60 protein-coding genes and 1 tRNA gene (1 of these 61 cut by a window edge) are annotated in these 57,671 nt (G+C 38.2%); 55 read left to right on the plus strand and 6 right to left on the minus strand.

The genetic code is table 11. From position 1 onward, the window contains the following. From yfmH to ACQ5H4_RS05590, 21 genes are all read left to right on the plus strand, one after another. A protein-coding gene (gene yfmH / locus ACQ5H4_RS05490; RefSeq protein ID WP_430773964.1) for an EF-P 5-aminopentanol modification-associated protein YfmH crosses the window boundary here: on the plus strand, nt 1-386 show its 3' end. 907 nt of this gene lie to the left of the window's left edge; 386 of the gene's 1,293 nt are visible here — the last part of the coding sequence; its start codon lies off the left edge, out of view; its stop codon occupies nt 384-386. Between the two features lie 49 nt (nt 387-435). Then, the gene (gene ymfI, locus ACQ5H4_RS05495; protein WP_430773965.1) at nt 436-1,158 is read left to right on the plus strand and encodes an elongation factor P 5-aminopentanone reductase; all 723 of its coding nucleotides are present in this window, start codon (nt 436-438) and stop codon (nt 1,156-1,158) included. 87 nt (nt 1,159-1,245) lie between these two features. Further along, nucleotides 1,246-1,503, plus strand: coding sequence for a DUF3243 domain-containing protein (locus ACQ5H4_RS05500; protein WP_430773966.1), 258 nt, complete (start codon nt 1,246-1,248; stop codon nt 1,501-1,503). Between the two features lie 200 nt (nt 1,504-1,703). Beyond that, nucleotides 1,704-2,492: a DUF3388 domain-containing protein gene (locus tag ACQ5H4_RS05505; protein WP_119710531.1), complete on the plus strand. Its 789-nt coding sequence runs from the start codon at nt 1,704-1,706 to the stop codon at nt 2,490-2,492. Between the two features lie 73 nt (nt 2,493-2,565). Continuing rightward, on the plus strand, nt 2,566-3,486 hold the full coding sequence (locus tag ACQ5H4_RS05510; protein WP_430773967.1) for a RodZ domain-containing protein: 921 nt from the start codon (nt 2,566-2,568) through the stop codon (nt 3,484-3,486). A 118-nt stretch (nt 3,487-3,604) separates the two neighbouring features. Further along, a complete protein-coding gene (gene pgsA, locus ACQ5H4_RS05515; RefSeq protein WP_160545539.1) occupies nt 3,605-4,183 on the plus strand; it encodes a CDP-diacylglycerol--glycerol-3-phosphate 3-phosphatidyltransferase in 579 nt (192 codons plus the stop codon). A gap of 23 nt (nt 4,184-4,206) precedes the next feature. Next, nucleotides 4,207-5,445: a competence/damage-inducible protein A gene (locus ACQ5H4_RS05520; RefSeq protein WP_430773968.1), complete on the plus strand. Its 1,239-nt coding sequence runs from the start codon at nt 4,207-4,209 to the stop codon at nt 5,443-5,445. A gap of 272 nt (nt 5,446-5,717) precedes the next feature. Continuing rightward, the gene (gene recA, locus ACQ5H4_RS05525; RefSeq protein WP_430773969.1) at nt 5,718-6,767 is read left to right on the plus strand and encodes a recombinase RecA; all 1,050 of its coding nucleotides are present in this window, start codon (nt 5,718-5,720) and stop codon (nt 6,765-6,767) included. Between the two features lie 341 nt (nt 6,768-7,108). Continuing rightward, nucleotides 7,109-8,671: a ribonuclease Y gene (gene rny / locus ACQ5H4_RS05530; protein ID WP_119707609.1), complete on the plus strand. Its 1,563-nt coding sequence runs from the start codon at nt 7,109-7,111 to the stop codon at nt 8,669-8,671. A gap of 83 nt (nt 8,672-8,754) precedes the next feature. Continuing rightward, nucleotides 8,755-9,552, plus strand: a complete 798-nt coding sequence (locus ACQ5H4_RS05535; RefSeq protein WP_430773970.1) for a TIGR00282 family metallophosphoesterase — start codon at nt 8,755-8,757, stop codon at nt 9,550-9,552. 231 nt (nt 9,553-9,783) lie between these two features. Then, a complete protein-coding gene (gene spoVS, locus ACQ5H4_RS05540) occupies nt 9,784-10,044 on the plus strand; it encodes a stage V sporulation protein SpoVS (protein ID WP_029281188.1) in 261 nt (86 codons plus the stop codon). 101 nt (nt 10,045-10,145) lie between these two features. Next, nucleotides 10,146-11,072, plus strand: coding sequence for a dipeptidase (locus ACQ5H4_RS05545; RefSeq protein ID WP_430773971.1), 927 nt, complete (start codon nt 10,146-10,148; stop codon nt 11,070-11,072). A 304-nt stretch (nt 11,073-11,376) separates the two neighbouring features. Further along, nucleotides 11,377-13,107 (plus strand): 2-oxoacid:acceptor oxidoreductase subunit alpha, encoded by a 1,731-nt coding sequence (locus ACQ5H4_RS05550; protein ID WP_430773972.1) that lies wholly within the window; start codon nt 11,377-11,379, stop codon nt 13,105-13,107. A gap of 3 nt (nt 13,108-13,110) precedes the next feature. Further along, a complete protein-coding gene (locus tag ACQ5H4_RS05555; RefSeq protein WP_430773973.1) occupies nt 13,111-13,977 on the plus strand; it encodes a 2-oxoacid:ferredoxin oxidoreductase subunit beta in 867 nt (288 codons plus the stop codon). A gap of 297 nt (nt 13,978-14,274) precedes the next feature. After that, nucleotides 14,275-15,822, plus strand: a complete 1,548-nt coding sequence (gene miaB / locus ACQ5H4_RS05560; RefSeq protein ID WP_430773974.1) for a tRNA (N6-isopentenyl adenosine(37)-C2)-methylthiotransferase MiaB — start codon at nt 14,275-14,277, stop codon at nt 15,820-15,822. Further along, nucleotides 15,823-16,257, plus strand: a complete 435-nt coding sequence (locus ACQ5H4_RS05565) for a YlbF/YmcA family competence regulator (protein WP_430773975.1) — start codon at nt 15,823-15,825, stop codon at nt 16,255-16,257. 225 nt (nt 16,258-16,482) lie between these two features. Next, nucleotides 16,483-17,022: an outer spore coat protein CotE gene (locus ACQ5H4_RS05570; RefSeq protein WP_119707616.1), complete on the plus strand. Its 540-nt coding sequence runs from the start codon at nt 16,483-16,485 to the stop codon at nt 17,020-17,022. Between the two features lie 137 nt (nt 17,023-17,159). Then, nucleotides 17,160-19,754: a DNA mismatch repair protein MutS gene (gene mutS, locus ACQ5H4_RS05575; protein WP_430773976.1), complete on the plus strand. Its 2,595-nt coding sequence runs from the start codon at nt 17,160-17,162 to the stop codon at nt 19,752-19,754. Between the two features lie 21 nt (nt 19,755-19,775). Beyond that, nucleotides 19,776-21,632, plus strand: coding sequence for a DNA mismatch repair endonuclease MutL (mutL, locus tag ACQ5H4_RS05580; protein ID WP_430773977.1), 1,857 nt, complete (start codon nt 19,776-19,778; stop codon nt 21,630-21,632). A 157-nt stretch (nt 21,633-21,789) separates the two neighbouring features. Beyond that, the gene (locus ACQ5H4_RS05585) at nt 21,790-22,236 is read left to right on the plus strand and encodes a hypothetical protein (RefSeq protein ID WP_430773978.1); all 447 of its coding nucleotides are present in this window, start codon (nt 21,790-21,792) and stop codon (nt 22,234-22,236) included. Between the two features lie 115 nt (nt 22,237-22,351). Continuing rightward, a complete protein-coding gene (locus ACQ5H4_RS05590; RefSeq protein WP_430773979.1) occupies nt 22,352-22,765 on the plus strand; it encodes a hypothetical protein in 414 nt (137 codons plus the stop codon). A 61-nt stretch (nt 22,766-22,826) separates the two neighbouring features. On the opposite strand, the gene mreBH is transcribed toward ACQ5H4_RS05590, so the two are convergent. Beyond that, the gene (gene mreBH, locus ACQ5H4_RS05595; RefSeq protein ID WP_430773980.1) at nt 22,827-23,834 is read right to left on the minus strand and encodes a rod-share determining protein MreBH; all 1,008 of its coding nucleotides are present in this window, start codon (nt 23,832-23,834) and stop codon (nt 22,827-22,829) included. Between the two features lie 259 nt (nt 23,835-24,093). Here mreBH and miaA point away from each other — a divergent pair, with 259 nt between their 5' ends. The 8 genes from miaA (at nt 24,094) to ACQ5H4_RS05635 (ending at nt 31,768) form a co-directional block, all read left to right on the plus strand. Further along, on the plus strand, nt 24,094-25,065 hold the full coding sequence (miaA, locus tag ACQ5H4_RS05600) for a tRNA (adenosine(37)-N6)-dimethylallyltransferase MiaA (RefSeq protein ID WP_430773981.1): 972 nt from the start codon (nt 24,094-24,096) through the stop codon (nt 25,063-25,065). A 22-nt stretch (nt 25,066-25,087) separates the two neighbouring features. Further along, entirely contained in the window at nt 25,088-25,327 is a 240-nt protein-coding gene (hfq, locus tag ACQ5H4_RS05605; protein ID WP_430773982.1) for an RNA chaperone Hfq, read from the plus strand. Nucleotides 25,328-25,550: 223 nt separating this feature from the next. Next, nucleotides 25,551-26,474, plus strand: a complete 924-nt coding sequence (gene spoVK / locus ACQ5H4_RS05610; protein WP_430774058.1) for a stage V sporulation protein K — start codon at nt 25,551-25,553, stop codon at nt 26,472-26,474. A gap of 102 nt (nt 26,475-26,576) precedes the next feature. Continuing rightward, complete coding sequence (hflX, locus tag ACQ5H4_RS05615) at nt 26,577-27,833, plus strand: GTPase HflX (protein ID WP_430773983.1); 1,257 nt, start codon at nt 26,577-26,579, stop codon at nt 27,831-27,833. Nucleotides 27,834-27,846: 13 nt separating this feature from the next. Then, nucleotides 27,847-29,118: a methionine gamma-lyase family protein gene (locus ACQ5H4_RS05620; protein WP_430773984.1), complete on the plus strand. Its 1,272-nt coding sequence runs from the start codon at nt 27,847-27,849 to the stop codon at nt 29,116-29,118. 139 nt (nt 29,119-29,257) lie between these two features. After that, nucleotides 29,258-29,665, plus strand: coding sequence for a MerR family transcriptional regulator (locus tag ACQ5H4_RS05625; protein ID WP_251515549.1), 408 nt, complete (start codon nt 29,258-29,260; stop codon nt 29,663-29,665). Between the two features lie 35 nt (nt 29,666-29,700). After that, nucleotides 29,701-31,035, plus strand: a complete 1,335-nt coding sequence (glnA, locus tag ACQ5H4_RS05630; RefSeq protein ID WP_119707627.1) for a type I glutamate--ammonia ligase — start codon at nt 29,701-29,703, stop codon at nt 31,033-31,035. A gap of 181 nt (nt 31,036-31,216) precedes the next feature. Beyond that, complete coding sequence (locus ACQ5H4_RS05635; protein WP_430773985.1) at nt 31,217-31,768, plus strand: CBO0543 family protein; 552 nt, start codon at nt 31,217-31,219, stop codon at nt 31,766-31,768. Between the two features lie 42 nt (nt 31,769-31,810). Here ACQ5H4_RS05635 and lexA read toward each other — a convergent pair whose 3' ends face one another. Beyond that, nucleotides 31,811-32,437 carry a transcriptional repressor LexA gene (gene lexA, locus ACQ5H4_RS05640; RefSeq protein WP_119707628.1) on the minus strand — a complete coding sequence of 209 codons (627 nt, stop codon included), beginning with the start codon at nt 32,435-32,437 and terminating at the stop codon, nt 31,811-31,813. A gap of 154 nt (nt 32,438-32,591) precedes the next feature. Here lexA and yneA point away from each other — a divergent pair, with 154 nt between their 5' ends. From yneA to ACQ5H4_RS05685, 9 genes are all read left to right on the plus strand, one after another. Next, on the plus strand, nt 32,592-32,906 hold the full coding sequence (gene yneA, locus ACQ5H4_RS05645) for a cell division suppressor protein YneA (protein ID WP_430773986.1): 315 nt from the start codon (nt 32,592-32,594) through the stop codon (nt 32,904-32,906). An 8-nt stretch (nt 32,907-32,914) separates the two neighbouring features. Beyond that, nucleotides 32,915-33,595 carry a YneB family resolvase-like protein gene (locus ACQ5H4_RS05650; RefSeq protein ID WP_430773987.1) on the plus strand — a complete coding sequence of 227 codons (681 nt, stop codon included), beginning with the start codon at nt 32,915-32,917 and terminating at the stop codon, nt 33,593-33,595. 114 nt (nt 33,596-33,709) lie between these two features. Next, nucleotides 33,710-33,943: a DUF896 domain-containing protein gene (locus ACQ5H4_RS05655; RefSeq protein ID WP_430773988.1), complete on the plus strand. Its 234-nt coding sequence runs from the start codon at nt 33,710-33,712 to the stop codon at nt 33,941-33,943. A 162-nt stretch (nt 33,944-34,105) separates the two neighbouring features. After that, a complete protein-coding gene (gene tkt / locus ACQ5H4_RS05660; protein WP_430773989.1) occupies nt 34,106-36,106 on the plus strand; it encodes a transketolase in 2,001 nt (666 codons plus the stop codon). 170 nt (nt 36,107-36,276) lie between these two features. Next, nucleotides 36,277-36,714, plus strand: coding sequence for a sporulation inhibitor of replication protein SirA (sirA, locus tag ACQ5H4_RS05665; protein WP_430773990.1), 438 nt, complete (start codon nt 36,277-36,279; stop codon nt 36,712-36,714). Between the two features lie 87 nt (nt 36,715-36,801). Next, nucleotides 36,802-37,017, plus strand: a complete 216-nt coding sequence (locus ACQ5H4_RS05670; RefSeq protein ID WP_119707634.1) for a YneF family protein — start codon at nt 36,802-36,804, stop codon at nt 37,015-37,017. A 561-nt stretch (nt 37,018-37,578) separates the two neighbouring features. Further along, nucleotides 37,579-37,746 (plus strand): hypothetical protein, encoded by a 168-nt coding sequence (locus ACQ5H4_RS05675; protein WP_430773991.1) that lies wholly within the window; start codon nt 37,579-37,581, stop codon nt 37,744-37,746. 119 nt (nt 37,747-37,865) lie between these two features. Next, nucleotides 37,866-39,614 carry an ABC transporter transmembrane domain-containing protein gene (locus ACQ5H4_RS05680; protein ID WP_430773992.1) on the plus strand — a complete coding sequence of 583 codons (1,749 nt, stop codon included), beginning with the start codon at nt 37,866-37,868 and terminating at the stop codon, nt 39,612-39,614. A 3-nt stretch (nt 39,615-39,617) separates the two neighbouring features. Next, a complete protein-coding gene (locus tag ACQ5H4_RS05685) occupies nt 39,618-41,408 on the plus strand; it encodes an ABC transporter ATP-binding protein (RefSeq protein WP_430773993.1) in 1,791 nt (596 codons plus the stop codon). Nucleotides 41,409-41,447: 39 nt separating this feature from the next. Here ACQ5H4_RS05685 and ACQ5H4_RS05690 read toward each other — a convergent pair whose 3' ends face one another. Further along, entirely contained in the window at nt 41,448-41,618 is a 171-nt protein-coding gene (locus ACQ5H4_RS05690) for an aspartyl-phosphate phosphatase Spo0E family protein (RefSeq protein WP_119707638.1), read from the minus strand. A gap of 277 nt (nt 41,619-41,895) precedes the next feature. Between ACQ5H4_RS05690 and ACQ5H4_RS05695 the strand changes: the two genes are divergently transcribed. The 3 genes from ACQ5H4_RS05695 (at nt 41,896) to ACQ5H4_RS05705 (ending at nt 43,734) form a co-directional block, all read left to right on the plus strand. Next, nucleotides 41,896-42,603 (plus strand): cytochrome c biogenesis CcdA family protein, encoded by a 708-nt coding sequence (locus ACQ5H4_RS05695; protein ID WP_430773994.1) that lies wholly within the window; start codon nt 41,896-41,898, stop codon nt 42,601-42,603. A gap of 174 nt (nt 42,604-42,777) precedes the next feature. Next, nucleotides 42,778-43,137 carry a response regulator gene (locus ACQ5H4_RS05700; protein WP_119707640.1) on the plus strand — a complete coding sequence of 120 codons (360 nt, stop codon included), beginning with the start codon at nt 42,778-42,780 and terminating at the stop codon, nt 43,135-43,137. Nucleotides 43,138-43,260: 123 nt separating this feature from the next. Then, nucleotides 43,261-43,734 (plus strand): CcdC family protein, encoded by a 474-nt coding sequence (locus tag ACQ5H4_RS05705; RefSeq protein ID WP_430773995.1) that lies wholly within the window; start codon nt 43,261-43,263, stop codon nt 43,732-43,734. A gap of 77 nt (nt 43,735-43,811) precedes the next feature. On the opposite strand, the gene ACQ5H4_RS05710 is transcribed toward ACQ5H4_RS05705, so the two are convergent. Then, on the minus strand, nt 43,812-44,237 hold the full coding sequence (locus tag ACQ5H4_RS05710) for a DUF2621 domain-containing protein (protein ID WP_119707641.1): 426 nt from the start codon (nt 44,235-44,237) through the stop codon (nt 43,812-43,814). Nucleotides 44,238-44,345: 108 nt separating this feature from the next. Here ACQ5H4_RS05710 and ACQ5H4_RS05715 point away from each other — a divergent pair, with 108 nt between their 5' ends. Both ACQ5H4_RS05715 and ACQ5H4_RS05720 read left to right on the plus strand, forming a co-directional pair. Continuing rightward, complete coding sequence (locus tag ACQ5H4_RS05715; protein WP_430773996.1) at nt 44,346-45,149, plus strand: P-loop NTPase family protein; 804 nt, start codon at nt 44,346-44,348, stop codon at nt 45,147-45,149. 104 nt (nt 45,150-45,253) lie between these two features. Then, nucleotides 45,254-45,350 (plus strand) — tRNA-Sec (locus tag ACQ5H4_RS05720). 125 nt (nt 45,351-45,475) lie between these two features. On the opposite strand, the gene ACQ5H4_RS05725 is transcribed toward ACQ5H4_RS05720, so the two are convergent. Continuing rightward, nucleotides 45,476-46,597 (minus strand): site-specific integrase, encoded by a 1,122-nt coding sequence (locus tag ACQ5H4_RS05725; protein ID WP_430774059.1) that lies wholly within the window; start codon nt 46,595-46,597, stop codon nt 45,476-45,478. 62 nt (nt 46,598-46,659) lie between these two features. Then, nucleotides 46,660-47,607 (minus strand): hypothetical protein, encoded by a 948-nt coding sequence (locus tag ACQ5H4_RS05730; RefSeq protein ID WP_430773997.1) that lies wholly within the window; start codon nt 47,605-47,607, stop codon nt 46,660-46,662. Between the two features lie 125 nt (nt 47,608-47,732). Between ACQ5H4_RS05730 and ACQ5H4_RS05735 the strand changes: the two genes are divergently transcribed. From ACQ5H4_RS05735 to ACQ5H4_RS05790, 12 genes are all read left to right on the plus strand, one after another. Further along, nucleotides 47,733-47,951, plus strand: coding sequence for a helix-turn-helix domain-containing protein (locus ACQ5H4_RS05735; RefSeq protein WP_430773998.1), 219 nt, complete (start codon nt 47,733-47,735; stop codon nt 47,949-47,951). A gap of 110 nt (nt 47,952-48,061) precedes the next feature. After that, nucleotides 48,062-48,679, plus strand: coding sequence for a CHC2 zinc finger domain-containing protein (locus tag ACQ5H4_RS05740; protein ID WP_430773999.1), 618 nt, complete (start codon nt 48,062-48,064; stop codon nt 48,677-48,679). Continuing rightward, entirely contained in the window at nt 48,676-50,160 is a 1,485-nt protein-coding gene (locus ACQ5H4_RS05745; RefSeq protein WP_430774000.1) for a DUF3987 domain-containing protein, read from the plus strand. The genes ACQ5H4_RS05740 and ACQ5H4_RS05745 overlap by 4 nt, the downstream gene beginning before the upstream one ends. Before the next feature lie 273 nt (nt 50,161-50,433). Beyond that, nucleotides 50,434-50,742: a hypothetical protein gene (locus ACQ5H4_RS05750; RefSeq protein WP_430774001.1), complete on the plus strand. Its 309-nt coding sequence runs from the start codon at nt 50,434-50,436 to the stop codon at nt 50,740-50,742. Between the two features lie 234 nt (nt 50,743-50,976). Next, nucleotides 50,977-51,129, plus strand: a complete 153-nt coding sequence (locus tag ACQ5H4_RS05755; protein WP_430774002.1) for a hypothetical protein — start codon at nt 50,977-50,979, stop codon at nt 51,127-51,129. 119 nt (nt 51,130-51,248) lie between these two features. Continuing rightward, nucleotides 51,249-51,542: a hypothetical protein gene (locus ACQ5H4_RS05760; protein ID WP_430774003.1), complete on the plus strand. Its 294-nt coding sequence runs from the start codon at nt 51,249-51,251 to the stop codon at nt 51,540-51,542. Nucleotides 51,543-52,421: 879 nt separating this feature from the next. Then, nucleotides 52,422-53,864 carry a spore germination protein gene (locus ACQ5H4_RS05765; protein WP_430774004.1) on the plus strand — a complete coding sequence of 481 codons (1,443 nt, stop codon included), beginning with the start codon at nt 52,422-52,424 and terminating at the stop codon, nt 53,862-53,864. Nucleotides 53,865-53,878: 14 nt separating this feature from the next. Continuing rightward, nucleotides 53,879-55,015, plus strand: a complete 1,137-nt coding sequence (locus ACQ5H4_RS05770; protein ID WP_430774005.1) for a Ger(x)C family spore germination protein — start codon at nt 53,879-53,881, stop codon at nt 55,013-55,015. Between the two features lie 4 nt (nt 55,016-55,019). Further along, nucleotides 55,020-56,123: a GerAB/ArcD/ProY family transporter gene (locus tag ACQ5H4_RS05775; RefSeq protein WP_430774006.1), complete on the plus strand. Its 1,104-nt coding sequence runs from the start codon at nt 55,020-55,022 to the stop codon at nt 56,121-56,123. Further along, entirely contained in the window at nt 56,120-56,323 is a 204-nt protein-coding gene (locus ACQ5H4_RS05780; protein ID WP_430774007.1) for a hypothetical protein, read from the plus strand. Before ACQ5H4_RS05775 ends, ACQ5H4_RS05780 begins: the two co-directional genes overlap by 4 nt. Nucleotides 56,324-56,709: 386 nt before the next feature. Further along, nucleotides 56,710-57,024 carry an SDR family NAD(P)-dependent oxidoreductase gene (locus ACQ5H4_RS05785; RefSeq protein ID WP_430774008.1) on the plus strand — a complete coding sequence of 105 codons (315 nt, stop codon included), beginning with the start codon at nt 56,710-56,712 and terminating at the stop codon, nt 57,022-57,024. A 100-nt stretch (nt 57,025-57,124) separates the two neighbouring features. Beyond that, nucleotides 57,125-57,334, plus strand: coding sequence for a hypothetical protein (locus tag ACQ5H4_RS05790; RefSeq protein WP_430774009.1), 210 nt, complete (start codon nt 57,125-57,127; stop codon nt 57,332-57,334). The last annotated feature ends 337 nt before the right edge of the window (nt 57,335-57,671 follow it).

Genomic DNA, 57,671 nt, shown 5'->3' on the forward strand with positions numbered 1-57,671 from the left:
GTGGACTGATTGATGAATCCTTCTCTTTTGATTATACGCAAGAGAAAGGGTTTGGATTTGCCATGATCGGCGGGGACACAAATAATCCAGATCAACTAGCAACTGAAATACAAAGAATGTTAGAAGAAGAAAAAAGCTCAAGTAAAATTACGGTAGAGAGCTTAGAGCGTACAAAGAAGAAAAAAATTGGTGCGTTTCTTCGAGCTGTTAATTCACCAGAGTACATTGCCAATCAATTTACACGATATGCATTTAACGATATGAATTTGTTTGATGTTGTACCTGTATTAGAAGCAATTAAAATTGAGGATATACACCTAGTAGCTGATAACTTAATTTCCGAAAATCGAATGGCCATTTGCCAAGTAGTGCCAAAAGCTAATTAAGGTGAGGCGTCGTTTATCGGCGCCTTTTTGTTGAAGTGAGGAGAAGCTAGTGAAAAAATATGCGTTAATTACTGGAGCAAGCGGGGGGATTGGATCATGCATAGCCAAGAGGCTTGCAAAGGATGGGTTTTCTTTATATTTACATTACCATAAGAATATAGAAGGAATGGAACGTTTACTCCGTGAACTTTCTGTTTTTGAAAATGAATACATTCCAATACAAGCGGATTTGACTAAAAAAAATGGGATTGAAAAGCTTTGCGAAAATATCTTTGCTTTAAATGCCATCATTCATAATTGTGGCCAAAGTCATTATGGGTTGTTGGTGGACTTGAAGGATGATGACCTTGAGCAAATGATGAAACTTCAAGTTATGGCTCCGATTTTATTGACGAAGCGTTTGCTTCCGAAGTTGATGACTCATCGCAATGGACAAATTGTCGTTATTTCCTCCATCTGGGGGCAGACGGGTGCTGCCTGTGAAGTAGCATATTCTGCTGCAAAAGGCGCACAAATCGCGTTTGTAAAAGCTTTAAGTAAAGAAGTTGCATTAAGTGGAATTACAGTTAACGCGGTCGCACCTGGTGCCATTCAAACGCCGATGTTAGAAAATTTCACTGCTGACGACTTGCAGATGCTTAAGGATGAAATTCCAATTGGAAGACTAGGTTCGGGTGAGGATGTGGCTGACTCAGTATCCTTTCTTCTCTCTTCTGGTTCAAGGTATATCACAGGTCATACACTTGCGGTTAATGGTGGATGGTATACATAATTCACGAAACGTTCACGTTATCTAAATGAATAATTCCCTCCTTTTCAAAGCAAAATAAGTTCGTAGTAAAAAAAAGGAGGTTATACAATGTCTGTACTTGATAATTGGGAGCAGTGGAAAGACTTTTTAGGTGATCGCCTGCATCAAGCTCAAAATGAAGGGATGAACAAACAAGTAATTGGTGATCTTGCTTACCAAATCGGAGACTATTTAGCCAAACAAATAGATCCAAAAAACGAACAAGAGCGCATTTTATCTGACCTTTGGTCTGTTGCTACACCTGAAGAACAGCATGCCATTGCTAATATGATGGTGAAGCTCGTTCAAAATGACGGATCACGCTAAAAGGATGCTTAAATAGTAAATCAAAAAGAGAGGCAAACATCCTCTCTTTTTTTTCATATCATACAAATATTTCTCCAAATTACCACTTGTTCTTGTTTTTCCTTTCATCTTAATAGAAAATCATATATGATAGAAGATGATTAATTTACACCAAAAATGGTCAAATATGGCGCTTCCCTCGGAGGTATTCTATGGAAAAGATGAACAAAACAGAATGGTATTTGGAGTATGAAATTCAGAAAAATCGTCCTGGATTGCTAGGGGATATTTCCTCATTATTAGGGATGCTCTCCATAAATATTGTAACCATTAATGGGGTAGATGAAGGAAGACGCGGATTGCTCATTCTAGCACAGGATTATGAACAAATTGAGCGACTTGAATCTATTTTAAAAACAATGGATACGATTAAGATAATCAAGCTTAGAGAGCCAAAGCTAAGAGACCGATTAGCTGTGAGGCACGGTAGATACATACAGAGAGATGCTGATGACAAAAAGACCTTTCGATTTGTACGAGATGAACTCGGTCTTTTAGTAGATTTTATGGCAGAGTTATTTAAGCAGGAAGGTCATAAACTCATCGGAATACGTGGAATGCCGCGTGTTGGAAAGACAGAATCTATTGTTGCCTCAAGCGTCTGTGCGAACAAAAGATGGCTGTTTGTTTCCTCTACACTTTTAAAGCAAACCATTCGTAATCAACTCATTGAGGACGAATATAACGAGAACAATCTATTCATTATTGATGGCATCGTTTCTACAAGAAGAGCAAACGAACGACATTGGCAATTAGTTCGAGAAATTATGCGACTACCGGCTGTGAAAGTAGTTGAGCATCCGGATGTATTTGTCCAAAATACAGAGTACACACTCGATGACTTTGATTATATTATCGAACTTAGAAACGATCCAGAAGAGGAAATTAAGTATGATATTGTAAGAAATACGATGTTTTCAGATTCTGATTTTGGGGGATTTGATTTTTAAAAAGTGCCGTTTTCGTTTATACATAGAAATCACTTACGAAAACGCCTTTAATAGCATTGGAAGGTGTTAGAAGTTGACAGAATTAAGTAATAAACTAAGAGAAGCTCGGCTTTCACTCGGCTTGAGCTTGGATGATTTACAGACAACAACTAAAATTCAAAAACGGTATTTGCAAGCATTAGAAGAGGGGAACTATAGTATTATCCCTGGTCCATTTTATGTTCGTGCTTTTATTAAGCAATATGCAGAAGCAGTCCAGCTCGATCCAGAAGAGATATTTGCTGAATATAAGTCTGATATCCCATCTACCCATGGTGAAGATTTTCCAGAAAAGCTTTCAAGGGTGCAAACTAGGAAGGATGTTGCACCTGGAAATTCGAAGATATTTGCGGTTCTACCAAGGTTGCTGATTGGTGTTTTCGTTATCGGTGCGGTGGCTCTAGCCTACTTTTTAGTAGTTAATATTAAAGAAAATGGTGAGTCGGCAGAAGAGCCAGCAACAACTGATAGCGAGCAAATACAGTACGAAGATAATTTATCAGAGAAGGAAGCAGAAGAGGAAAATGAATCGGAAGCGTCTGAAAATGATGAAAATCAAACATCTGGTGCCAATGGAGTAACTGAAGAAGAAACGATGGAAGAGGAAACCTCTCCTACACAAGAAGTTACAGTTACTGAATCAAAAGGGAAAGAAACAGTATATGAATTAAAGAATGCTGAAAAATTTGAAGTTAAGCTTGTGTCTACAGGTGAAACCTGGGTGAATATGCTAAATGGAAAAGGACATTCTTTTTGGCAAGGGATCTTAAAAACAGGTGCTGAGGATAACAAAGTAGTTGATTATTCAAAAGAGCAAGAAGCTGTTCTAGTAATTGGGAATTCTACAGCCACTGAAATTTATGTGAATGATCAAAAGCTAGAGTATGCTACATCTCCGGATGATCAAGTTAGACAGGATATTACAATTCGTTATGTACCAACAGTGAACGAATAGTCATCGTATGGTGACTATTTTTTCGCTTTCTTTTCTATTTTGTTGTATGCTTGTTTTATTGAAAGAAGAAAGTAATAATAAGGAATTTTCTTTATAGGTTAAAATGGAGGTCTTTAAAATGAATTTGCCTAATAAAATTACAGTTTCACGAATTTTATTAATTCCACTATTTTTAGTAATTGTATACGATCCTTTTCATTGGGGGGATATGCAGTTCATTGGCGCGGAGCTTCCGGTTGCTCACTTTATAGCGGCTTTAATTTTTATTTTTGCATCTGCTACCGATTGGGTTGATGGCTATTATGCCAGAAAATATAATCTTGTAACCAATCTTGGGAAGTTTCTTGATCCGTTAGCAGATAAATTACTCGTGTCAGCAGCATTAATTGTTCTAGTTGAATTTGGACTTGCTGCTTCGTGGTTAGTTATCATCATCATTTGCCGAGAGTTTGCTGTAACGGGTCTTCGAGCTATCCTAGCTGGAGGCGGAGAGGTAGTTGCCGCAAATATGCTTGGTAAAATTAAGACTTGGACACAAATCGTTGCCATTTCAGCGTTGTTATTACATAACACGATTTTTGAGCTTGTTTCCCTTCCATTTGCTGACATTGCTTTATGGGTTGCAACGTTCTTCACGATTTGGTCTGGTTGGGATTACTTTGCGAAAAATAAGCAGGTATTTATTAATTCTAAATAAACAGAGGCTAGGTGATTGTTTTCATGAATGCTGAAATCATTGCAGTTGGCTCAGAGCTACTGCTTGGCCAAATTGTAAATACAAACGCTCGTTTCATTTCCAAACAACTAGCTAGCATTGGAACCAACGTGTTTTATCATACGGTAGTTGGTGATAATCCGACCCGTTTACAACAAGCGATTGCTGTTGCAGAAGGCCGATCAAATTTAGTTATTTTTACTGGTGGTTTGGGACCGACAAAGGATGATTTGACAAAAGAAACAATTGCCAAACACCTTGGTAAGGAGTTGGAGTTTGATCAAGCTGCTCTTGATTCTATCTCTCAATACTTTGTACGTACAAACCGTGTTATGACAGAGAATAATAAGAAGCAAGCCTTGGTCCTATTTGACTCTACTGTTTTGCCAAATGATAACGGGATGGCCCCTGGTATGCTTTTAACTACTGAAACTCACCGTTATATGCTTTTACCAGGCCCACCGAAAGAAATGGAACCAATGTTTCTAAATTATGCGCTGCCACTATTACAAAAGGAGCCAGACATTTCTGAGACAATCGTATCACGAGTGTTGCGTTTCTTTGGGATAGGAGAGGCTGCATTAGAAACTAAAATTGAGGATTTGATTGATGCACAAACGAATCCTACGATTGCTCCACTTGCTAGCGATGGAGAAGTCACACTGCGTCTCACTGCTAAGCATCAACAAACCGACGTTGCAAATGAGCTCATCAATGAAATGGAAGAGAGGATCCGAACGCGTGTTGGTGAATTCTTTTACGGATATGATGAAACCTCGTTAATGAATGAGTTATTTACACTGCTTCAAAAGAACGATTTAACGATTGCCTGTGCAGAGAGCTTAACCGGAGGGATGTTTCAGCAGGAGCTGACAGCTATTCCAGGTTCGAGTGCGGTAGTAAAAGGCGGAGTCGTCTGTTATACGAATGAGGTTAAGGAAAAGGTCCTCGGTGTTAAAAAAGAAACGCTCGAAAAGTATGGAGCAGTTAGTGAAGAATGTGCAAGGGAGTTAGCTGAAAATGTGGCTTCCTTACTTAATGCTGATATTGGAATAAGCTTTACTGGTGTGGCAGGACCTGGTGCTATTGAGGGAAAACCGGTAGGAACAGTTTATATTGGAATATCGAAAAAAGGATCTCCAGTAAAAGTCGAAACATTTGTCTTTGCAGGAACAAGAGAAGGAAATCGAGTGAGAAGTGTGAAGTATGGCTGTTTCTCACTAATCAATAGCTTAAAAGATTAACAGAGCAAATCATTTTGCTCTGTTTTTTTCTCTTTACCAAATTAAGAATTTGATTTAAAATGATATTTTTCAGTTTTGAACATAGGCGAAAAAACAATTTTGCTAAGAAGAAAATAGAATTATACAACTATATTTGGTGGTGAAAAAAATCGAATGAATGTTCGATTTTTTGCTCGACAAACAGAATTAAAACGAGTATAGTAAAGATAGTGAAATGAACATGCAACGAATAATAGATAGATATATTCGTTTTAAATAAGGAGGAAATAGTAGTGGCAAATGATCGTCAAGCAGCCCTTGAAATGGCATTAAAACAAATAGAAAAGCAATTTGGTAAAGGCTCTATCATGAAGTTAGGAGAGCAAACAGATCGACAAATTTCCACTTCTAAAAGTGGCTCACTAGCACTTGATACAGCATTGGGAATAGGTGGCTATCCAAAGGGCCGTATCATAGAAATCTATGGTCCTGAAAGCTCGGGTAAAACAACGGTTGCCCTTCATGCAATCGCTGAGGTACAAGCTGCAGGTGGACAAGCAGCATTTATTGATGCTGAGCATGCACTCGACCCTGATTATGCACAGAAGCTTGGTGTAAATATTGATGAATTACTATTGTCACAGCCTGACACTGGTGAACAAGCCCTTGAAATTGCTGAAGCATTGGTGCGAAGCGGAGCAGTTGATATTTTAGTCATCGACTCAGTAGCTGCCCTTGTTCCAAAGGCAGAGATTGAAGGAGAAATGGGAGACTCTCACGTTGGTCTACAAGCTCGTTTAATGTCACAAGCTCTTCGTAAGCTTTCTGGTGCGATCAACAAGTCTAAAACAATTGCTATCTTTATTAACCAGATTCGTGAAAAGGTCGGAGTTATGTTTGGTAACCCTGAGACAACTCCTGGTGGACGTGCGCTTAAATTCTATTCATCTGTTCGTTTAGAGGTTCGCCGTGCAGAAACGTTAAAGCAAGGCAATGATATGGTTGGTAACAAAACGAAAATTAAAGTCGTAAAGAATAAAGTAGCTCCTCCATTCCGTACGGCAGAAGTAGATATTATGTATGGAGAAGGAATTTCGAAAGAGGGAGAAGCTCTTGATATGGGATCGGAACTTGATATCGTACAAAAGAGTGGATCTTGGTATTCTTATAATGATGAGCGTCTTGGTCAAGGGCGTGAGAATGCGAAGCTGTTCCTGAAGGAAAATAAAGAATTATTAGTTGAAATCCAAAATAAGATCCGTGAACACTATGGTTTAGACGGCGTGAAGACTCTTCCGGAAGATTCTGAAGAAGATCAAGAAGAATTTAACCTAGTTGATTAATACAAATTTTACAGCAGACTATTTGGTCTGCTGTTTTTTATAGCATTAGTCCGCAATGATGGTACGAAAATTGAAAAGTAAACTCGATATATGAAAGCTTAACCAACAGTGGGTTTGACAAAGTTCACCATTATCTACCAATATAAACGAAATATTACAACCAAGCCGGACAAACCCTTGACAATAAAAATTCACACATTTACAATTAATATGTATATTTTATGTTTTTTAATGATGAATGAAGACGTGTAAAAGCCTTTGTGCTGTATATTGACAAAACAATGTACATGCCGACATTTTAGAAAACGTAACACAAGTTAATAGCAAGAGGAGGTGAAATGATGGATCTTTTTACAATGATCATCTCCATTTTGCTTGCTTTACCCGTCGGTGCAGTTGTTGGCTATTTTGTTCGTAAATCTTTTTCTGAAGCAAAAATTGCTGGAGCTAGAGGTGCTGCAGAGCAAATTCTAGAGGATGCAAAACGTGAAGCAGAAGCTTTAAAAAAGGAGTCGCTGCTTGAAGCAAAGGATGAGATTCATAAGCTTCGTACAGAAGCAGAACGTGAAGTTCGTGATCGAAGAAGCGAGCTGCAAAAGCAGGAAAACCGCTTACTTCAAAAAGAGGAGAATCTTGATCGAAAAGACGAATCGTTAGACAAACGTGAAGCACTTTTAGAGAAGAGGGACGATTCTCTTAACAAAAAACAACAGCATATTGAAGAGATGGAAAGCAAAGTGGACGAGATCGTAAAAATGCAACAGGCAGAGCTTGAACGCATCTCGGGCTTAACTCGTGATGAGGCGAAATCCATCATTTTAGAGCGTATGGAACAGGAGTTATCCCATGACATCGCTTTAATGATAAAAGAGAGTGAAAATAGAGCAAAAGAGGAAGCGGACAAAAAAGCAAAGGAAATTTTGTCATTAGCTATTCAACGTTGTGCGGCTGATCACGTAGCAGAAACGACCGTTTCGGTTGTCACTCTTCCAAATGATGAGATGAAAGGTCGAATCATTGGTCGTGAAGGACGAAACATCCGTACACTTGAAACTCTTACTGGAATTGATCTCATTATTGATGATACTCCAGAAGCAGTTATTTTATCTGGGTTTGATCCGATTCGAAGAGAAACAGCCCGCTTAGCGCTTGAAAAGTTAGTTCAAGATGGTCGTATCCATCCTGCTCGAATCGAAGAAATGGTTGATAAGGCACGCCGTGAAGTGGATGAACATATTCGTGAAATTGGTGAGCAAACAACTTTTGAGGTTGGAGTACATGGATTGCACCCAGATTTAATTAAGATTCTCGGCCGATTGAAATTCCGTACTAGTTATGGTCAAAATGTGTTGAAACACTCTACTGAAGTTTCACAATTAGCTGGATTGCTAGCTGCAGAACTTGGAGAGGATGAAACACTTGCTCGTCGTGCAGGATTACTACACGATATTGGTAAGGCAATTGACCATGAAGTGGAAGGAAGTCACGTAGAAATCGGTGTCGAACTGGCTACTAAATACAAGGAGCATCCGGTTGTAATTAACTCGATTGCTTCTCACCATGGCGATTCCGAGCCTACATCCGTTATTGCTGTTCTTGTTGCAGCGGCAGATGCGCTATCCGCAGCAAGACCTGGTGCAAGACGTGAGACGCTTGAAAACTATATCCGACGCTTAGAAAAGCTTGAGGAAATTTCAGAATCGTATGATGGAGTGGAAAAGTCATTTGCTATTCAGGCTGGACGTGAAGTTCGTATCTTAGTGAAGCCAGAGCAAATTGACGACTTAGAGGCTCATCGTTTAGCTCGCGATATTCGTAAAAAAATCGAAGAGGAACTTGATTATCCAGGCCATATTAAGGTAACGGTAATTAGGGAAACGAGAGCAGTTGAATACGCAAAATAAAGCGGTGCTTTTGCACCGCTTTTATTTTGTCCCAATACATATGATACAATGGAAAGAAATTACGAAAAAGAAGGGTTTAATTGATGAACATATTATTTGTTGGGGATGTCGTTGGTTCACCAGGAAGAGATATGGTGAAGGAATACGTCCCGAGATTAAAGGAAAAATATCGTCCGCACATTACCATAATTAATGGTGAAAATGCTGCAGGTGGAAAAGGGATAACGGAAAAAATCTATAGAGGTTTTTTAGAGGTTGGTGCGCAAGCCGTTACGTTAGGAAACCATACATGGGATAACCGTGATATTTTCGAATTCATCGATGATGCAAAATATATGGTTAGACCAGCAAACTTTCCTGAAGATAACCCTGGTAAGGGAATTGTGTATTTGAAAATGAATCAAGATGAAATAGCAATCATCAGTCTGCAAGGGCGTACCTTTATGCAACCCAATAATTGTCCGTTTCGAAAAGCGGATGAACTGATTGAAGAAGCTAGTAAACGAACACCAATTATCTTTGTTGATTTCCATGCTGAGGCAACTAGTGAGAAGCTCGCTATGGGTTGGTATTTAGATGGAAGAGTCTCAGCAGTAGTTGGTACACATACACATGTACAAACGGCTGATAATCGAGTGTTGCCGCAAGGAACAGCCTATATTTCGGATGTTGGAATGACTGGTCCTTATGATGGGATACTAGGAATGGACAGAGAAATCGTAATTAGACGATTCCTATCCAACTTACCAGCACGGTTTGAAGTTCCAGATACAGATAAAACACAGCTTGGTGCCGTACATATTGAACTGGATAAAAAGACAGGTAAAGCAAAAAAAATCGATCGAATTCTGATCAATGACGATCATCCATTTTTCTCATAAACGCTCATAAAAATAAACACATAGCTAAAACACCTGCAAAATAGACGCAGGTGTTTTTTTGTATAACTATTACCACAAGTAAATGCAAATACAATTTTCTTTTAATCTTACTTTTTTGTCCAAGCCGGAATATGTTAAAGCTTTTGCGAATATAGTAGCAATGGAATCATATATACCTGAGTTGTTCAATAACAAGAACATCAGGGGGGATTAAACAAGGAGGAGCTAGGAATGGAAATATTAAAAGTTTCAGCAAAATCTAATCCCAATTCTGTAGCTGGTGCGCTCGCAGGAGTTCTGCGCGAAAGAGGCGCTGCGGAAATTCAGGCCATAGGTGCGGGTGCATTAAATCAAGCGGTAAAGGCAGTAGCCATTGCACGAGGATTTGTAGCACCTAGCGGAGTCGATTTGATTTGTATCCCAGCATTTACAGACATATTAATTGATGGGGAAGAGCGCACGGCAATCAAATTAATCATTGAGCCAAGATGAGGGAGTATCTTTTTCCTGTTTGCATTCTTATTGCAAACAGGTTCTTTTTTTGTCAGTATGAGTCTATGCTAAAATAAACGACTAAGGAAGGGATACGAACCATGAAAATTTTTGATGCGCATTGTGATGTACTATACAAAATGTTTATGAATCCAAAGCTTATAAGCTTTCTAGATCCAAAGGAGCTTCAGGTTACGCTCGCAGGCATGAAGAAAAGCGGTGTAAAAGTACAATGCTTTGCCATCTACGTACCTGAGAATATTCACCCTGATCTTTCCTTCCATGCAGCTTTGCATATGGTAGACCTATTCTATGAAAAAATTCTTAAACCATATAAAGAAATTAAGCTGATTACAAGTCAGAGTGATTTAGATAATCTTAAAGATGGAGAATACGGAGCGATTCTTACACTGGAGGGGTGTGATAGTATCGGTTCGGATATATTAAAGCTAAAAACACTGCTTCGTCTCGGAGTTACTTCAGTTGGGTTAACGTGGAATTTTGCTAATGCTGTCGCTGATGGGGCGCTTGAAGAACGGGGCGCGGGTCTATCTAGATTCGGAAAAAGAGTTGTATCAACTCTTAACAAAGAGAGGGTATGGTGTGATGTATCACATCTTTCTGAAAGAGGGTTTTGGGATGTGCTGGAGTTAGCAGATTATCCTTTCGCTTCCCACTCTAATGCGTTTTCACTATGTCCGCATCCGAGAAACTTACGGGATGAACAGATTTCGGCATTAATAGAAAGAGAAACAGTCATCGGATTAACCTTTGTTACTCAGTTCCTGTCTGGGAAAACGACAGCAACGATTACTGATGTACTGCGTCATCTTGACTATATTTGCTCTCTAGGAGGAGAGGATTTTGTTGGATTTGGTTCTGATTTTGATGGAACTGAACATTGTGTAACAGGGCTTGAACATGTAGAAAATTATAGCAATCTTGTAAATGAACTAGGAAAATATTATTCCAGTATACAGGTTGAGAAGTTTTTGTTCGGAAATATGGCGAAAAGATTTCCGAAATAAAGAAGAAGGAATAAAGCGTTTTCATTTCTATTTAGACTGAGCGGGTTAAAAAAAGACAGATAAAACTATTATTTTCGCAAAAATAAAAAAATATTCATATTTTCGCCATTATTTGGGCGTAAAGGGTTGCTTTTTTTTTCACATAGGTCTAGAATTGAAAGCGTTTAGTACCCTTCCATTTCTCACATTTTTACTCTATGAAAACTAGAGTCAAAATCTTCGTGTTACAATCGGAAAAGTGCTACACTATTGGTAAAGTAAACGTTTTTACATATTTCTTAACGTATCCAAAGGGGTGTAAGACATGATCAATCAACTTTCTTGGAAAGTTGGCGGGCAGCAAGGGGAAGGGATTGAAAGTACTGGGGAAATTTTCTCTATTGCTTTGAATCGATTAGGTTACTATTTATATGGGTACCGCCACTTTTCATCTCGTATTAAAGGTGGACACACTAATAACAAAATCCGTGTAAGCACGTCACAGGTTCGCTCTATTTCAGACGACTTAGACATCTTAGTGGCATTTGATCAGGAAACGCTTGACTTAAATTACAAAGAACTTCATGACAATGGTGTGATGATTGCAGATGCAAAGTTTAATCCTGTGAAACCAACGGATACAAATGCAACTTTGTATGCGGTTCCATTTACAGATATTGCAACTGAATTAGGTACATCATTAATGAAAAACATGGTGGCTGTTGGGGCTACTTGTGCAGTACTAGATTTAGATATTAACGTTTTTGAGTCTGTAGTTCAAGAGATTTTTGGACGTAAAGGACAGTCCGTGGTTGATAAGAACATGGAAGCGATTCAAGCTGGTTATACTGCAATGAAGGAACAAATTCAAGACGCCGCTATGATGCAATTAGCAAAAGCGGATGGGCAACAACGTTTGTTCATGATTGGTAACGATGCGATTGCATTAGGTGCATTAGCAGGGGGATGTCGCTTTATGGCAGCATATCCAATTACTCCTGCTTCTGAAATCATGGAGTATTTAATTAAAAAATTACCTGCTCTTGGTGGAACAGTTATCCAAACAGAAGATGAAATTGCGGCGTGTACGATGGCAATAGGTGCAAACTATGCAGGTGTTCGTGCGATCACTGCTTCAGCTGGTCCTGGATTATCATTGAAGATGGAAGCAATTGGTCTTTCTGGGATTACCGAAACACCAATTGTAATTGTTGATACACAGCGTGGAGGTCCATCTACTGGTCTACCAACAAAGCAAGAACAATCCGATTTAATGGCCATGATCTATGGTACGCATGGAGAAATTCCAAAGATCGTAATGGCCCCAAGTACTGTACAAGAAGCGTTCTACGATACAGCTGAGGCATTTAACCTTGCTGAAGAGTACCAAGTGCCTGTTATCGTCTTATCTGACCTTCAACTTTCTTTAGGAAAGCAAACAGTTGAGCCTTTAGACTTTAGTAAGGTAGAAATTCGACGCGGAAAACTTGTTACTGAACTTCCAGAATCAGATTCTAAAGATTATTTTAAGCGTTACGAAGTGACTGAAGATGGTATTTCTCCTCGTGTTATTCCTGGGGTAAAGGGTGGAATTCACCACGTAACAGGTGTAGAACATGATGAAACAGGTAAACCGTCAGAATCAGCATTAAACCGTAATGCACAAATGGATAAGCGTTTCCGTAAAGTTGAGAACATCAAATTTAATACGCCAATTCACGTTCAAGCTCCACATGAGGATGCGGATGTACTAGTTGTTGGTTTTAACTCAACTAGAGGAGCGATTGAAGAAGCTATGACACGCCTTGAGAAGGATGGAGTGAAAGTGAATCATGCGCATGTACGTTTGATTCATCCGTTCCCTACTGACGAAATGCTTCCACTAGTCAAAGCAGCTAAAAAGGTTGTAGTTGTTGAAAACAACGCAACTGGACAGTTAGCAAACATTCTGAAGATGAATGTAGGACATGCTGAGAAAGTAGTAAAGCATTTAAAGTATGACGGAAATCCATTCCTACCACATGAAATTCATTCAAAGATCAAGGAGTTGTTCTAAATTATGGCGACGTTTAAAGATTTTCGAAACAACGTGAAGCCTAACTGGTGTCCAGGCTGCGGCGATTTCTCTGTTCAAGCGGCAATTCAACGTGCTGCTGCGAATGTAGGGTTAGAGCCAGATAACTTAGCGGTTATTTCTGGTATCGGTTGCTCTGGACGTATTTCAGGATATATAAACTCTTACGGATTCCATTCCATTCACGGACGTTCTTTACCGATTGCCCAAGGGGTAAAAATGGCGAATCGTGATTTGACAGTTATTGCATCTGGGGGAGATGGAGATGGTTTCGCGATTGGTATGGGTCATACGATTCACTCTATCCGCCGAAATATCGATATCACATACATCGTAATGGATAACCAAATTTACGGTTTAACAAAGGGTCAAACATCGCCAAGATCGGCAGCAGGCTTCAAAACGAAGTCTACGCCACAAGGATCAATCGAACAGCCGATTTCTCCAATGGAAATGGCATTAACTGCTGGTGCAACATTCGTTGCACAAAGCTTCTCTACAGACTTAAAAGACTTAACAGCGCTTATTGAAGCTGGTATTAAGCATAAAGGTTTCTCTTTAATCAACGTGTTTAGTCCATGTGTGACTTATAATAAAATCAACACATACGACTGGTTTAAGGAAAACCTAACAAAGCTAGCTGATGTGGAAGGTTATGATTCATCTAACCGTGAAATGGCGATGCAAACTCTAATGAAGAATAACGGATTAGTAACAGGCTTGATTTACCAAGATACAGAGCGTAAATCTTACCAGGAACTAATTAACGGTTACTCCGAAACACCGTTATCTCAGCATGATCTTCAATTAGATGAGGCTCATTTTAATAAATTAGTTTCCGAGTTTATGTAAGCTGGAATGAACAAGAAACCCCGAGAACATCTCGGGGTTTCTCTATGCGGTATAATTCTAGTGATTTGTGATAACAATCACTTTCAATATACGTGATCAGGGGTAAAATTATTTGTTGTATTGAATGAAACCGCTAACGATTGGTTAAGTTTTTTATATTGTGTTCAGTTCTTCAACCCTTTATACTTAACTAATGTGATTCATACTACTATCAACGAACTAACTATATGAAAATAATATTTTCGTTTGGTTGTATTTTTAAAATGTTTGATTATTGTAGTGAAAGGAGAAATATTTATGAACGAAAAGCAACGATTAGAAAGCCAACAAGCAGTGCAGGAAGGTAATTCTTCGGACAAAAAATCCGATAAGGATTACAGTAAATATTTTGAGACAGTATACACTCCACCATCGCTAAAAGACGCGAAAAAGCGTGGAAAAGAAGAAGTAAAGTATCATAAGGATTTCTCACTTCCTGAAGAATTTAAAGGCATGGGACAAGGTCGTAAGTTTTATATTCGTACGTACGGCTGTCAAATGAATGAACATGATACAGAAGTAATGGCTGGTATTTTCATGGGCCTAGGCTATGAGCCAACAGACTCTGTTGATGATGCTAATGTAATTTTATTAAATACTTGTGCGATCCGTGAGAATGCAGAAAACAAAGTGTTTGGTGAGCTTGGTCATCTTAAACATTTAAAGCAGCAAAATCCAGATGTATTAATTGGAGTTTGTGGCTGTATGTCTCAAGAGGAATCGGTTGTTAATAAAATCTTAAAAACATACCACCAAGTGGATATGATCTTTGGAACACATAATATTCACCGATTACCAAATATTCTACACGAGGCATACATGTCTAAGGAAATGGTTGTGGAAGTTTGGTCTAAAGAAGGGGATGTTATTGAGAACCTTCCGAAGATCCGCCGTGGAAATATTAAAGCATGGGTAAACATTATGTACGGCTGTGATAAGTTCTGTACGTATTGTATCGTTCCATTTACTCGCGGAAAAGAGCGTAGCCGTCGTCCTGACGATATCATTCAAGAAGTTCGCCAACTAGCAGCGCAAGGATATCAGGAAATTACCCTTCTAGGACAAAACGTAAATGCTTACGGAAAAGATTTTGAAGACATGAAGTATGGTTTAGGAGACCTAATGGATGAGATTCGTAAGATTGATATTCCACGTATCCGTTTTACAACGAGTCATCCGCGTGATTTTGACGATCACTTAATTGAGGTACTTGCTAAGGGTGGAAATTTAGTTGAGCATATTCATCTTCCAGTTCAGTCTGGTTCTACAGAAGTACTGAAAATTATGGCTCGTAAGTATACAAGAGAACAATACCTAGAGCTTGTTCGCAAAATTAAAGCAGCTATTCCTAATGCTTCTTTCACTACAGATATCATTGTAGGATATCCCAATGAAACAGATGAACAATTTGAAGAAACGCTTTCTTTATACCGTGAAGTTGGATACGAATCTGCTTATACATTCATTTACTCTCCACGTGAAGGAACGCCAGCGGCAAAAATGCAAGATAACGTTCCAATGGAAGTAAAGAAGGAACGTTTACAGAGATTAAACGCATTGGTAAATGAACTGTCTGCAGAAGCGATGAAGAAGTATCAAGGGGAAGTCGTGGAAGTATTAGTTGAAGGTGAAAGTAAAAACAACCCGGATGTACTTGCTGGTTACACTCGCAAAAGCAAGCTAGTAAACTTTGTGGGGCCAAAAACAGCAATTGGTAAGCTTGTTAAAGTGAAAATTACAGAAGCAAAAACATGGTCATTAAACGGGGAAATGGTGGAAGAAACTCAAAGTGTAGAGGTGAAATAAATGGCAAAGTACACAAAAGATGATATTATTGCACGTGCAAAAGAACTAGCAACCATGATCGCGAGCACAGAAGAAGTAGATTTTTTTAAGAAAGCGGAAGCGCAAATTCATAGCAATGAAAAAGTAAGCTCTCTTATTTCGCAAATTAAAGGGTTGCAAAAGCAAGCCGTTAATTTACAGCACTATGGAAAAGCAGAAGCTCTTAAGAAAACAGAAGATAAAATTGCTTCTATTGAAGAAGAATTGGATTCGATCCCTGTCGTCCAGGAATTTAAGCAATCACAAGTGGACGTAAATGAACTACTGCAATTAGTGGCTAATACCATCTCCAACAAAGTAACAGATGACGTTATCTTATCAACGGGCGGAAATGTCCTAAGTGGAGAAACAGGTGCAGAAGTTAACAAAAAGAATCAGAGCTGTTCACATCACTAAGTTGTGAAAATGGGAAGACCTTCGTTGGATGACGAGGGTCTTTTTGTATCCCTTAAAATCATCTCCCTCTCCCATATAATTTCTCACCTTTTCTAGGTATTCGCATAGAATGCACTATATCCGCCACCGAATGCCGAAGGAAATACAAACATGAAAAATATTATCACACTAGTCTAATGTCCCGCATAGGATGAAGTGAAAATGAATGAGGAGGGTTCGCTCGCAATGGCAGATTACAGAGAGATTATTACAAAAGCGGTCGTAGCGAAAGGACGTAAGTTTACACAGTCTAACGATACGATTCGCCCGGATCACCAACCGACTAGCATCCTTGGTTGCTGGATTATCAATCATACGTACGAAGCTAAAAAGGTTGGAAAAAAAGTCGAGATTCACGGCTACTATGACATTAACGTTTGGTACTCCTTTAATGATAATACAAGAACTGAAGTAGTAACTGCACGAGTTGACTATTGTGACGTCATTAAGTTAAAGTACCGCGATCCAGATTGCCATGATGACAACGATGTTATTGCTCGTGTCGTTCAGCAACCAAACTGCATAGAAGCTGTTATCTCACCGAACGGTAATGCAATTATCGTTCATGTAGAAAGAGAGTTTCTTGTAGAAGTCATTGGGGAAACAGTGGTTTGTGTAGCAGTTTACGATAATTGTGACTGCGACGACGACTGGGGATTAGATGTTGAAGACGAAGAGTTTGAAGATTTGAATCCAGATTTCCTAATCTGTGACGAAGAAGAGTAATGGCGAACTAGGAAGGTTTCACTTCCTAGTTTTTCTTTGTGGCTTATATTTACAGCATCCAATAAAACTTTCTCTTCATTCTTTATGTTATAATAATGATCAAAGTGAAAGAAAGAATTAGGGTTTTGGAGGATTGTATGGCTACATATACGCCGATGATACAGCAATATTTAAAGGTAAAGGCAGAGTATCAGGATGCCTTTTTATTTTTTCGTCTTGGGGATTTTTACGAGATGTTTTTTGATGATGCCGTCAAGGCTTCGCAAGTACTAGAAATTACACTAACTAGCAGAGATGGTGGTTCAGAAGACCGCATCCCTATGTGTGGAGTTCCTTACCATGCTGCTCCTCAATATATTGAACAGTTAATTGAAAAAGGGTTTAAAGTAGCGATTTGTGAACAAACGGAAGATCCAAAGCAGGCAAAAGGTGTCGTTCGGAGAGAGGTAGTTCAGTTAATCACACCTGGAACGATGATGGAAGGAAGAGGACTAAATGAAAGAGAAAACAATTATTTAGCGTCCATCTCTACGCTCTCTGATGAACAGTTTGGATTTGCAGTAAGTGATCTGACTACAGGGGAATCTCAAGTAACGATCACAAAGAGCATGGATGAGGTTCTAAATGAACTTGCAACTTCTGGTGCTCGTGAGGTGGTCATCTCTGCTTTTCAATCGGACGAGCTACAGAAAAAAATTCGTGAGCGAGGACAAGTGACCATGTCAACGGAAGAAGATATTCAGAGTTATTCTTCGTTCGATTCACTTTTGTCTCACTTAACGAATGATGAACTCAAGCAGACGGCCGCAAGATTATTTAATTACTTATATCGAACACAAAAAAGATCGCTTGATCATCTGCAGGCAGTTCGGTTTTATACAGTAGATCAATATATGAAAATAGATTATTACTCAAAACGTAATCTCGAGTTAACAGAAACGATTCGCTCGAAAGGCAAAAAAGGCTCTCTTCTATGGCTACTGGATGAAACAAAAACGGCGATGGGAAGCAGAATGCTCAAGTCATGGGTCGATCGCCCACTTATCAATCAGGAACATATCGAGCTTCGCCATTCCGTTGTTGATACGCTCTTGAGCTATTACTTTGAACGCCAAGAAATCCGTGAAAAGCTAACGGAAGTGTATGACCTAGAGCGTTTGGCAGGACGGATTGCTTTTGGTAATGTAAATGCGAGAGATTTAATTCAGTTAAAAAAATCACTTTTACAAATCCCAATATTAAAAAGTATGGTGGAGAATTTACCAAATGAAGCAACAAAACGTTTAGCAGACAAGCTTGAACCATGCGAAGAAATAACCGATTTATTAGAAAGAGCGATTGTTGAGAATCCACCGCTTTCAATTAAAGAGGGAAATATTATTTCCGACGGGTACAACGAAGAACTTGATCGTTATCGTTATGCGAGTCGTAATGGAAAGCAGTGGATTGCCGAGCTTGAAAAAGAAGAGCGTGAAAAAACGGGAATCAAATCGCTTAAAATCGGATACAACCGTGTGTTTGGTTATTATATTGAAGTAACCCGTGCGAATCTTTCCTTATTAAAAGAAGGTCAGTATGAAAGGAAGCAAACACTCGCAAATGCTGAACGCTTTATTACTCCGGATTTAAAAGAAAAAGAGACATTGATTTTAGAAGCGGAAGAAAAAAGTACAGAGCTTGAGTATGAGTTGTTTACAACCATTCGAGAGTATGTAAAGGAATATATTCCACATATACAAAGATTGGCTAAGGTGGTAAGTGAGCTAGACGTTTTGCAATGCTTTGCAGAAATTAGTGAAGCGCGTCATTACAAAAAGCCAAGTTTTACTACTGACAGACAATTAGTGATTAAAAATGGTCGTCATCCGGTCGTTGAAAAGGTTATGAATGCTCAGGAATACGTACCAAACGACTGCCATATGGGGGGAGAGCGAGAGGTTTTATTAATTACGGGACCCAATATGTCAGGGAAAAGTACGTACATGAGACAAATTGCGCTCACTTCAATTCTTGCTCAGATTGGCTGTTATGTTCCGGCTGATGAGGCCAAACTTCCAATCTTTGATCAAGTGTTTACGAGAATTGGTGCAGCAGATGATTTAATTTCTGGACAAAGTACGTTTATGGTGGAAATGCTTGAAGCAAAAAACGCCATCGTGAATGCCACCAAAAATAGTTTAATTCTATTTGATGAAATCGGCCGAGGAACCTCGACCTACGACGGTATGGCGTTAGCGCAGTCAATCATTGAGTATATTCATGAACGGATTGAGGCGAAAACATTATTCTCGACTCATTACCATGAATTAACCGTTCTTGAAGAGCAGCTAACGATGTTAAAGAACGTCCACGTAAGCGCGATTGAGCAAAATGGAAAAGTGGTGTTCCTTCATAAAATCAAAGAGGGAGCAGCAGATAAGAGTTATGGAATTCATGTGGCAGAGCTAGCAGAGCTTCCAATGGAACTGATTGCTCGTGCGAATGAAATTTTAAAAGCACTAGAGTCAGGTGATCACACAACTGCCAAAGAAACACAGAAAGTAGTGCCGAATAAGGTGTCTGAAGATGCTCAACTGTCATTTTTTGATGAACCAAAGGTTGAAGCGAAAGCAAACCTATCTACGAAAGAAAAGAAGACACTCGAGTCTTTAAAATCGCTAAATATATTAGAAATGACCCCTATGCAGGCTTTTAATGTTCTATTTGATCTTCATAAGCAGGCAAAGAGCTAAACATCTCAGGGAGGTGAGAAGATGGGGAAAATCATTCAATTAGATGATAGACTATCGAATAAAATTGCTGCCGGAGAAGTGGTTGAACGACCGGCATCCGTTGTAAAAGAACTTGTTGAAAATGCAATTGATGCTGGTAGTACGGTGATTGAAGTAGAGGTTGAGGAAGCGGGATTAGGTAAAATCCGAATACTCGACAACGGTGACGGTATTTCGGAGGAAGATGTACTAATGGCATTTCAGCGTCACGCCACTAGTAAAATAAAAAACGATGATGATTTGTTTCGAATTAGGACCCTTGGGTTTCGAGGAGAAGCGTTGCCCAGTATCGCTTCGGTAAGTCGTTTTGAAATGAAAACATCAACGGGTGAGGTTGGTTCAAGAGTCGTGTTTGAGGGTGGAGTGTTGCAGGTTCATGAAGCAGCGGCTGCCAGAAAAGGAACCGACATTGTTGTTACAGATCTATTTTTCAACACGCCGGCCCGTTTAAAATATTTGAAGACTGTTCACACAGAGCTAGGGAATATTACGGATATTATGAACCGTCTCGCACTAAGTCATCCTGAAGTTTCGTTTCGTCTGATTCATAATGATCGAAAGCTCCTTCACACCACGGGAAACGGTGATGTACGTCAAGTGTTAGCGGCCATTTATGGAGTAAACATCGTGAAGAAAATGGTTCCTATATCAGCTACTTCACTAGATTGTAAGGTAAATGGTTGGATTGCTCTTCCTGAGATTACGAGAGCGTCTAGGAACTATATTTCTACCATGATTAATGGGCGATTTATAAAAAACTATCCTCTCGTAAAAGCGGTGCAGGAAGGTTATCATACGTTATTACCAATAGGCCGTTATCCGATTGTCTTATTGTCAGTCGAAATGGATCCTATTTTAGTAGATGTAAATGTGCATCCGTCTAAGATGGAGGTACGTTTAAGTAAGGAGCAAGAATTAAACCAGCTAGTTACAGATGCGATTAAAAAAGTATTTAAAAGCCAAGAGCTGATTCCATCAGGATTTATTCAACCGGAGAAAAAAGAAAAGCCACAATCTGAACAAACCTTTTTCGAGCTGGATCATGTGGTAGAAAAAGAGATTCCTGTTGAGAGAACGGTTTTTACAGAGTCCATTTTTAGAGAACCTTTTACAACGGAAAGAGTAGAGGTGATTCAGAGACCTGTTTCCATGGTAAAAGAAGAACCCCTTACTCCTGTTAAGATGGAAACAGTTGGTGAGCTTGAGATAGAAGAGGAAATCGTAGTTGAAAGGGATCATCTACAAGAATCCAAAATGAGAATTCCTCCGTTTTATCCAATCGGCCAAATGCATGGAACGTATATTCTTGCTCAAAATGAAAAAGGGCTTTATATAATTGATCAGCATGCGGCACAGGAAAGAATCAAATATGAGTATTTCCGTGAAAAGGTGGGAGATGTTCAAAGTGAGCTTCAAGAGTTACTCGTTCCGATTACACTAGAGTATTCAACTGATGAAGCGCTAAAGATTTTGGAACATCAACACGAGTTAGAAAGGGTAGGTGTGTTCTTAGAGCCATTTGGTCATAACAGCTTTATACTTCGCTCACATCCACAGTGGCTCCCAAAAGGGGAAGAGAAAGAGCTTATGGAGGAAATGATTGAGCAGTTACTACACATGAAAAAGGTAGATATTCATAAATTACGTGAAGAAGCGGCTATCATGATGAGCTGTAAGGCCTCCATAAAAGCAAATCATCATTTGCGGCAGGATGAAATCCAGGCGCTGTTAGATGAGCTGCGATCTACTTCAGATCCGTTTACCTGTCCACATGGTAGACCCATTATTATTCATTATTCTACCTATGAAATGGAAAAAATGTTTAAACGTGTAATGTAAGAACTGGGTTCAATAGAATCCAGTTTTTTTCTTTTTCTTTTTTGAGGTTTTGGAGTAATTTTACACAAAAAGGGCAAAAATAAGAAAAGTGTCGAACAAATTGTATAGCTTGCGCATCGATTATCCTATATATTGAAGGTAGAAAGGGGGAGGATGAATGTTTGTTTTTGGATTGCTAACGACTATTCTTCCAGCTGTCATCGTTATTTTTTCCATTACTTATATTGCGAAAAACAAAACCAAGGAGGATGAAGAAACCATGATACGGCACTTATACACATATTTAGTTTTATTTGCAACCTTAATGATGGTCATCGGTGGTGGAATTTCCATATTTATGGCTACTGCTGACTTAGTGAGCCCGGCAGGATATTACCAAAGTTTTTCTGACTACGAGATGATGCGAGAGAGCGAGAAGGTAGGAGGAAACACTCAAATTAGCGAGGAAGAGCTGCGCGCAGATTATGAACAAGTGGTGGAAGATGAAAAATCGAGAATTAGAGAAAATGCTAAAAACCAAATAATTAAAAGCTTAGGCTTTATTGTCATTCCTCTTCCGATATTTATTTATTTTAACAGAATGAGAAAAAAGCATATTGAGTAGAGCCCCGTTTCTTAGGGGCTTTTTTTATGCCTATTTATCCGTGATATATACCCGTTTTTGGGATAAGTACATATAGTATCATGTATACAACTTAGAAGAAAAAGGGGAATGCCAATTGAAACGAGAAATGAGAAGACCTTTCCCTTTCGGTGTGGGGAATGTTAATGGATATCCAAACTACAATCCGTTTTCCCAATTTGATAGTTTTGGATATCCTGATGCAAAATACTATGGATTTGAAGACCAGGTGCCGAGCAAGGTAGGTATAGGTGGCGCCAATTATAGTCCATTTATTGGCTATGGAGCACCAAACTTCGGTCATTCAGGCTATGGATATCCTTCTCCCTACGGAGGACCTGGATTTACTACTGGGTTTGGAGGCGGATACGGCTTAGGTTATGGTGGTGGTCCTGGCCCTGGAGTGGGATATGGTGGAGGGATTAGTCCGCTCGGTGCTGGGTTATTAGGATTTGGTGCGGGGTTGCTCGGTGGAGCTCTCTTTGATAATAAAGGTCGATGGTACTATTAAAATCGAAAAAAGTCCCAACGGTACAAACAACTGTGGGACTTTTTCGAAGCTTATGTGAAAGTTACCTTGCCACAGAAGGTAATTTATGAAGATAATCAAGTGCCCTACCCGTACCAATGGCTACTGATTCTAACGGTTCGTTAGCTAAATGAACGGGAACGAAGATTTGCTCGCTTAGCCACTGCTCCATGCCTTTTAATAGAGAGCCTCCACCTGTTAAAATGACTCCGCGGTCAACAATATCACCACTTAATTCGGCTGGGCTGTCTTCTAACGTAGCACGAACAGCTTCTAGTATATGAAGCAGTGATTCTTTGATAGCATCACGAACTTCGTAGGAATGCAGTTCGATAGTTTTTGGTAACCCAGTTAGCAGGTCTCTTCCACGAACTTCTAGCACTTCTTTTTCATGGTCCACAAGAGCATAACCGATTTCCATCTTAATTTGCTCTGCAGTGCGCTCTCCAATCAGAACATTGTACGCTTTTCTTACATACTGAATAATATCATCATCCAAATGATCGCCGCCAATGCGAATAGAGTGGCAGGCAACGACGCCTCCGAATGATATAATCGCTACTTCAGTAGAACCTCCGCCAATATCTACTACCACATTGGCTACAGGTTCGTCCACAGGAAGTCCAGCTCCAATTGCAGCGGCCACTGGTTCTTCAATAAGAAAGACTTTTTTGGCACCTGCGTTTTTTGCGGCATCCTGAATGGCTCTTTTATCCACACTGGTAGAGCCAGCTGGTGTACAAATGACCACATTAGGTTTTCGAATCGTTAACCCCATTCTGGTTGAAGCTTTTGTAATAATGTACTTTAATAATTCCGAAGTGATATCATAATCGGCAATAACTCCGTTTTTTAGAGGACGAATCGCTGTAATTTTACCAGGCGTCTTTCCGATCATTGCTTTTGCTTCTAGTCCCACCGCTACAACTTTATTCGTTGTAGTATCTAGTGCAACAACAGATGGCTCATTATAGACAATCCCTTTATTTTTGCTATATACAAGTACGTTTGCTGTACCTAGATCAATTCCAATCTCTAACGTTCCAAACATATCTATCCCACCAATTCATTTTAAGTCTCTTTACACTCTTCATATAAAGTAGCACGAATTTGGGGGTTCTCTGTCGATTGTTATCGAATCGTTATATAATTGTAATGTAAAAAGAAAGAAATGGAAGTGTATGACAAAGGTATAACGGCTAAAAATCTGGTTATAATGCATAGAGGCTTACCTGCTTCTAGTTTTATGTTAATGGTGTTCCATGTTATACTACAATGCATCTAAAGTAATTTGTAAAGGCAGTGTCAGCATGATACAGAAGAAGGAAAAAGTCGTCGTCTTAATTGGACCAACAGCCGTTGGGAAAACGAGGACGAGCATTGAGTTAGCGAAGAGATTGAATGGTGAAATCATTAGTGGTGACTCGATGCAAATATATAAAGAAATGGATATCGGAACAGCCAAGATTAAGCAAGAAGAAATGGAAGGAATTACTCACCATCTCATTGATATTAAGAATCCAGATGAGACGTTTTCAGTAGCTGAGTTTCAGGAGCTTGTACGCATGAAAATTACGGAAATCACCAATAGAGGAAAGCTACCAATGATAGTTGGAGGCACGGGGCTTTATATTCAATCAGCCATTTATGATTACCAATTTTCTGATGCTCCAAATAATGATGATCTGAGACAACAGCTAGAAGACCGAGTGAAGACAGATGGGGTGGAAGTTCTTCATAAAGAGTTGTCTCAAGTTGATCCGATAAGTGCGGATCGTATACATCCGAATAATGTTCGTCGCGTCATCCGTGCATTAGAAGTTTATTTGACAACTGGACAAACGTTAACGGAAATACAATCGGAGCAGGTGATTGAACCATTGTATGAAGTTTCTATCATTGGCTTAACAATGGAACGTGACCGCTTGTATGAACGTATTAATGCAAGAGTAGATGAAATGATAACAGAAGGTCTAGAAAAAGAAGTGAAAAAGCTATATGACCGTGGGCTTATGCATACACAGGCTTTACAAGCTATTGGTTATAAGGAGTGGTTTCGTTATTTTTCAAACGAGCAATCGCTTGAAACAACGATTGAGCAATTAAAGCAGAACTCCCGTCGATACGCGAAACGACAGCTTACATGGTTCCGAAATAAAATGGATGTTACTTGGTTTGATATGACAGATGTGACAAATGAGGAACAGATTCAAAAAAAAATTACTGAAATTTCTACGTATATTGAAGGAAAGCTAAAAATAAAATCGAATACATATGAATAGAGATAAAAGAGGAGGATTTATTATGAAGCAAGCCATTAATATCCAGGATCAATTTTTAAATCAACTTCGTAAAGACAGTACAAGTGTAACAGTGTTTTTGTTGAATGGCTTCCAATTAAGAGGACAAATCAAAGGCTTTGACAACTTTACGGTTCTGTTTGAATCGGAAGGGAAGCAACAGCTTGTATATAAGCATGCCATTTCTACTTTTTCTCCACTGCGCAATGTACAAATTGATTTAGAAGGTCCACAGCAGCAATAATGGAACTTCATTCATGACCCGCTTTCTTCATGGAAGCGGGTCTTTGATTTCTAAAATGAATTTTTCTGAATACATATAGAGTAATCGCTTAAATAATGGGAAAAGCATGCGCTACTACCAGAAGGTGAACATAACTAAAAAATAGGCTATTGTCACAATTCATGCACCAAGCGCGTATACTGTTTTATAATGTGAGGTGAAAGCTTTGGACCAACCAATTCGAATGAAAAACAATGGACAAATCAGCATTGTCTTAAATTCTCAGAAACGTAAACCCACTGTTGCCGAACCATATGTGGCTCCAAAGGCCATTCCCCCAGAGCATGCAGCATTAAAGGAGATAGAGGAAGAACTTGGTGCGCTTGTTGGAATGGAAGAAATGAAACGAATGATTAAGGAAATTTACGCATGGATATATGTGAACAAGAAAAGGGAAGAAGCTGGATTAAAAGCGGGAAAACAAGCGCTCCATATGATGTTTAAAGGAAATCCTGGAACAGGAAAAACTACTGTTGCCAGGTTGATTGGAAAGTTATTTTTACGTATGAATGTCCTTTCCAAAGGTCATCTAATTGAAGCGGAACGGGCCGATCTAGTCGGTGAATACATCGGACATACTGCCCAAAAAACAAGAGATCTCGTAAAGAAGGCGCTCGGGGGGATTCTATTTGTTGATGAAGCCTATTCTCTCGGAAGAGGCGGGGAGAAGGACTTTGGTAAAGAAGCCATTGACACACTCGTCAAACATATGGAAGATAAACAACATGAATTCATCCTAATATTGGCTGGTTATTCGAGAGAAATGGATGATTTTCTCACGCTCAATCCAGGATTACATTCTCGGTTTCCCCTTGTCATTGATTTTCCAGATTACAGCATTGAGCAACTTATGGAAATAGGGCAGAGAATGCTGAAGGAAAAGGAATATACATTAAGCCATGAAGCAGAAAAAAAGCTTCGCGATCATCTCATTTGGGTGAAATCTGCGTTTAGCCCAGCTGGGTTTTCGAACGGGAGATACGTTAGAAACGTTCTTGAAAAATCGATTCGAGCTCAGGCAATGAGATTGTTAATGTTAAGTAACTTCGACCGGCATGATTTAATGACGATACGAAGCAATGATCTTATCTTTGAAGAAGATGAGTAAAATGGGGCAGGCTAACAGTAGCCTGCCTTGTTTGATTTGAAGTGAATTAGTATTAAAAACGAATATTTGGTATGATATAAAAAAGGACGATGAGGTGATTTCTTGGAGCAAAAGCATGAGTATGAAAAGGTGATTCTCGTAGGTTGTCAAACCGTAGAGGATGATGAAAGATTTCACTATTCTATGGAGGAGCTAGCTTCTTTAACAGAAACCGCAAAAGGTACTGTACAAGCAACATTTTCTCAAAAAAGAGACAGAATCCATCCATCTACATACATAGGTAAAGGAAAAGTTGAAGAGTTGAGAGCATTAGAGGAGGAAACGGAAGCGAATATCATCATATTCAATGATGAGCTTTCGCCAAGTCAGGTGCGAAATTTATCTAAAGACATCTCAGCAAGAATAATTGACCGAACTCAGTTAATTTTAGATATTTTTGCCCAACGTGCACGTTCTAAAGAAGGGAAGCTTCAAGTGGAATTGGCTCAGCTTCAATATCTTCTTCCGCGCTTGGGTGGGCAAGGTACGCAACTTTCACGACTTGGTGCAGGAATTGGGACGAGAGGTCCGGGGGAAACCCAGCTCGAGACCGATCGAAGACATATACGAAGACGAATTGACGATATTAAAGCACAACTCAAAGTGATCGTGCAGCATCGTGATCGATATCGTGAACGTCGGAAAAAGAATAAAGCCTTTCAAGTGGCGTTAGTCGGGTATACGAATGCAGGTAAATCGACATTATTCAATCGTTTAACAGAAGCGGATTCGTTTGAGGAAAATCAATTGTTTGCTACACTTGACCCGATGACGAGAAAAATGATTCTTCCAAGTGGATTTAGTACGTTACTAACAGATACGGTTGGATTTATTCAAGACCTTCCAACGACCTTGATTGCTGCCTTTCGATCAACATTAGAAGAAGTAAGAGAAGCTGATCTTCTTTTACACGTTGTTGATATGTCGAGTGCGGATTCATATCAGCATGAGCAAACAGTACATAAGTTATTGGAGGATCTGGATATACAACAAATTCCTCAGTTAACCGTTTATAATAAGAGAGACTTGAAAAATCCTGACTTCGTTCCAACCGCTAAAACAGAAACACTGCAGATTTCAGCATTTAGCGAGGAAGATCGCTTTTTATTAAAGCAAAAAATAGAACAGGTGATTATTTCAGAAATGAAATTTTACCAAGTTGAGGTTCCTTCCACAGAAGGAAAACTGTTAGCCCAATTAAAAAATGACACCATTTTAAGGGAGTTAGCATTCGAGGAAGAAAAAGATATGTATCTGTGCAAAGGATATGTACTCAATGATCACCAAATATTAGGACAAATTAATCAATACAGTATTTAGTTAGGAGAACAACATGTATCAGCATTTCACATTTGGGGAAGCATTAAAGCCGATCGTTCGGCAGGTCGAAGAGCAAATTTTTACGAAGCATAAACAAATTGATGAGACGGTGGAAGCGAATCAGTTTCGCGTTTTAGAAAGCTACCAGCGCCATCAAGTAAGTGATTCACACTTTATCCCTTCCACAGGATATGGATATGATGATATTGGTAGGGATACATTAGAGCAAATTTATGCCGATGTGTTAGGTGGAGAAGCAGGTCTAGTGCGTCCACAAATCATCTCCGGAACTCATGCAATTTCAATCGCTTTATTTGGTGTATTACGACCAGGAGATGAGCTGCTTTACATAACAGGAAAACCGTATGACACTTTGGAGGAAATTGTAGGGATACGTGGGAATGGTGTAGGTTCCTTAAAGGAATTTGGAATATCTTATCAAACTGTAGATTTAAAAGAGGATGGACAGGTCAATTACGAACATGTAAAAACACTGATCAAGCCAAATACAAAAATGATCGGTATTCAACGTTCCAAAGGCTATGCAAACCGACCATCTTTTACCATCGATCAAATTGAAGACATGATTAAATTTGTTAAAAATATAAAAGAAGATGTTGTCGTATTTGTTGATAATTGTTATGGTGAGTTTGTAGAGTTATTAGAGCCTTGCCATGTTGGCGCTGACTTGATGGCAGGATCCTTAATTAAGAACCCAGGTGGTGGGCTTGCCAAAACTGGGGGTTATATCGTTGGAAAAGAAAAATATGTTGAAGCATGTTCCTATAGGATGACCTCACCGGGTATCGGAGCTGAAGCGGGTGCCTCTCTTTATAGCCTTCAAGAAATGTATCAAGGCTTCTTTTTGGCACCGCATGTGGTTGGACAAGCATTAAAGGGTGCTGTATTTACCTCAGCTATGCTTGACAGATTAGGGATGAACACAAATCCAGCCTGGAATGCAGAACGGACAGATTTGATTCAATCGGTTCAATTTGATGACAAAGAGAAAATGATTGCCTTTTGCCAAGCGATTCAATTTGCTTCTCCTATTAATTCACATGTTACGGCATACCCAGCTTATATGCCTGGTTATGAAGATGATGTGATCATGGCTGCGGGAACATTTATACAAGGTGCAAGTATTGAATTAAGCGCCGATGGACCAATACGACCACCGTATGTTGCTTATGTACAGGGAGGACTAACCTATTCTCATGTGAAAATGGCTATACTGATCGCGTTGAACCGATTAGCTGAAAAACAACTAATTGATTTCAATTAAGTAGTAGGATTATATAGAGAGTTTTAATATTTCTCTTTTTCTACAAAAATTCCATGTTATATAAACTAACATTATGTTGACAGAAAAACTGACATTTCATATAATAAAAATATGAAAGAAAGAAATGGAGGGACAGCAAATGAGCGGAAGTGATATCCGTCGTTCCATGCCATTATTTCCAATTGGAATTGTGATGCAGCTTACAGAACTATCTGCAAGACAAATTCGATATTATGAAGAGCACCAATTGATCTCTCCGGCAAGAACTGAGGGAAACAGAAGAATGTTTTCTTTGAATGACATTGATCAGCTTTTAGAAATAAAAGATTTGATCGAGCAAGGTGTGAATCTTGCAGGAATTAAGCAAATTTTTTCTGTGAAAGAGCAACAGGTGCTATCAGAAGAAATAGTGAAGGAAGCAGAAAAAGCAAGACGTGATCTGTCCGATGATGAGTTACGTAAAATGTTGCGCTCAGAGCTTATGCATGCTGGCCGTTTTAATCGCTCGTCGTTGCGTCAAGGTGATATGTCACGCTTTTTCCATTAATAAAAAGAGATTTACTATTCAAGGGAGGAAACAAAATGGCTAAGTTTACAAGAGATGATATTACAAGAATGGCAGAAGAACAAAATGTTAAGTTTATTCGTCTGCAATTCACTGACATCTTAGGAACAATCAAAAACGTTGAGATTCCTATCAGTCAGCTTGAAAAAGCTTTAGACAACAAAATGATGTTTGACGGTTCTTCTATCGAAGGTTTCGTTCGTATCGAAGAGTCAGACATGTACTTATATCCAGACTTAGACACATGGGTAGTTTTCCCTTGGACAGCTGAAAAAGGTAAAGTGGCACGTTTAATCTGTGACATCTACAATCCAGATGGAACTCCATTCGCTGGTGACCCACGTAACAACTTAAGAAGAATTATTAAAGAAATGCAAGACTTAGGATTCTCAGATTTCAATCTTGGACCTGAGCCAGAATTCTTCTTATTCAAGCTTGACCAAGCTGGAGAGCCTACACTTGAATTAAACGACAACGGTGGATACTTTGACCTTGCTCCAACAGACCTTGGTGAAAATTGCCGTCGTGATATCGTGTTAGAGCTTGAAGAAATGGGCTTTGAAATTGAAGCATCTCACCATGAGGTAGCTCCAGGCCAACACGAAATCGACTTCAAATATGCTGATGCTTTAAGTGCTTGTGACCAAATCCAAACGTTCAAGCTTGTTGTTAAAACAATTGCACGTAAGCACGGTCTACATGCTACATTCATGCCGAAGCCATTATTCGGAGTAAATGGTTCTGGAATGCACTGTAACGTTTCTTTATTCAAAGAAGGCAAGAATGCATTCTTCGATCCAACTGGAAACTTAGAACTAAGTGACACTGCTCGTCAGTTCATCGCTGGTATCATTAAGCATGCTCCAAACTTTACAGCTGTAACAAACCCAACTGTAAACTCTTATAAGCGTTTAGTACCTGGTTACGAAGCACCTTGCTATGTTGCGTGGTCTGCTAGAAACCGTTCACCGCTAATCCGTATCCCTGCTTCTCGTGGAATTTCCACTCGTGTAGAAGTACGTAGCGTTGACCCAGCTGCTAATCCTTACTTAGCAATGGCTGTATTACTTGCTGCAGGACTTGACGGAGTGAAGAACTCTTTAACACCACCAGCTCCAGTTGACCGCAACATCTACGTTATGAACAAAGAAGAGCGTCAAGCTGTAGGTATCGAAGATCTACCAGCTACACTTGCTGCTGCTTTAGATAACTTAAAGTCAGACGAAACAATGGTTTACGCTCTTGGAGAGCATATCTTCGAACACTTCGTAGAAGCAAAAGAGATCGAGTGGGATATGTTCCGTACGCAAGTACATCCATGGGAAAGAGAACAATACATGTCAATGTATTAATCCGTTCATAGAAACCCTCAAACACTTTAATGTGTTTGAGGGTTTTTTGTATGTTGTTAATGGTGGGGGACGGTTATGAAACAAACTTGAAACGATTTAAGGTGCGTGAATAAAAATCTCAATTTTACCAAATAATACAACCAATTACAGTTATTTGAAGTTATATTACGGGGGAAAAATAATGAAGTTTCAAGATGGTCTCAAACAAGTGGGAAAAGGATCTGACTTAATTAAGGATGGAAATCTTCTAATTAAAGATGCGACCATAAAAGCCTTTTTTTTCACTTGGCAATGGTGGGTGGCTGTGTTAATGATCATTGTTCCATGGGTACTCTGGGCAATATTCCGTAAAAGGGAGAGCTCAGCACGATTGCTTTTTTCAGTATTTATCGTAATGATACTATCTACAACAATTGATGCGTTAGGAGTGGAATATGGAAGATGGGCTTATCCAGTAAAAGCCATTCCAATTCCAACAATAAGTTATTCGTTTCGTTATTCTCTTATGCCGGTCCTTATTTTGTTTTTCCTTCAATACAGGCCGAACGTTAATCCATTTATAAAGGGAATTATTCTAGCTGGTATCAGTACATACATTGGGATGCCATTAATGGCGTTGATGGATATGTATAAGAAAATAGATTGGGCTTATACCTATTCATTCTTTATCATCTTGTTCTTGTATCTTGTGGCTCATTGGTTTAGTCGAAGAAAGAGCTTTGAGCCATTGTGATAATAAGAAAAGCAAGCATCATTCGATGCTTGCTTTCACTAATTAATGAATATGACGATATACTCCAATAACTTTTCCGAGAATAGACACATTTCGTAGGATAATTGGTGCTAGGGATGAGTTCTCCGGCTGCAAACGAACATAGTCCTTTTCTTTGAAGAACCTCTTAACTGTCGCTTCATCTTCCTCAGTCATGGCAACAACGATATCACCGTTATTCGCTGTTTGCTGCTGCTTCACGATCACGTAATCACCATCAAGGATACCGGCCTCAATCATACTGTCTCCCATAACCTCAAGCATAAATACTTGTTCATCCGCAGGGGCAAGACGTTCTGGGAGAGGAAAATACTCTTCCACATTCTCGATTGCAGTTATAGGTATACCCGCAGTTACTTTTCCGACTACAGGAACGTTAACAATATTATATTTTGGTATATTACTTACTACCTCATCAAGATCCAGAATTTCAATTGCTCGTGGCTTTGTAGGGTCTCTGCGGATATACCCTTTACTTTCAAGTCTAGCTAAGTGGCCGTGTACGGTTGAACTTGATGCTAAACCAACAGCTTCGCCAATTTCACGAACGGAAGGCGGATAGCCCTTTTGTTTAACTTCTTCTTTTATATATTCTAGTATATCTACCTGACGTTTTGATAGTTTTGTCATACTTACCGCCCCTCATTGGTTAATCTTGACTTTATTATAGCATGTTCTACCAGTGCATACAAACATAAGTTCGAATAATCGTTGACACAAAACAAACGTTCGGTCTATAATGTAAATATATATACGAACATACATTCTAATAGAGGTGTTTTACATGAAAAATTTATGGAACAAATACTCATATGCTATTATTCTAGTTGTCTTATCTATCCTATCGTCTATTATTTTGGTAATTTCTAATGGTGAATCAGTTGAGGAAAAATATATGGCTGTAACAATTAATGAAGGGGAAACACTTTGGGATCTTTGTAAGGACTATGCAGATAAACATGCATTATCTGAAACAGAGTTTGTTTCCTGGGTGGAAGAAATCAATGATATTAATGGAAATGTATTATTAGTAGGTGATAAGATCTATATCCCTGTTGAATTAAACGATTCCACTGTTACTCAGCTAGCATCGAAATAGGAGGGATTATGAAGGCGATTATCTATTGTAGAGTTAGTACTGAAAAAGAATCACAGTACTCTTCTCTAAAAAGGCAGGAAGAAGAATTATTGAAGCTATCACAACAACACGGAATGGAAGTTGTTGAAGTGATAAAAGAACAGGCGAGTGGATATGACTTTGACAGAGAAGGTATTTTGCTCCTGCTGTCACGATTAAAGGAAGAGAAAGTAGATGCTGTTCTGATTCAGGATGAAACGAGACTTGGTAGAGGAAATGCCAAAATTGCTTTGCTTCATTGTATACTAAAGGATAACATCAAACTTTTCAGTGTATCACATAATGGTGAGTTACAATTGTCCGAATCGGATTCTATGGTATTGCAAATTGTAAGTATGGTAGAAGAATATCAGCGAAAGCTTCATAATAGTAAAATTAAAAGAGGAATGAACAGAGCTGTTCAAAACGGTTACAGACCAGAGAAAAATCTGAAAAACAAAGGTGTTCATGCCGGGAGAGAACGTATTGAAGTACCGATAACAGAGATTGTACGGTTACGAAACAATGATTTAACATTTTCTGAAATCGCTGCTACTTTAAGAGGGTTTGGTTATGATATTTCAAAAGCTACAGTAAATCGGAGATATCTTGAATACATAGAAGAGCTAAAGCATCAAAATAATATCTCACTAAATGCCAACAAGTCATAAAGATCGTTGGCATTTTTTGTTATTCGTACCTCTTTACGCTTCTTCCTTGTCAAAGACTATATCTTTTAGTAACATGATTTCTATTAGTAAAACTAAAAGAGAAGGAGCAAAGAGATGCTACCGAAGGAAAAAATGGCTAGAATCAATGAACTAGCAAAAAAAGCAAAAGCTGATGGATTAACAGAGACGGAAGCAAAGGAGCAGTCAAAGCTTCGTAGTGAATATTTACAAACATTTCGATCATCTATGCTAGGAACGCTCCAAGGTGTAAAAATTGTTGATCCTTTGGGTGATGATGTTACACCTGAAAAGCTTAAGAGATTAAAAAATAGTAAAAAACTACATTAATCCTCTAAATTTATTTACCAAAAAATGATAGAAAACACTGAAAATTAAAAAATATATGCTTTTTTTCTAAATTTATTAAGGCAATCTGTTGTATAAATAATAGAGCAGATATAATATTAAAAAGTGGGATTATTGAGATAAAGAATAGGAAGGGTTGAAAAAATGTTTGAACAAAAAGATGTACTAGCAATTAACGCAATACGTACTTTATCAATTGATGCAATTGAAAAAGCTAATTCTGGCCATCCAGGTATGCCGATGGGGGCTGCTCCAATGGCTTATACTCTGTGGTCACGCTTTATGAATCATAACCCTAAAAACCCAGAGTGGTTTAACCGTGATCGTTTTGTTTTATCTGCAGGGCATGGTTCTGCATTGTTGTATAGTCTTCTTCACTTATCAGGCTATGGCGTAACAATGGATGATCTTAAGAGTTTCCGTCAATGGGGAAGTAAAACTCCTGGTCACCCTGAATTTGGACATACCCCAGGTGTAGATGCAACGACTGGCCCACTAGGACAGGGGATTGCAATGGCAGTAGGTATGGCAATGGCTGAAAGACATTTAGCAGCCACTTATAATAAAGGCAACTACAATGTAGTAGATCATTATACATATAGTATTTGTGGTGACGGTGACTTGATGGAAGGTGTTTCAGCTGAAGCTGCTTCACTAGCAGGACACTTAAAACTTGGTCGCTTAGTTGTATTATACGATTCAAATGATATCTCTCTTGATGGTGACTTAGATCGTTCATTCTCTGAAAGTGTTGCAAAACGCTTTGAGTCATACGGATGGCAATATCTTCGTGTAGAGGATGGAAATAATCTTGAGGAAATTGCAAAAGCAATCGAAGAAGCTCAAGGTGATCAAAATCGTCCTACACTAATTGAAGTAAAAACAGTAATCGGATACGGTTCTCCAAACAAATCAGGTAAATCAGATGTTCATGGTGCCCCACTTGGAGCTAACGAATTAAAGTTAACAAAAGAAGCTTACCAATGGACATTTGAAGAAGATTTCCATGTTCCTTCAGATGTATACGACACATTCAACAAATACATTGTGGAAACTGGTGCAAAGAAAGAAAATGAGTGGAACGACCTGTTCGATTCTTATAAAAATGAGTATCCTGAGCTTGCTCAACAGTTAACATCTGCTATTAACGGGGAGCTTCCAGAAGGTTGGGACAAGGACCTTCCTGTTTATCCTGAAGGAAAAGCACTTGCTAGCCGTGCATCATCAGGTGAAGCACTAAATGCTATCGCTAAGAACACTCCTTCGTTTATCGGGGGCTCAGCTGACCTAGCTGGTTCTAATAAAACAATGATTAAAGGAGTAGGCGATTATACTCCTGAATCGTTTGAAGGTAAGAACATTTGGTTTGGAGTTCGTGAATTTGCGATGGGTGCTGCGTTAAATGGTATGGCTCTACATGGTGGAGTAAAGGTATTTGGAGGAACATTCTTTGTATTCTCTGACTATTTACGTCCAGCTATCAGATTAGCTGCATTAATGGGTCTTCCTGTAACATATGTGTTTACTCATGACTCAATTGCAGTAGGGGAAGATGGACCTACGCATGAGCCAGTAGAACAGCTTGCCGCATTACGTGCAATGCCAAACTTAGGTGTTATTCGTCCGGCAGATGGTAATGAAACTGCAGCAGCTTGGAAGCTTGCGCTTGAATCAACTGATCTTCCAACAGCTTTAGTTTTAACAAGACAAGACTTACCAACCATTAAAGACACGGATAAAAATGCGTACGAAGGCGTTAAGAAAGGTGCTTATGTCATTTCTCCAGCATCTAAAGAACAAGCAGATGTATTATTACTTGCTGCTGGGTCAGAAGTAGGTTTAGCTGTTGAAGCGCAAAAAGCACTTGATGCAGAAGGAATTTCAGCTTCAGTAGTAAGTATGCCTTCATGGGATCGCTTTGAAAAGCAATCTCGTGAATATAAGCAAAGTGTTATTCCTCCAACTGTTAAGAAGCGTTTAGCTATCGAAATGGGATCATCTCTAGGATGGCATCGTTATGCAGGAGATGAAGGGGAAGTATTAGGAATTGATACATTCGGTGCTTCTGCTCCTGGTGAAAAAATCATGGCAGAATACGGCTTTACAGTAGAAAATGTAGTTGCTAGAGTGAAGGCTCTATTATAAGTTTTAAAAGGTTGTTCTAATAAATAGAACAGCCTTTTTATTTTGTATCAAGACCTACGACTTTTTCCGACAAAAATAGTGGAAGTTTTTGACGACGAAAGACAAACGTTCTATTTCTACTTCTTTATAATAGAGAGAAATAACATTTGGTCAGACGAGGAGGAAACTTGGTGAGAACATATCAGTTGTATTTAATCGATGATGAATTTGCCTCTCATTATTTTGGTAGGGAAAAGATGTTCTTTGATCTGTTTGCTGAGTATAACGAATCCTTCGGTGAACTAAAAAATATATTAAAAAAACAAATTCAGTTTATTACGAAGCCACTATCCACACTTCGCCTTCAACAATATATTCTTCAACAACTAGGGAAAAATCAGGATTTTGAACACAACCAGGGGATATACTATATTCAAAATGGAAACGTAAGCTCTGCGAAGCTAGAGATATTTGAAAAGCATATTACTCTCCATGCATTTGGTAGCTATGATGCAGAGACACTTTTCTTCGAAGTTCTACGTAAAAGTGAGAGCTCTTTTTTGGCAATTGACCTTGTACATGAACGTTACGGGTGGCTTAGACCAATTAAGGAAAGAAAGTTGATTTAAAATAGGAGAAATTGCACAGCAAATATTGTATAATAGCATTTGGTTTAGTACACTGTATGATAGACAACATGAAGGAGGAAGTTTAGTATGTGGACGCATATTCTAGTAGGCGTACTTGCTTTAGCAGCAGGTGTTGCACTAGGTTTTTTCATTGCTCGCCGTTACATGATGAGCTACTTAAAGAAAAACCCACCAATTAATGAACAAATGCTAAAAATGATGATGATGCAAATGGGAATGAAACCATCTCAGAAGAAAATCAATCAAATGATGTCAGCAATGAACAAGCAAACGGGCAAGTAATTTGTCGCGGACAAGCCCTTGTACATAGGCTTATGGTTTGATTGACTCAATCCCGAATAAAGACCACCTTTTCTGCTCAAAAAACAGAAAAGGTGTTTTTTTATTCAGCTGAATCTTTTTCCTGTTTTTTTCGTCTTTTCCTTATCGGAGGTTCTTTATAAGTTAAGCTGTGGACTTCAGTCCTAATAATGTTCCTAAGAAATTGCTCTAAGAAAGGATAGACTCTACCTGTATAGTCTTCTAATGATTTACATTCATAATGAACAGGTAAGTAGACACTATATTTACAGGTAATCTCATAAGCTGGTCTGTTTTTTTGATCAGTTATTTCTTTATAGCTATGTATTTTAATGACATTATGGTTCTTTCGAATAGAAAAACGATGATTTAAATCGTATGTTAAAAACGTGACGTATCCAATTGCATTAACCACCTAATCACACTCACCCTGAAAATATTATCTTATTTATTATACAGGACAATCCGATTTCGTTCATCTCTATCCTAATTATTGATAAGTAATATGGGAAATGTCCATCCTATAGAGGAGGAGGTGGGAATATGGTACGCATTCATAACCCGGTCAAAGGAGATAAAAGTAAGCTAGGTGCAGATAACCAGATGCATGGTGGGACAATGGAAGAAGTCGACCAATTTTCAAATGCTATTTACCAGGCCGTTCATCCGGGTAAAGGCAATGAGGATAATAACAAAAGTAGTAAACAATAAAAACGCCATTATGGCGTTTTTTGTGTTATTCGACTTCCTAACTATCTTCCTTATTTTCACAACATTTGGTAAACTATTCTAGTTACAGGAATTGTTTTTAGGGTTGGGGGTTGTGGGGAATGAAAGTTTTTATTGATTTGATGTGGTTTTTCAAACAAGAGAAAAAAGCATATATTTCTGGGGTTCTACTGTTGTTAATTGTAGCGTTTTTGCAGCTTATTCCTCCAAAAGTGATTGGGCTTGTGGTCGATCATATTGAGCAAGGGTCCTTAACAGCGAAGATGTTAGGTACCTATGTGCTCGTACTAGTTGGGGCAGCTCTAATGATGTACATACTTAGGTATTATTGGAGAATTATGATTTTTGGTTCAGCGGTTAAGCTCTCCATGCAATTGAGAAATCGGTTGTTTCATCATTTTACTTCAATGTCACAATCCTTTTACCAAAGAAAAAGAACAGGAGATCTAATGGCACATGCGACCAATGATATTCAAGCGATACAACAGACGGCTGGTGTAGGGGTACTCACCTTTGTCGATTCCCTTTCTACAGGTGGCTTTGTAATACTTGCGATGGCTTTTACTATCAGCTGGAAGCTTACATTAATTAGCTTGATCCCGATGCCGTTTATGGCGATTTTAACAAGTTGGTACGGAACGTTACTACATAAGCGTTTTCACCTTGCACAGGAAGCCTTTTCATCGTTAAACGATAAAACACAGGAAAGTATCACAGGAATAAAAGTGATAAAAACCTTTGGTCAGGAAAAAGAAGATATAGAAGATTTTCGAAAGCAATCTAATGATGTAGTGGATAAGAATATTTCCGTTGCTCGGGTGGACTCCTTGTTTGATCCAACGATTTCTATTATTGTAGGAATTTCTTTCTTCCTTTCTCTCACATTTGGTGCAAGATATGTTATTAATGGTGAGTTAACGATTGGACAGTTGGTTTCTTTTACAACGTATTTAGGCTTATTGATTTGGCCAATGTTAGCTTTTGGTTGGTTGTTTAATATCGTTGAAAGAGGAAGAGCCTCTTATGATCGCGTGATCGCACTTCTAAATGAAAAAGCAGAAATTGTGGATGAAGAAGCAGCGTTAAATGCGACGCCAAGCGGAGATATTCAATATGAGATCCAGCACTTTACTTATCCGAACGAAGCAGAACCCGTCCTACAAGATATTCATTTTGAGTTGAAAAGGGGACAAACACTCGGAATTGTTGGGAAAACTGGTGCGGGGAAGACGACGTTATTAAAGTTATTGATCAGGGAATATGATGTCACCGATGGTCAAATTATATTTGGTGGTCAGCAGATTACACGATATAAAATTGACAAATTAAGAGAAGCAGGCGGCTATGTTCCACAGGATCATTTCCTATTTTCTGCTACGATTGGTGAAAATATCTCTTTCGCTAAGCCTTTATGCGAAAAAGAAGAAATCGAGGAGGCCGCGAAAATAGCTAATATTCATGAAGATATTACCCAGTTCACAGATGGGTATGATACGGTCGTCGGGGAAAGGGGCGTCTCGTTATCTGGGGGTCAAAAGCAGCGTATATCCATTGCTCGTGCTCTATTATTAAATCCAGAATTACTCATACTAGATGATTCTCTTTCAGCAGTCGATGCCAAAACCGAAGAGGCGATTTTAACATCGCTAAAAGAGAACCGTGAGGGGAAAACAACATTCATTACATCTCACCGACTAAGTGCCATTCAGCATGCTGATCTTATTTTGGTCATTGATAATGGACAGATTGCGCAATCGGGTACACATGATAAGTTAATGGATCAAGAAGGATGGTACAAGGAAATGTACCTAAGGCAGCAGCTGGAAGATCTTGTGGAGCATGGAGGATAAAAGATGGAAAATCAACAATTATCAGAAGGGAAACAGCAGTGGAAAGTATTAGTTCGGCTCCTTGCCTACGCAAAACCTCACACGAAAACGATCGTGTTGGCATTTTGTCTCCTTATACTTACAACCATTGGCGATATACTTGGCCCCATTTTAGTAAAAGTATTTATTGACGACTATCTAAAGCCTAGAAACCTTTTGTTTGAACCGCTTTTTATGTTAGGTGCTGCGTATTTAGGAATTCAAATTTTGAACGTCATTATTTCCTATTTTCAGCTCTTGAAATTCCAAGAGATTGCATTAAAGATTATTCAGGAGATTCGCATTGATATCTTCTCCAAGGTTCAATCACTTGGATTGAAATTTTTTGACAAAACTCCTGCAGGGAGCATTGTATCAAGAGTGACGAATGATACCGAAGCAATTAAAGATATGTTCGTGACAGTGTTAGTAACGTTTATCCAAAGTGGGTTTCTTATTACAGGTATTTTTATTGCCATGTTTATTTTGGATGTTAAACTAGCATTGTTTTGTTTAGTCATTCTACCAGTGATTTTTTTCATTATGAGCTTATACCGAAAACTAAGCTCGAAATTTTACCATGATATGAGAGAGCGCCTGAGCCAGCTGAACGCTAAGCTTAGTGAATCGATTCAAGGCATGGGAATTATTCAAGTTTTTCGTCAGGAAAAAAGAATGCGCGAAGAATTTGGAGTGACCAATGATAAGCATTTTACTGCAGGTATGAAAAATATAAAAGTAGATGGTTTACTTTTGCGTCCTGCGATTGACCTGGTTTATGTGGGTGCCTTGATTATTGTTCTAAGCTATTTCGGTATTTCCTCATTTGATAGTCCTATCCAAATAGGAGTGTTGTATGCTTTTGTTAACTATCTAGATCGTTTCTTTGAACCAGTAAACAATATGATGATGCGTTTATCTTTATACCAACAAGCAATTGTCGCAGCTTCAAGGGTATTTAACGTTCTTGATGAACAGGAGCTATCACCTTCACAAACAGAGACAGATAATAAGATTTCAGACGGTGAAATAGAATTTCGTGATGTCAGTTTTTCATATGATGGAAATAGAGATGTATTAAAAAATATTTCTTTCACTGCAAAACCAGGTGAAACGGTCGCCCTGGTTGGTCACACCGGTAGTGGTAAGAGCTCGATTATTAATTTAATGATGAGATTTTATGAATTCGAAAGAGGGGATATATTTGTGGATGGGCATTCCATTAAAGAGTATCCCGAAAAAGAACTTCGGACAAAGATGGGGTTGGTTCTTCAAGATCCTTTCTTGTTTTTTGGAACCGTCGCAGATAATATTCGCTTGCATAATGAGAAGATGAGTATTGAAGAGGTAGAAGCAGCTGCGAAGTTTGTTCAAGCACATCCGTTTATTGAAAAGCTCGAGGGAGGATACGAGCACCAAATGGTGGAAAGAGGTTCTACGATATCAAGTGGACAACGACAACTGATTGCCTTTGCTCGGACGGTAGCGGCTAATCCGAAAATATTAATTTTGGACGAAGCAACGGCCAATATTGATACGGAAACAGAAGAAGCGATTCAAGAGGCACTTGCACGAATGCGAAAAGGTCGAACAACGATTGCCATTGCCCATCGTTTGTCAACCATTCAAGATGCCGAACTAATTTTAGTGTTGCATCAAGGAGAAATCGTAGAGAGGGGGAGTCATCAGGAACTGCTATCACTAAAAGGCTTGTACTATAAGATGTATCTTCTGCAAAATAATTTATCCGATAGAATAGAGGATGTTGTCAGCTAAAAAATAAACAGCTTGAGTTGCTTTGATCTCAAGCTGTTTTTAATAAGTGGGAACCTTTTTTAAAAAGATACGGTTATATTCATTTAATAGATTGTCCAATTCCTGACTGTAATGAAGGGCAGTAGAAGAATTCAGTCCACTGATCATAGCGATCTCGATTAGCTCCGCTCGTTTCTTTTCAATGAGTGCTAAAAATTCCTGTTTTGACAATTCTGTTTAGTCCCTTCCAAATAAAATCCAAATCTTTCGTGAAACTATATACATAGTATACCCAAGAAATAGGAGAATTTCAAAAGAAAAAACTAGAAATAGACAATTTTGTTTGGTAATTAACATTTTTTCAGAGTTCTTACATACAGATATACGGAGTGAGGAACTTGCCCAATTTTTGTTCTTTGTCACAGAATGTTCAAAGGTTAATTATTATCTTTTCTAATTATCTTTTGATAGAATAAACAAGAATGATTATTTTTAGGAGTGGTTACATTTGACCGATGTAAACGTATTTATTGCACTTGGAGCAGGCTTTTTAAGCTTTATTTCTCCTTGTTGTCTTCCTTTATATCCTGCCTTCCTCTCGTATATTACTGGTATGTCAGTAGGAGAATTGAAGACAGATAATGCCATGCTACAAAGACGCAGCTTATTACATACCTTGTTTTTCTTGGTTGGATTCTCCATTATCTTTATTGCCATCGGCTTTGGAAGCTCCTTTATAGGTGAGATTTTTGCCGGCTATCAGGATCTCATTCGTCAATTAGGCGCGATTGTCATCGTCTTTTTTGGTTTCGTGATCATTGGTATTTTGAAGCCAGAATCGTTGATGAGGGAAAAAAGATATGAATTTAAACACCGTCCGTCAGGATATTTTGGTTCGGTTTTAATAGGAATAGCTTTTGCGGCTGGCTGGACACCTTGCACGGGTCCCATTTTAATGTCAGTAATTGCCCTGGCTGCAACTAATCCAGGTTCGGGTATGGTATACATGATTGCTTATATACTAGGATTTGCCATTCCGTTTTTCATCCTATCTTTCTTTATTGGTAAATTACAATGGATCAAGCGCCACAATGTTTTAATAATGAAAATTGGTGGCTATATTATGATAGTAATGGGAGTCGTCCTATTTTTTGATTGGATGACAAAGATTATTATCATGTTTACCAATTTGTTTGGTGGGTTTACAGGCTTTTGATTTAGAATTCTTTCTGTTATAATAAATAGGAAAATAGTCTTAAGAAATTATGAGAGTTCTGTCGATAATCGTCGAAATATTCTTTTTGTCATTGATTGAAAAATTCGTTATATTTAAATATGTGTGTGTGATTTAGTGATAAGATTTTGTTGTAGTGTTGAGGGGGTACCAGCGATGGCAAAAATATTAATCGTAGATGATGCAAAATTTATGAGAATGACCCTTTCAGACATTCTAATTCGAAATAACCACGAGATCGTGGGAGAGGGCGAAAATGGCAGAGAAGCAATCGCTCTTTATCATGAGCTACAACCAGATTTGGTTACGATGGACATTACAATGCCTGAGATGAGTGGCTTAGAGGCCATGAAAGAAATCAGACAGAACTACCCGCAAGCAAAGGTCATTATGTGTTCTGCTATGGGCCAACAGCGTATGGTCGTAGAAGCGATTGAGGCGGGAGCAAAAGATTTCATTGTAAAGCCCTTTGATGAAGGAAGGGTAATTGAAGCAGTAAATCGTGTATTAAGCTAAATATAATAGATGCTGACTAGTCGTTTTTAGTCAGCATTCTTTATTTTAAAAAAACGTTCTTTTGTTGCAAGCGTATACGTTATAATAATAGGGAAAATATTTTTTAGATTGGGATGAAAGAATATGAACAACATGGTTGTTGTGTCATCAATAGGGGCAATTGGTATGGCAATGCTAGCCATGTTCATCCGTATGAAGGCGGCCAAAAAACCAGCAACGGCAAAAAAAATCATACTGCCTCCATTATTTATGAGTACTGGTGCACTAATGTTTGTTGTTCCGATGTTTCGAGTGACATATTTGGAATTGTGTGAAGCGATGGCGGTTGGACTAGTCTTTTCTATTTTGTTAATAAAAACTTCAAAGTTTGAGATACGTGAGAATGAAATATACTTACAGCGCTCACGTGCATTTGTGTTTATTTTGTTCGGGCTCCTCGTGTTACGAATCATTCTAAAGTTACTATTAAGCTCTACGATTGATTATGGGGAACTCAGTGGAATGTTCTTTATATTAGCTTTTTCCATGATCCTTCCGTGGAGAATTGCTATGTTTCTTCAATTTAGAAGATTCCAGGAAAAGCTGAAAAAATTATGAGGTTGCGAACGTCAAATCGTAATGGATTTGACGTTTTTTATAAAATAAAAGACCGCTTTTATGTAAAAAGCAGTCCTTTAAAATAGGTGTTGATATGGCGCCATGTCTATTTTGTTTTCAGCAAGCTTCTTTTTCAAAAATTTATGGTCGCGTTTTGGTGTGGCTAAAATATATCCTCGTATCACAAGCTCTTCGGTAATTGAAGGACGTTTTTCTTCTACGGCTAGCTCACCGATTTTTCCAGCGATTTTTTGACGGGCCACATCGCGAAAAAGTTCTGGCACGGGGCTCACTAGATCTTCAAGAAGATCCTTCTCAGGCTGTTGCCAAAGGTCACGAGTCTCATTCACAAAGTGCTCCTCCCAATCGAGGACAGACTTTCCATCTTCAAGAGGCATTCTTTTTAAAAACTTACGAAACATAAAAAATCCACCGATTGCAAACGAACCGACTAGTATTAACACCCAAAAAATAATAAAGATTGAAAACCAACCACTTAACATAAACTCACCTACAAAACATTATTAATACTATTATTATAGCCAAACTTCTAGCAGAGAGACAAGACGAACGTTTTGAAAGCGATTAAAAAAAGGGAGAAGGAGAACTGTATGACAAAATTATATATATTCGAAGGAGTCCCTGGTTCAGGAAAAACGACTAGTGCCAAATGGTCAGCAAGTAGATTAGGAGAAAAGGCAAAATTATTTTTAGAGGGAGATCCACAGCATCCGGCTGATTATGAGTCTGTCGCTTGTTTAACGGAGGAGCAATTTAATGAGGTTGTACAAGAGTGTCCTTCGGTTCGGGGGATGGCAATTCGAAAAGGAGAAAGATATTATATTTCATACGGTAGTTTGCATGACAAAGATACAGAGTTATTTGAGCGTCTAAAAGCTTTTGATGTATATGAGCTTCCAGTAGAAGATTACGTAGAGGTTGCTTTGGAAAAGTGGAAGGAGTTTGTTGAACAAGCAAAATCAGGAGCCCATGAGTACATACTAGAGTGTTGTTATTTACAAAATCCTTTTACGTTTTTACTAGCAAAACATAACTGCTCAAAAGAGATTATTTTCAATTTCTTACATAAGATAACCAATCTCATTTTGGAACTAGATCCAGTAATCGTTTATTTTGAACAGGATAACATAGCAGAGAACCTAGAGAAAATCAGGCAGGAACGTCCTGTGGAATGGTTTGATTTTTTTACCTATTACACAAGTCAGGAGTATGGGAAGGAAAGGGGACTGTCAGGGGTAAGTGGAGTGCTTCATTTCTTGGAGGAGAGAAAGCAGTCTGAGAAGGAATTTCTCCTTGGAGTACCGATAAGATCATTGGTTATAAACAACACGAATGGCAATTGGGAGAATATCCATGATCGACTTGCTTTTGAATTAGGGTTAACAGAAAAGTAGTTTTCGAACGATATTATTTGAGTATTTTACTTGAAAAATAAATCCATGTACCCCATAATAGAAACCGTGTCGTAAAATGTTGTCCTATAGGTCAACAAATACATGGGGCTGATTGGGGTACTGGTGTCCTCCACGGTCTTCAAAACCGCTTGAGACCTGCGTGCCAGGTCTGGTGGGTTCGATTCCCACGCAGTCCCGCCAACCTTGATATATAAGGGTCTTTGAGGAATTTATATGAAGTTATAAGTGGGGTTTTAAGTTTAAAAAAAGTAAAAAATCCGCCTTTTGGTCACACTTTGGTCACAACGTTATAATTAAAATAATTTCTATTTTATAAGTTGCTCAAGTAGGAGAGCAGCTTCTTTTTGCATATTCGGTAAAACATGAGTGTATGTGTCCATTGTAATTCCAATAGTTGAATGACCCAGTCTTTCCGAAACCACTTTAGGATGTACTCCTTGTTTTAATAATAAAGTAGCGTGGGTATGTCTTAAATCATGAAACCTTATATAGGGTAAACAACTTAAGTCTACGATATTACGATAATTTCTGGCCATTTCGGTTGGTTGAATGGGTTTACCATTTTTTTGAGCAAATACTAAATCCAAATCTTTGTACCCTTGTCCGATTAATAGTTTGTTTTCTATTTGTTGTTTATAAATTTTTTTAAATTCTTTAGTTAGAGAAGGGGTTACAGATATTGATCTGGTTTTACCTGATTTGGGTTCCTTAAACGTTAATCCAACATTTTTGACTTCCTGTAATGATTGTCGAACATAGACTATATTATTATCAAAATCAATATCCTGCCACCTTAAACCCAAGACTTCACCACGTCGCATTCCAGTATTAATCGCAGTTAAATAAATTGGATAATAAGGGGAATTTTTACTTACATTCAAGAAGACTTTAACCTGTTCATTGTCCCATGTTTGCATTTCAACTTTTCTTGTTTTGGGTGGAGTTACCGCCTCAGCCACATTTCTTACAATTAATTGCCATTTCGCAGCATCTTTTAAGGCCTTAAAAATTAGCCGGTGGTGGTGTTTTACTGATTGTGCAGAAAGACCGCCTTCATCTATTTTTCCATTGCTTAGTTTTTGGGCGTAATACTCTTGTAAGTGTGATGGTTGCAACTTGGAAATTTTAATATTGCCTAATACTGGCTTTAAATGTAGATTAATCATGTATTGATAATTTTCATAAGTTCTTTGTGCAGTATTAGGTTTTGCATGATTTTCGAGCCAATAATCCAAGTATTCGCTTAAAGTAATTTCACTTGGCTCAAAATATGTTCCCTTATCAATTGCATTTAATTGTTCGTTAATATATTTTTCCGCTTCCTTTTTGGTTTTAAAGCCTCTTTTTCTTTTTTGCTTCCTTTTCCCTGTAACGGGATCCTTACCTAAGTCAAAAACTACGTTCCACGAATTTCCATCTTTTTTAATTTGAACCTCTCAATCTATTTCCTCCTTATTCGTTATATATTATTAATAAAAATTACCCTAAATCAATTGAACCACCCCCTTACCTCGTTAAGTGGTCTTCCTAAGGACGCAGATACTTCTTCAATTGTTTTCTTTCCGGATTTAACATCTTTTCTTGCACGATTTTTCATTTGATTGTAACTATTTTGGCAGGAACTGTGTTTACCGAAGTGAATTGGAGGGCAAAACAATGCATTATTAGTCCTTGGAATAAATAAGGAACCACATTTCAGACAAGTACGAAACTGTTTTCCTTGAGAAACTGCTTCAAACAGATGATAAAAAGCCGCCCCTAATAAAGAAACTGATGTATGAGAAGGTAGTTTTTCTCTATTTTTTCCTGAATTGATCTGTGGTGACACTAACCGTAAACCCCTGTTAATTAATCTTGTACCCGCTCTGTCAAGTTCATTTAATTCTTCAAGTAATTTGCTGTCACTTGTTTTTCGATATTCATCTTCAAGGAAAGGTATCTCAGAATAAAAAATTTCCAGAATATGCTGTATCAGGTTTGGATTTTCAACAAAGTAGTCAAGGGTTTCATAGGTATTTATTAATACATCTTCTTTGATTTCTACTTTTAAAGGATTAGCAGTTAATGGTGGAAATTGATTTTTTGTAACACTTTGACCATATAAGCCGTACCTGTTGCAAAATGATAATATTGATTCACCATCTGAAAGATTTATATTTGCAATATCTGTAAGAAGATTTTCCTCGTTAAAGGGATTAATCCAGATTTCTTTATCAAATAAATTTTTAAATTCACCTATTGTTAAATTGTTGACGTTTAGTGTTTTCAAAAAACCAGTTGCCACTATTAACTGTATCCCATTAAATTCGAAAAACTGGTAAGGTCCACGTACCGGCAACTTTGTAATAAACAATTCATCTTCTTTTTCAGGAGGATGGATTATTTTTTTCTTTAAATTTTCATCTTCAAATTTAATAGCAGGTTTCACTGTTCTCATAAAAACGGCCTCCAGCATTTATATGTAAGAGTAAAAGTAAGCGGCGAAAATGTTTTTGTATCTTACTAAACACTATCCAATATAGCTATAAGCTTTAGCAAGACTTTAGTAAGGAGGATCATTAAATGAATAATTTAGAGTATTATCGAAGAAAAAAAGGGATATCACAAACTCAGCTGGGAATTAAATTGGGGATACATCCTACCAATATTACAATGGTAGAACGTGAACATCGACGGGCTTGGCCGAAACTAAGAAAGCAAATTGCAATTGAACTAGGTGTAGTAGAGGATGAATTATTTGATGAAAATGGCAACTTAAAAAGGGGAGTTAGTAATGAGTAAGTTGAATCCATGGGACTACCCTTTGACCTTAAGAGTGGAAGATTTACAAAAAATACTAAGATTATCAAAGGCTTCGGCTTATGAGTTGACAAATATTACGGGGTGATTATATGACTGTAATCGACCTTATAAAAGAAAATTTATCTATAATAGAAGTCTTAGAAAGATATACCTCTTCTAACATTTCACATGCAAATTTAAAGCGCAAACATTTCAATATTCGGTGTCCATTTCATAATGACAGGAATCCTAGTTTTACTGTATATAAAAACACCAATACCTTTCGATGTTGGAGCGGGTGTAATGATGGTAAACCTGGGGACGTAATTAATTTTGTAATGTTATTACGAAATGTTAATACGAAAGAAGCTATTAATATATTAAAGTATGATTTTGGCTTAAGTTTTCCGGAAAGTAGAAGTTCAAAGGAATGGCAGAAAAAAAGAGCTTCCCGGGAAAGGGAAGCTGCTTTAAAAAAAGAAACAAACAAAAAAATTATTGAAGCAATAAATGCATTAAAAGAAGTGGATCAGTCTGCAAGAGCAATACTTGGAACGATAAGAAAGTTAGAAGATTTGGACAGAATCGGCAATTTATACCATGTTCTTAGTCAAATAGATTACTGGATTGACTCTTTAGTTGATAACCAGGGCATAGAAAGTCGAATTCATACCTTAAAAGAAGTAAGTCAATTTCTAAAAATAATGAAAGAAGGTGAAGGAGCTTGAGTAAAAGTGTTGCCAAACTTGCTGCCGGGCTTCTTCCCAAGGACAAAAGAAAAGCAGTAAATCATTTAGATATTTCCAGTTTATCACAAATTGTAGCAATGGAACAGGAGGGAGGGGGAGGCCTTAATACAAATCAATTAGATAATGAAGAAAATTTTGTTAATGAACTCGGGGAGTTTACCTTTAAGTTAAAATTATATGATGATGATGATGATGGATTAGCGGCTGATGCTTTCCATGGATTAGCAGGGGACATAGTACGAACAATTGATCCTCATACCGAGAGCGATCCGATGGCAACACTTATAAACTTTTTAGCCGCATACGGAAATATTATTGGTGATTCCGCCCATTTTGTGGCTGGGGCAAAAAAGCATCCTGCTAGGATTTTTGCTGTGGTTGTAGGTGCATCTGGAAAAGGAAGAAAAGGAACTTCTATTACCCCAATAAGACTACTCTTTCAAGCTATTGAACCAGAATGGGAAAAAGACCATATCCTTTCTGGCATGTCAAGCGGTGAGGGACTTATTTTTGCTGTAAGGGATGAAGTAACAAAAAAGGTTCCAATTACAGAAGGAAAGGGACGAGAAAAAAGAATTATTGATTATGAGATTGAAATAGTTGAAGAAGGGGTTGAAGATAAGCGGGCTTTGGTGATTGAAGAGGAATTTGGGAAGGCGTTAAGGTCTGCTAAGCGAGAAGGCAACACTCTATCCCCGATTATAAGAGAATTGTGGGATTCGGGAAGCCCACGAACATTAACTAAGAATCCTATCAAAGCAACAGGTGCTCATGTATCTATATTGGGACAAATCACCGAGGAAGAATTAAAGAGGGAAATATCGCACGTAGACTTAGTAAATGGACTGGCTAACCGCTTTTTGTGGGCGATAGTTGAGCGGTCAAAACTGTTACCAAGTGGAGGGGAATTTCACGAGGTAGACATTAGTGAACTAGTTTTAAGAATTAAAGCTGCTATAGAGTTTGGTAAAAGCGTCGGAGAAGTTAAAAGAGATAGTGAAGCCGAAATGTTTTGGCACCAAATATACGAACCTCTTTCAACGAGGGTTGGTGGACTCATAGGAGCTGTTACTAGCCGAGCTGAAGCACAAACTATGCGGTTAGCGTGTATATATGCTTTTCTAGATCAATCAGACAGAATAAAGGTCATACACTTAAAGGCAGCTTTAGATTTGTGGAATTATTGTTTTAAATCTGCCCGTTTTATTTTCGGTAATGAAACAGTGCTAGAAAATCCCAATGCTAACAAGCTATTAGAAGTATTAAGGATTCTTAAAGAAGAAGGTAAAGAAGGTATGACAAGAACACAGGTTAGTCGGGACGTTTTTAAAGGCAATATCCCGAAAGCAGAACTTGAACTAATATTTAAGGAATTACATTCTAATGGGTTTATCAAATTGGAAAAAGTAAAACCAACAGGAGCTGTTAAATCTGTTCAAAAGATAACTCTTTTAGATTAATTGATAATGATTTAAGAATTAAACGAATTTAACGAATTAATCAATAAAACACTTGTAAGTAACCAATAACATTAAATTAAAACTACGAACTTTGTACGATTTAAATACGATTTTTAGGAATGCCATTTTATTGCTATTTTTAACTTCGTAGGTAATTCTTACAAAGTTCGTAGAATTAATATGGTTAAAGCCATTTACAATAATGTTTTATTTTTTATTTCGTATAATCCGTATAATTCGTAAGGTATTAATGATGATTGAGTGGGGATAAAAATGGCTGTAATATATGAATTAATTAAACAGGCAGAAGTTGACTACCATGATAAACTAGCCAAAGAAACTGGGTTCATTATTGCTATACCGGGCAAATTATATACGCGCTCATTGGGAAAACACAGTGAAGTTTATATTGATAAGATTTGTAACAATTGGGAGGTCTGGAGAGAATCATATATTCCGGATAAAAAAGCTCCAATTAATTTCAAAATAATTGCTTCCTCCAAAGATTTCGAATATGTCATATTAAAAGCAAAGAAATATTTTAAATACATTGAAAATAAGCAACGAGTATCTGGAAAGTAAACGAAATTTACTATTTTAAAGGTGATTTCTTTAAAGCTTGTTACCAAAATGATCGTGAAAATGGGTATCATACATGGGGTTTTTTATTACGTTTTGTAAACTAAAAATTCCTCTGTTCCTTGATGTAATCGGATTTTTCTAGTTTACAAGAAAAGGAGCCAAAATATGAATAAACATTTTACAAAAGACATTAGAATTAACAAGCCTTAAGACATTAGAAGGATGTTAGCAAAGGTGATTAATATATTGCTGAAGGATGGAGAAATGACAATAGATAAGGCTAAAACAATAGCAACTTTATCGAATACAGCTTTAAAATCAATGGAATTGGGTGATTTAGCTGAAAGAATGAGCAAAATTGAGAAAATGTTTGATAACCAGGAATGAAAGGAACGATTTTAAATGAGTTTAAAATCCCGGCTTAAACATCTTGAGCGAAACGTTAAGCCAAAAAGAGAAAAGATCCAGTTCAAGAGTGGCGTGAAAGCATTAAAAGAAATGAAGAAATGGACAGCCTTTATCCTGCTATAGAAGAGGGAGATTTGCAAGCTTGCATTCGCTATTGCCAGTTGTGTGAGGAAAGTGTTGTTGACAGAACATATTCATACCGGGATGTTTTTATTAAGGTTGCTGCAATGAACGAAGGATATGAACCGAATTATGAAGATGAAACAGAGACGGATGTTTGGTATCACAATCTAAAAGCGACATATAAATATTTGGAAGAGAAGGTAAAGAATCCGAATACGAAGGAACCTATTTTAAAAATTTGGAATTTTCGGGTAAATAAAACCAGTTAAGGAGGCATAGTTTCATTGCATAAAAAAGTGTGAACTTTATTTAAGGATTAACGTCTTTATTCTTGTTAGTGTAGAGAATGACTAAGAATGTCTAGGGTCAAGGGTACTCTAGGCATTTTTCTAATTTCGTTAGCTAAGGATTTTGGAGGTTGTGAAACATATTGATGAGCACGATATAGAAGTAAAAGAGATAATCGACACTTTAACAAAAAAATCGAGATTGGTATAATTCCAAGCTTACCCCCAATTCATGCTAAAAAGTCAAACTCGGTATTGATAAGGGTTACAGATTTTAGCATTCGATAATAATTCATAGAAAAGAGGCTGTTATTATAGACAGTTTCTTTTTAGGATTTGGTCTTTCAAATTTCATCATTACATGAACAATATTAAATCGGCAGTACCTCTTATAAGGTGGGAGGCGGAGATGAAATGCACAACTAGGATCTTCATCTAATTTCAAAACTGTTTGAGACTTTGTTCTAGATCTAGTAAGTTGTATCTCCACTTGGTCTCTCCAACTGTGCCATTAAAGGGTTTTTGATTATTAGAGAAGTAATTAAGAGTGATTTTAATCTTTTACTTAAGGTATGATTGGTCACATTATGGTCACATAATTTAATTTACAAACTAAGACGGAGAGAATGAATGATGTTTTCAACAAAATCTTCTCACAGCATATCGGTTAATTTGTAAATCTAATTCTTGATCTTTAGTTGATACCTAGAAAAATGAATCATTGCCATATTCATTTTTCCTCTTTTGTTTTCTTAAACTCTTATTGTAATAACCTCCAGTAAAATGATTATAAAATTTTGCATAATAATTCCCTCCACAGTAAAAAATGAGGGTAGTCTTGTTTAGAAGTGGGGATTTCTTATGTTAAGGGTTAACAAAGCTGGTGTTATTGTTGAGGAAATCACGGAACGTCTAGGAAAATCACCTGATTTTATATGTAAAAAAATAGAAGCCGCTGAGGAATTCAGCCTTTACTGCATCTATCTTGCATCGATCGTAACGCCAAATCAGGTCGATGAAATGCTGTTGAAGCCCATTTCTGAAGGCAATCAGAACATAAAAGCGTCAATATATACTCCTATTAACTGGTTGAAAAAAATAATCCCTCTTATTCAATGGAAAGAATTATCCGGATCCAACGAAGGTATTTCCGATCTTCTTGAAGGTCACTGTCTTATTATTCCGACCTGTGGAAATACTTATCTGAGTTATGATGTTTCAAATGAACAATTTCGAAGTATTTCGGAACCAACAGCGGAGGCTGCTGTTCGTGGTCCAAGAGAGGGTTTTGTTGAAGAGGCAGCAAGAAATGTCGCTCTGATCCGAAAGAGATTAAAAAATGAACACCTAATATTTGAGCCATTTACGATAGGATCAGCAACAAGGACGAAAGTGTACTTAACTTATCTCAACAATGTGGCCTCAGCGATAATTTTAGATGAGTTCCGTCGTCGCCTTCATTCCATTCAAGCTGATAGTATTTTGGAGAGCGCTTATATTGAAGAATGGATCCAAGATAAGACATTTTCACCTTTTCCTCAACTAGTAAGTACAGAAAGACCAGATTCTATTGCAGCAAAATTACTCGAGGGACAAGTTGCGCTTATTACGGACGGTACACCTATGGTTTTATACGGGCCCATAACCTTTTTTCAAATGTTTTCATCCCCAGAGGACTATTACCAGCGCGCAGATATTGCCACAATCACGCGTTGGCTGCGCATGCTTGCTTTTTTGTTTTCCATATTCGTACCATCTGTTTATATCGCAGTAGTAAGCTATCACCAAGAATTACTGCCAACCTCACTATTAATCAGCTTGGCAGCCCAACGTGAGGAAGTTCCATTCCCTGCGGTTCTCGAAGCGATTATCATGATGGTAACGTTCGAGATTTTACGGGAAGCCGGGCTTCGTATGCCGCGTATTGCCGGCCAATCCATCTCTATTGTCGGCGCACTCGTTTTAGGCCAGGCGGCGGTGGAAGCCGGACTCATTTCAGCAGCGATGGTTATTGTTGTATCTTTTACAGCTATCTCTAATTTTGTCTCACCTAACTACAGTTTTAGCATTGCTCAAAGAATTGTTCAATTTTCTTTTATGGCATTAGCCGGGGTGCTGGGTTTCTTTGGAATCATGGTTGGCTTATATTTTCTTTTAAATCATTTAGTATCGATACGATCTTTTGGAGTTAGGTATATGACCCCACTGGCACCTTTGGCTCTTTCCGATTGGAAGGATACCTTTGTCCGGTTCCCCCGATTTTTATTGAAGCGCATTCCTCGTGCGTTTTATGACAAAAAATAAAAGAAGGGTGAAGAATGAGAAGATCCTATCTTACATTTTTAATTCTCTTGTTCTGTTCCGGTTGCTGGGATATGAAGGAAATCAATGAATTAGCGATTGTCAACATTGCTGGAGCCGACAAAGACCCGGAGACGGGAATGATTACTGCGTATTACCAGATCATTAACCCCTCAGGTGTTTCAATCAAATCAGGCGGCGCAAGTGGCGGTGCCGTTTATACATATAAATTAAAGGAACATAGTTCTGGGAAATTTGCGGAACAAACACACTCGGTAATGCCAAGGTTGTTTTACACCCCTCATGTACAGTTATATATCGTATCTGAACGGTATGCCCGACAAGGTTTATTAGATTTAATTAACTTTCTGGAACGCGATCCTGAACGTCGAACGAATGTGAATATTGTAGTGACAGATTCCCCGCTATCCACAGTAATGAACAGTTATACCTTTTTGGAAAGAGTTCCAGGCAGGTTTGTTAAATCAATGTTTGACATTCATGCACGCAGTTTTCGAAACGGTATTATGCCTACACGTTTTAGAGATTTGGCAAAAGGGATTAATTATCATCAACCGACAATCATTCCGATTCTGCACTATAAAAGCGAACAACCTGCTTCCAAGACAGATAGATTGGAAAACATCAACGCAAGTAAAGAGGCTATGAGTTTTGAGGACGGAGCTGTTTTCATTAATGCCCGCATGGTTGGCCGAATTGATTTGGATACAAAAAAGTATTTTTACATCTTGAATGGCAAGCTTAAGAAATTTGTAGAATCGATTGAAGTTAATGGAGAGAATGTTGATGTAGAGGTTCAGGATGTTGGAATGAAAAGGGACTTCGACCGTTCTTCCTCTCGTCTAACTATTCAGATTCGTGCTGATCTGCGGATCGTTAACAATAAACAACCTAAACCAATGACCTCAGAAAATCTTCATGAAGTTGAATCGGCATTTAATCGAACGCTGGAAGAGAAAGCAAAGTCCCTTGATCAGTTGGGTAAAGATAAAGACTGGGATCTGTTAGGCATTCAGGATGAAGGAGTTATCATTAAGGATTGGAGAGATTTTCCTGTTACGTTTGTGGTGAACTCCAAGGTAACAACCATAGGAAATACAGGATCCTCATACAAAGTAGAAAAGAGTGAATAAGAAAATGGAAAATGCCCGGCTAAGTGGATGGCAAATGATCACATTAACTTTTACTTTTGTCTGCGCTTCAACGTTCCTTTTGTTACCAGGAAAACTTATGGAAGATGCAAAGCAGTACAGCTGGATTGTTTGTGTTTGGTCGTTCTTGTACGGGTTGGTTTTGGCAGGTTTTTGGCTATACTTATCCAAACTTTACCCTGGAAAAAGTATCGTTCAAATTGCGATACAAGTCCTTGGCAAATGGGCAGGTGGATTGATCGCCTTTCTTTACATCCTCTATTTCATCCAAATTGCATCCTGGGTAACACGTAACTTAAGTGATTTTATGCATAATAATCTTATGCCGCGAACTCCCCTTTCCGTTTTCAATGTAGTGGTGTTGCTCGTTTGTGCATATGCCGTCGTAAAAGGAATTGAGTCGATCGCAATGGTTAGTGAGCTTGTTACGCCGTATATTATTGTAGCTTTCTGGATTCCCTTTACGGTCATGCTAAAGGATTGGGACTTGCGGACTTTCCATGTCCCTTTTGACTTTCAGCTTTGGACTACGATCCTTCATACAAAATATGCACTTGCGTTTCCTTTTATGGAAACCATCATGTTCATGATGCTCTTCCCTTTTGTTAAGAGCAGATTGAAAACGGCATTTTTTTTAGGAATTAGCTCCGCTGGTGTTATCCTTTCTATCTGTGTATACATGACGATTGGCATTTTAGGAGTCGATCGAGGCTCACATCTTATATACCCAGTTTACACCATTTTTCGTGAAATGCAGTTTTCGGGATTTTTGGAACATTTAGAAGCGATACTTTCGATTAATATCCTTCTCTTATTATGTCTAAAAATAAGCTTATTGTTTTATTGTGCAGTCCTCGGCATTTGCCAGCTGTTCAAAATTGAAAGACGTGACATAGTAGCCTTCCCGCTAGTATGGATCATCTCCGGTTACTCTCTTTTATTTGCTAACGTGATAGAGAACATCGAATGGATTGAAAATTATTTATTTAGCTACTATATGTTGTACGCTGTTATTGTTCCGACCATTCTGATTATTGGTTCTTGGTTACAGACGCTATATAAAATACAGAGGAGAGACAAACCAGCATGATCGGAATGTTAGTCTTATATACACTGTTTCTCAGCGGTGGTTTGATGATATTAAACCGAGTACGAAAGTTGAATAAAAAGGAATGGTTTCTTTTTATCGGGGTGACAACTGTGGGGAGCGTTTTATGGGGAAGTATTATCGTACATCATCCACTAGATTTAAATAAATTCATCGCACTGGTTATAGAACAATTGATATAGTTACAACTCTTATAATAGTTACGACATCAACATCCCTTTCTGTTCAGAAAGGGATGTCAGCATTAATTGTAAACTTTGGCCAACCGGACTTTGTGGTGTTGAAAGGTTTTCTGTGGAGAAGATATTTTCTTCTCTCACCACACCTCCTTGTCATGACTCGTAACAGATTGTTCAGGTAGGCTCTATATTAACATTAACCTACTAGCAAAGTAAGTTTCAAAGTGAGACCCCTACGTAGTGCTATATCCTGTTGAAATGGATTTAAGCAAACCCAGAAACCATTGAATCGTTTGTCAAATGGTTCCAAGAACATCATAACAAGTTGGATATTTTAATTAACAGCGCTGGCATCATGGCGATTCCATTCGCTACAGATCAGTTTGGTAATGAACTGCAAATATCAAGTGAATATTGGGCACTATTACTTAACTAAAGCTTTGTTACCTCAGCTCAAAAACGCAAATGGGGCGAGAATCGTACATTTATCTTCCCGTGGCCATTGGTTTGGAGCGTTTAACTTTGAAGATCCGAATTTTATGGAAACAAGCTATGATAAATGGTTAGCTTATGGACAATCAAAAACGGCTGTTTCCTTATTGATAATGGCACTGGATACCCTGTTTCAAAAAGACGGCATCCGTTCATTTTCTGTTCATCCAGGAAGCATTGTTACGGGGCTTTCTAGATTATTTATCCGATGAAGAAATGGCATTCATGGGTGCCATCACGGTAACCGGAGAACGCGATTTCGATCGTTATAACGATGAAAACAAGACAATTCCAGAGGGTGCCGCCACGATTGTGTGGTGTGCGACAAGCCCACAACTGTCTGGATACGGTGGTGTCTATTGTGAAAATTGCAATATTGCTTCATTGGCCATCGATGAAAGTCAAGGAGTAGGAGTTAAGCCTTGGGCTGTCGATAAAGAGTTAGCACTTAAACTTTGGCGGGAAACCCCCGTTTTATTCCGAAGCACCGAACTAATGCAGATCGACTTCGCAGGTAGCTAGGCTGTACTTTTCATGTAGCCTTACTCACTAGAAAGCCAACTCATTAACCTGGAAGCGGCAGAAGCAAGTGGCTTGTTACGCATGTTCATGATTTCTGCTTAGTGGAAGGCTTATCATCCCCTTGTCGTACAGTTCTTGAAAGAAGTGACCTATTGGGTGATAACGAATATAGCGTGTGTAGGGAAACCTCTTGTGAAAACTAGACGAAAGATGAAGCAAATTATTAAATGGATTAAATAAAGGGAAAACAATTCTGCTCCCCTAAGACTTAAGCATTTTTTTTTAGGCATAATAGGAATAGATGTTCTTGAGCTAAATAGTCAAATAGTTTACTAAG

It is taken from the genome of Bacillus coreaensis, from assembly GCF_050586445.1.
In the GTDB taxonomy this organism is placed as follows: Bacteria; Bacillota; Bacilli; order Bacillales; family Cytobacillaceae; genus Robertmurraya_A; species Robertmurraya_A coreaensis.

What these genes read in the sequence shown, in the direction of transcription:
- ACQ5H4_RS05500 (WP_430773966.1), top strand. Translation starts at nt 1,246, where the DNA reads ATGTCTGTACTTGATAATTGGGAGCAGTGGAAAGACTTTTTAGGTGAT.
- ACQ5H4_RS05505 (WP_119710531.1), top strand. Translation starts at nt 1,704, where the DNA reads ATGAACAAAACAGAATGGTATTTGGAGTATGAAATTCAGAAAAATCGT.
- pgsA (WP_160545539.1), top strand. Translation starts at nt 3,605, where the DNA reads ATGAATTTGCCTAATAAAATTACAGTTTCACGAATTTTATTAATTCCA.
- ACQ5H4_RS05520 (WP_430773968.1), top strand. Translation starts at nt 4,207, where the DNA reads ATGAATGCTGAAATCATTGCAGTTGGCTCAGAGCTACTGCTTGGCCAA.
- rny (WP_119707609.1), top strand. Translation starts at nt 7,109, where the DNA reads ATGGATCTTTTTACAATGATCATCTCCATTTTGCTTGCTTTACCCGTC.
- ACQ5H4_RS05535 (WP_430773970.1), top strand. Translation starts at nt 8,755, where the DNA reads ATGAACATATTATTTGTTGGGGATGTCGTTGGTTCACCAGGAAGAGAT.
- spoVS (WP_029281188.1), top strand. Translation starts at nt 9,784, where the DNA reads ATGGAAATATTAAAAGTTTCAGCAAAATCTAATCCCAATTCTGTAGCT.
- ACQ5H4_RS05545 (WP_430773971.1), top strand. Translation starts at nt 10,146, where the DNA reads ATGAAAATTTTTGATGCGCATTGTGATGTACTATACAAAATGTTTATG.
- ACQ5H4_RS05550 (WP_430773972.1), top strand. Translation starts at nt 11,377, where the DNA reads ATGATCAATCAACTTTCTTGGAAAGTTGGCGGGCAGCAAGGGGAAGGG.
- ACQ5H4_RS05555 (WP_430773973.1), top strand. Translation starts at nt 13,111, where the DNA reads ATGGCGACGTTTAAAGATTTTCGAAACAACGTGAAGCCTAACTGGTGT.
- miaB (WP_430773974.1), top strand. Translation starts at nt 14,275, where the DNA reads ATGAACGAAAAGCAACGATTAGAAAGCCAACAAGCAGTGCAGGAAGGT.
- ACQ5H4_RS05565 (WP_430773975.1), top strand. Translation starts at nt 15,823, where the DNA reads ATGGCAAAGTACACAAAAGATGATATTATTGCACGTGCAAAAGAACTA.
- ACQ5H4_RS05570 (WP_119707616.1), top strand. Translation starts at nt 16,483, where the DNA reads ATGGCAGATTACAGAGAGATTATTACAAAAGCGGTCGTAGCGAAAGGA.
- mutS (WP_430773976.1), top strand. Translation starts at nt 17,160, where the DNA reads ATGGCTACATATACGCCGATGATACAGCAATATTTAAAGGTAAAGGCA.
- mutL (WP_430773977.1), top strand. Translation starts at nt 19,776, where the DNA reads ATGGGGAAAATCATTCAATTAGATGATAGACTATCGAATAAAATTGCT.
- ACQ5H4_RS05585 (WP_430773978.1), top strand. Translation starts at nt 21,790, where the DNA reads ATGTTTGTTTTTGGATTGCTAACGACTATTCTTCCAGCTGTCATCGTT.
- mreBH (WP_430773980.1), bottom strand. Translation starts at nt 23,834, where the DNA reads ATGTTTGGAACGTTAGAGATTGGAATTGATCTAGGTACAGCAAACGTA.
- miaA (WP_430773981.1), top strand. Translation starts at nt 24,094, where the DNA reads ATGATACAGAAGAAGGAAAAAGTCGTCGTCTTAATTGGACCAACAGCC.
- hfq (WP_430773982.1), top strand. Translation starts at nt 25,088, where the DNA reads ATGAAGCAAGCCATTAATATCCAGGATCAATTTTTAAATCAACTTCGT.
- spoVK (WP_430774058.1), top strand. Translation starts at nt 25,551, where the DNA reads ATGAAAAACAATGGACAAATCAGCATTGTCTTAAATTCTCAGAAACGT.
- ACQ5H4_RS05620 (WP_430773984.1), top strand. Translation starts at nt 27,847, where the DNA reads ATGTATCAGCATTTCACATTTGGGGAAGCATTAAAGCCGATCGTTCGG.
- ACQ5H4_RS05625 (WP_251515549.1), top strand. Translation starts at nt 29,258, where the DNA reads ATGAGCGGAAGTGATATCCGTCGTTCCATGCCATTATTTCCAATTGGA.
- glnA (WP_119707627.1), top strand. Translation starts at nt 29,701, where the DNA reads ATGGCTAAGTTTACAAGAGATGATATTACAAGAATGGCAGAAGAACAA.
- ACQ5H4_RS05635 (WP_430773985.1), top strand. Translation starts at nt 31,217, where the DNA reads ATGAAGTTTCAAGATGGTCTCAAACAAGTGGGAAAAGGATCTGACTTA.
- lexA (WP_119707628.1), bottom strand. Translation starts at nt 32,437, where the DNA reads ATGACAAAACTATCAAAACGTCAGGTAGATATACTAGAATATATAAAA.
- yneA (WP_430773986.1), top strand. Translation starts at nt 32,592, where the DNA reads ATGAAAAATTTATGGAACAAATACTCATATGCTATTATTCTAGTTGTC.
- ACQ5H4_RS05650 (WP_430773987.1), top strand. Translation starts at nt 32,915, where the DNA reads ATGAAGGCGATTATCTATTGTAGAGTTAGTACTGAAAAAGAATCACAG.
- ACQ5H4_RS05655 (WP_430773988.1), top strand. Translation starts at nt 33,710, where the DNA reads ATGCTACCGAAGGAAAAAATGGCTAGAATCAATGAACTAGCAAAAAAA.
- tkt (WP_430773989.1), top strand. Translation starts at nt 34,106, where the DNA reads ATGTTTGAACAAAAAGATGTACTAGCAATTAACGCAATACGTACTTTA.
- ACQ5H4_RS05670 (WP_119707634.1), top strand. Translation starts at nt 36,802, where the DNA reads ATGTGGACGCATATTCTAGTAGGCGTACTTGCTTTAGCAGCAGGTGTT.
- ACQ5H4_RS05675 (WP_430773991.1), top strand. Translation starts at nt 37,579, where the DNA reads ATGGTACGCATTCATAACCCGGTCAAAGGAGATAAAAGTAAGCTAGGT.
- ACQ5H4_RS05680 (WP_430773992.1), top strand. Translation starts at nt 37,866, where the DNA reads ATGAAAGTTTTTATTGATTTGATGTGGTTTTTCAAACAAGAGAAAAAA.
- ACQ5H4_RS05685 (WP_430773993.1), top strand. Translation starts at nt 39,618, where the DNA reads ATGGAAAATCAACAATTATCAGAAGGGAAACAGCAGTGGAAAGTATTA.
- ACQ5H4_RS05700 (WP_119707640.1), top strand. Translation starts at nt 42,778, where the DNA reads ATGGCAAAAATATTAATCGTAGATGATGCAAAATTTATGAGAATGACC.
- ACQ5H4_RS05705 (WP_430773995.1), top strand. Translation starts at nt 43,261, where the DNA reads ATGAACAACATGGTTGTTGTGTCATCAATAGGGGCAATTGGTATGGCA.
- ACQ5H4_RS05710 (WP_119707641.1), bottom strand. Translation starts at nt 44,237, where the DNA reads ATGTTAAGTGGTTGGTTTTCAATCTTTATTATTTTTTGGGTGTTAATA.
- ACQ5H4_RS05715 (WP_430773996.1), top strand. Translation starts at nt 44,346, where the DNA reads ATGACAAAATTATATATATTCGAAGGAGTCCCTGGTTCAGGAAAAACG.
- ACQ5H4_RS05730 (WP_430773997.1), bottom strand. Translation starts at nt 47,607, where the DNA reads ATGAGAACAGTGAAACCTGCTATTAAATTTGAAGATGAAAATTTAAAG.
- ACQ5H4_RS05735 (WP_430773998.1), top strand. Translation starts at nt 47,733, where the DNA reads ATGAATAATTTAGAGTATTATCGAAGAAAAAAAGGGATATCACAAACT.
- ACQ5H4_RS05740 (WP_430773999.1), top strand. Translation starts at nt 48,062, where the DNA reads ATGACTGTAATCGACCTTATAAAAGAAAATTTATCTATAATAGAAGTC.
- ACQ5H4_RS05750 (WP_430774001.1), top strand. Translation starts at nt 50,434, where the DNA reads ATGGCTGTAATATATGAATTAATTAAACAGGCAGAAGTTGACTACCAT.
- ACQ5H4_RS05760 (WP_430774003.1), top strand. Translation starts at nt 51,249, where the DNA reads ATGGACAGCCTTTATCCTGCTATAGAAGAGGGAGATTTGCAAGCTTGC.
- ACQ5H4_RS05765 (WP_430774004.1), top strand. Translation starts at nt 52,422, where the DNA reads ATGTTAAGGGTTAACAAAGCTGGTGTTATTGTTGAGGAAATCACGGAA.
- ACQ5H4_RS05770 (WP_430774005.1), top strand. Translation starts at nt 53,879, where the DNA reads ATGAGAAGATCCTATCTTACATTTTTAATTCTCTTGTTCTGTTCCGGT.
- ACQ5H4_RS05775 (WP_430774006.1), top strand. Translation starts at nt 55,020, where the DNA reads ATGGAAAATGCCCGGCTAAGTGGATGGCAAATGATCACATTAACTTTT.
- ACQ5H4_RS05780 (WP_430774007.1), top strand. Translation starts at nt 56,120, where the DNA reads ATGATCGGAATGTTAGTCTTATATACACTGTTTCTCAGCGGTGGTTTG.
- ACQ5H4_RS05785 (WP_430774008.1), top strand. Translation starts at nt 56,710, where the DNA reads ATGAACTGCAAATATCAAGTGAATATTGGGCACTATTACTTAACTAAA.